We start from the raw sequence: 55,711 nt of genomic DNA, 5'->3' as shown, positions 1-55,711 counted from the left end.
GCATCGTCAGATCATCGCCTTCTAATGTAACTTGTGCCACAGTGGTCACACGGGCAACAGGTCGCCGCCGACTGAAAGTTGATCATCATGGCTTCGAACCACCTTGCTTCGCCGTCCACCACCCAACTCCGATCCGGCCGCGCCGTCCTCTGGCGTGCGCTGGCCCTCGTCGCCGTCATCGCCGCAGTGCTGACGGTCCTGCTCCTGATCGCCACCAGCGCGGTCTGACCCGTCGGAGCCGCGCCGCTCGGTCAGCGGGCATGCTTCTCGATCACGTCGCCCACCGGGCCGAGAGCCTCGACGACATACCCCTTGGCCTTGCCGCGCAGGCTCGAGTACGCCTTCGTGAGCACCGCGGGTGCCGACTCGGTCTGCGCGTCGGTCACCGCCAGCAGCGCCTCGGCCGCACCGTCGCCGTTCGCGCGCAGATGCTCGCCGAACGACGTCCCCGCGGGCAGGTCGTCCCAGTACGGCGACAGTGCCGTCAAGAAGTCGGGGAGCAGTGCATTCGTCGCCCCCGCGACGACACCGGGCTTGAACTTCTGCGCCGCACCGTAGGCGGTCTTGACTGCGGCGCCCGACAGGCCGGACTGCCGCTTCACCTCCGCATCGATGACGTCGGCGAGATCCGAAGTCAGGGCTTCGCGATCGGCGTCGAGCAGGTGCAGGAGAGAGGCGGCCATGCCGGTCCTTTCGGTCAGGATCTGATGAACACGACGTTGCTCAGGGCCGGTGCGTCGTCGCGGTCGACGACGGTGGTGGTCACGAGCAGTCGGTCGCCATCCTCCCAGGCGCGCACCGCGAGGGTCTCACCGGGGAAGACGACCCCGGCGAAACTGACTCCGTAGTCGGCCACCGCGGCCACGTCACCGGAGAAGATCTCATCGACCACCGCGCGACAGACGCTGCCGTAGGTGCACAGTCCGTGCAGGATGGGGCGAGGAAAACCCGCGCCCTCGGCGAACGACGGGCTGCTGTGCAGTGGATTCCGGTCCCCGCACAGGCGGTACAGGAGGGCCTGCTGCGGCAGTGTCGGGACGGCGAGCTCGTGATCCGGTGCGCGATCGGGGATCTCGACGCGCGTCGAGGCCCCGCGTTCGCCGCCGAAGCCGCCCTCGCCCTTGGCGAAGATCGACGAGCGGGCCGTCCACAGCGGATCACCCGCGTCGTCGACGGTGACCGACTCCTGGATGACGACCGCCGCGGACCCCTTGTCCTGGACCTCGGCGATCCGCGTCCTGGTGGTCGCGGTGCCCGCCGCCGGCAGCGGCCGGTGCACGCGCACCTGCTGGGCGCCGTGGACGACCTTCGCCAGATCGATGTCGACGCCGGGGAACTCCACCTTCGGCGGTTCGGCGGCGTGGAAGGTCGCGGCGACCGTCGCGAACGACGGCAGCACCTTGGGGGCCACATCGTCGACGTACTCGAGTCCGACGGTGTTCATCGGGTCGGCCGCGCCGCCGACGGCGAGGTTGTACAGCGCCACCTCTCGCGGGGTCCACGAGAACGTGGTCTCGCCGAGGTCGGCGCCGACGGCGACTGAGGGATCGATGGGCATGGTGTCAGGCTCCCGCGTGCGTGGTGTCGGAGGACGAGTCGTCGGCGGCGGGCGGTCCGGTCGGCGCGTCGGCCTTGGCCTTGGCGTCGAGGGCGGCGAGGTAGCCGAAGACCATGGCCGGTCCGATGGTGGCGCCGGGGCCCGCGTAGGTGTGGCCCATCACCGGCGCGCTGGTGTTGCCGGAGGCGTACAGGCCGTCGATCGGGGTGCCGTCGGCGCGCAGGACGCGGCCGACGACGTCGGTGTCGACACCGCCCTTGGTGCCCAGGTCGCCCGGGACCATCTTGACCGCGTAGAACGGAGCCTTGTCGACGACGCCGAGGCTCGGGTTCGGCTTGTTGGTGATGTCGCCGTAGTAGTGGTCGTACGAGCTGTCGCCGCGGTGGAAGTCGGCGTCGGTGCCGCTGCGGGCGAAGCCGTTGAACCGCTCGGTCGTCGACGTCAGCGCATCGGCGGGCAGCCCGGTCTTCTCGGCGAGCTCGGCCAGCGATCCGGCCTTCACGACGACCCCCGACTTGAGCCAGCTCTTCGGCAGCGGCTGACGGGCGGTGACACCGGCGAACAGATAGCGGTTGCGGCACCGCTGGTCGAAGATCAGCCACGCCGGGATGTTCTCGCCCGGGCCCTCGCCCTGACCGAATTCACCGCCGTACATGTGGTGGACGGCCTCGACGTAGGGGAGCGACTCGTTCATGAACCGCTCACCGCGGGTGTTGACGATGAAGGTGCCGGGCACCGAACGCTCCGAGAGCGCGAACCACGGTCCCTTGGGCAGCGGGATGGTCGGTCCCCACCAGGCGTCGTCCATGAGCGAGGTCGACGCGCCGGCCTCGATCGCCGCATTGATGCCGTCGCCGGTGTTCGACGGTGCGCCGGTGGTCCAGTCGCTGCCGATCGGGGCGCGCTGGTACCGGGCGCGCATCTCGGCGTTGTGCTCGAAGCCGCCGGTGCCCAGGATCACGCCGTGTCGGGCGCGCAGCTCGACGGGACCGTCTCCGGTGTCGACGGTCACGCCCGTGACGCGACCGTCGTCGGTGAGCAGACCGGTGAGCGGGGTGTTGAGGCGGATGTCGACGCCGGCGTCGCGGCAGCCGAGCATGAGCTCGGCGGCCAGGGCCGCGCCCATCGCGATCATCTTCTTGCCGCGGGCGCGAGCCCAGAAGAAGCGCAGGGCCACCTTGGCCATGCGGAGCGGTCCGCGCCAGTGGCGGAGGCCGGTGTTGAGCCACCGGTAGTCGGACTGGAGGACCACCATGTTGAGGGGGGCCTTGGTGTACTGCGGGTGCAGGGTCTCCAGGTCGTCGCCGAGGCGGCGGGCGTCGAAGGGCCGCGGCTCCACGGAGCGTCCCATCGCGCGGCCGCCGGGTGCCTCGGGGTAGTAGTCCGAGTACCCCTTGACCCATTCGAGGTCGAGCGGCGCGTGCGCCATCAGATAGTCGAGCGCCTCGGGGCCGCGATCGAGGTAGGTGTCGATGCGGTCGGCGGGCGCGTGGTCGCCGATGATGGCGTGCGCGTAGCGGCGCGCCTCCTCCGGGGTGTCCTCGACGCCGTCGCGGCGCAGGATCGAGTTGTTCGGAATCCAGACGCCGCCGCCCGACCGCGAGGTGGATCCGCCCCAGTAGGGCGACTTCTCCACGAGGACGGTCCGGAGTCCCTGAGTGGCGGCGGTCAGCGCGGCGGCCAGGCCTGCTCCGCCGGCACCGACGACGACGACGTCGAATTCCTCGCTCATTGACTTCCCTTCGGGTCGGCGCGGCACGGGCGCGCACAGAAATAGAACACGTTTCAGTACACGATAAACTAGAACGCGTTCTCTCCGATAGGGGAGGCGGTCTCAGTCGCGGGGAATCAGCGACGGAACCGGTCCGCCAGCTGCGGATCGTCGAGGAACCACGGTCGGCCGGGGTCGGCGGCGGGCGTTCCGTCGACGTCGGGATCGTCCGGATCGACGGCCGCCGGGGCGGCGACGTCGGTCCGATCGTCGTCCGCGCGCAGCCGCGTGAACAGCAACATCAGGAAGGGCAGCCCCAACACGTCGCCGAGGATCCAGATGACACCGGCGCCGATGGTCTGGTCGAGACGGGCCGACGGTCCCCAGTCCCGCAGTCCGGCCTGCTCTGCGACGGCGCCGATGACGCCGCCCTGCCACAGGACCACACCGAGGACGCCGTCGCACAGGGTCTCCGCCGTCGCGATCAGCAGCGACAGGGCGGAATGCCGATGCCGCGGCACCGGGTCGATCTGCAGTCGCGTGTAGAAGTAGACGGCCCCGACGGCGACGATGATGATGCGCGTCACCGCATCGCCCGCCGCGGACTCGAGGACCGCCGGATACCAGGGCGTCAAGAACAGCAGCCACGGCAGCGCCAGCATCGCGGCCGACGTCGGCAGCGGTGAGAGCGCCGCCCGCACCGCTCGGTTGCGGGCCAGGCGCAGCAGTCGGCGCAGGGCGGGCCGATGCGATGCGATCACCGAGACCGGTCGGCCGACGGCGAGCAGGAATGCCGAGACCAGTGCCAGCAGCACGTAGTCGAGGCCGCGAACCCAGAACAGGGTGTCGCTGTAGACGGCGATGAATCCGTTCGACGCGTACCACCAGACGCCGCAACCGGCCACGAACAGGACGCGCGAGACCGCGCCGATCCCGCTCGCGCGGGCCGCCAGGAGGTAGCCGACGGTGATCGCGCCGATGACGACGGTGGTCAGCGGGTCGATCTGCCAGGAGGACAATGCGGTCGAGACGGTCAGTTCAGGTGCCACACCGGCGATGGTCGCATTGATGCCGATGAGAGTCCACCCGGCTGAACAGGGCGTATGAGCGTATCGCGGGCCGGTCGTCCGCGGCGGCTAAGACTCCTCTAAGTTGCGGCGGGGACACTGTCGGTTCGGGGTGGTCGGCAGGTGACGGTCGGGGGTTCGAGGAAGGAGCGCGGATGTCGCGTGAAGGCAGCGGACATCGTCGGCGCCCGACCGCCGGACAGGTCGCCCGCCATCGGGCGGCCGCCGGGGAGTACGTGCCGCGATGGGAGCTCGCCGAACCGCCGACCCCGACTCCCTCCTCCCGTCGACCCGCCCGCCGGCGACCCGATCGGTCGCGTCGCCGGTCGCCCGCCCTCATCGCGGCGCGCGTCGGCGCCGTCGTCGTCACCTGCGTCCTGATCGTCGTCACGGGCGTCGCATGGCTCGAGACCGACCGCCTCGTGTCGGGTTTCACCTCGTCGGGAGCATTGGGCGCCGACACGCCGCGTTCGAGCGGCGGCGCCGAGAACATCCTGCTCATCGGTCTGGACACCCGCAAGGATCTCGACGGGGACGATCTGCCCGCCGAAGTGCTCCGGCAACTGCACGCGGGTGACTCCAGTGTCGGCGGATACAACACCAACACGCTGATCCTCGTGCACGTGCCCGCCGACCGGAAGAACATCGTCGCCTTCTCGATCCCCCGTGACGATCTGGTCGACGTCGACGGCCTCGACGTCTCGAAGGCGAAGATCAAGGAGGCGTACGGGCGCAAGAAGGCTATGGTGACCGACCGGCTGATGGCCGAGGGTGTCACCGACCGCAAGGAGTTGGAGTCCCGCGGCCGCGAGGCGGGGCGCGCGCAGACCATCGAGACGGTGCGGAACCTGACCGGGGTGCCGATCGACCGCTTCGCCGAGGTGAGCCTGGGCGGCTTCTACGATCTGTCGAAGGCTCTCGGCGGCGTCACGGTGTGCCTCAAGCATGCGGTGTCCGACAGTTTCTCGGGCGCGAAGTTCCGGGCCGGAGAGCAGAAGCTGAACGCCCGGCAGTCGTTGGCCTTCGTCCGGCAGCGGCACGGCCTTCAGAACGGCGACCTCGACCGGACGCACCGTCAGCAGGCGTTCATGCTGTCGGCGCTCGGCCAGCTCAAGGAGGCGGGGACGTTCACCGATCTCGGGAAGATCAACGACCTGGTCGACGCCGCGCAGCGCAACGTCGTCCTCTCCGAGGGGTGGGACCTCGTCCGGTGGGCTCAGGAGATGGGGACCGTGCCCGGTCAGCGGATCACCTTCTCGACGCTCCCGGTGCTCCGGTACGGGATGTTCGACGGGCAGGACGTCAACATCATCGACCCCGAGGCGATCCGCGACAGGGTGCAGCGGGCGTTCGGCGTCAAGACCGGTCGCTCGGCGGCCTCATCGCGGTCGTCGTCGGCGCGGCCGACCGCACCGCGTTCCGCGCCGAGCGATTCGGCCGGCACGCCGCCGCCCGACGCCGGCACCACGGTCGTCAGCGGCAGCGACGTGCCCTGCGTCAACTGACAGCGTCAACCGACAGCGTCGACCCGGTCCGCACCGGGGCGGATCGACGAGCCCGCGGTGTTCGCGCTGCCGGAGGCAGATCCGCCCCCGGCAGATCGGGAAGCGTCGGCGACATCGCGGCCGCACCATGTGCATATGACAGAGAACTCACCAACTCGATTCACGCGAGATGACCGACAGGACCTGTACCGCCGACGGGTGGTGGTGCTCGATGGTCCCTTGGACGATGACAACGGAACACTTCTGGCGACGCAGGTTCTCGAGCTGGCGGCGGTGGACCACGACTCCGACATCTCGCTGTGGATTCACTCGCCCGGAGGGTCTGTGCCCGCCATGCTCGCAATTCGGGATGTCATGAGGGTTGTGCCGTGCGATGTGTCGACATTGGCGCTCGGCCTCGCCTGCAGCGCCGGCCAGTTCCTGCTCTCGGCGGGCGCGAAGGGAAAGCGGAGGGCGCTGCCGCATGCACGCATCCTCATGCATCAGGGGTCTGCCGGGATCGGCGGAACGGCTGCCGACGTCGAACTGCAAGCCGATGATCTGCGCTACACGCGAGACACCGTCCTCGGAATCACCGCGCAGGACACCGGACAGTCGCCCGAGCGGATCTTCACCGACTCGTTGCGTGATCGGTGGTACTCGGTCCCCGAGGCCATCGACTACGGCTTCATCGACGGTGTGGCTGACGACTTCGCCGACATCGTCCCGACCACCGTTCGCGCCGGATTCGGACGAACCGAGGAGCAGAGATGAGCTCGTACACGATCCCGTCGGTGGTGGAGGAGACCCGAACCGGAGAGCGCGTGACCGACGTCTACTCGCATCTGTTGTCGAATCGGATCATCTACCTCGGCACCTCGATCGACGCGGGGGTGGCGAACGCGATGGTCGCCCAACTGCTGTACCTCGAAGCGGACAGTCCCGATGCCGACATCGACCTCTATATCAATTGCGAGGGCGGGGACCCCGAGGCGATGCTCGGCGTGTACGACACCATGCAGTTCATTCGGCCCACCGTGGCCACGACGTGCATCGGTGAAGCGGTGTCGGTCGGTGCGGTTCTGCTGGCGGCCGGTTCTCCCGGGCGTCGGTCGGCGACCGCTCACTCTCGAATCGTGCTTCACCAGCCCGCAGCCGAAGGGCGAGGGACGATTCCCGACCTCATCATCCAGGCGGACGAATTGGTTCGAGTGCGTAGCGATATGGAGGCGATCCTGGAGCGACACACCGGGCGACCCCAGTCGTCGGTTCGAGCTGACACCGATCACACCAGGGTGTTCACGGCTGCGGAGGCCATCGACTACGGGCTGATCGACCGTATCGTCGAACCGCGGTCCTAGGCTGCCGACGCCAGCGCGATCGGACGTTCGTCGGGGCGCGTGGAGGTTGGGTTGCGAAGCCGTTCGCCGGCCGCGATGACGACATCGCCGACAGGCGTGTCCAGCGCCCCCGCGACGGCTTCGACGATTTCGCTCGACGGGTCCTTCCGGCCTCGTTCGATCTCCGAGAGGTACTGCGAGGACACACCGGCGCGTGCGGCGACGTCGGCGAGACGTTCGCCGCGGTTGCGGCGGAGTGTGCGCAGATGCGCGCCCAGTTCCTCTCTGAAGAGGTTCGACGACAGAAATGACACGCGAGCCATGACTTCAGATTAGGCGGGGGTCACTCTCCGAGCACCCCGTTCTGCTGTCGGCGGATCGACGAGCCCGCGTCACCAGTAGCCGTCGGGATCCTCGTCGGGCGATTCGCGGGGGACCATGCCTTCGGCGACGGCGTGATCGATGCTCGCCGAGAGGCGGGGGCACGTCGGCAGGAGTGCCGGGTTGCCGCCCTCGGAGCGGATCTCCGCGATCTCACTGCACTGGGCGAGGGCGGCGTCGTTCCACTGGACGCTCGTGTGGTGGGCGCTGGTCTTCTTGACCATCACGCGGGCGTGGCAGGTGCGGCACTCCACCTCGCTCAGACCGCCGGACAGGTAGTGTCGACGGTCGCGCGCGGTGGCGTGGGCGATGGCTTCCAGGCGGGCCGGGTCGCCGGTGTAGTCCGGTGCCTTGGCCCACCCCGATCCGCGGACGACGTCGCCGTCGGACCGCTCGTGCGCGTCGGCCATCAGACCCCGGCGTTCTCGGCGGCCGACTCCTGCGCAGCCTTCTCCTCCGCCTGGATGCGCAGGTTCTCCTCGATCTCGATGTTCCAGTTCTCGAGTGCCTTCGCCGTGTCGATCTCGTACTCGAAGCGGCCCGTCATCTCCTCGGTGACGTCGTCGACGTCGACGTAGAACTGCTCGTACCAGCGTCGCAGCTGGTAGACGGGGCCGTCCTCCTCCACGAGGAGCGGATTGTCGATCCGGGTCTTGTGCTTCCAGATCTCGACGTCCTGCATGAAGCCGATCTCGATGCCCTCGGTGATCTTCTTCGCCATCTTGTCGGCCTGCTCGGGGCTCAACCCCTCGGGGACCTTCGCCATGACGCCGAACATGAGGACGAAGGAGTTCGAGTCGATGGGGTAGTGGCAGTTGGTGAGGATGGTCTCGACCGCGTACTCGCCGTAGTACTGGACCATCGGGTTCAGCATGTAGGACGGGCCGTAGTAGGCGGCGATCGACTCGAGTCGGGTGTCGCCGTAGGCGCTGGAGATGCCGACGTCGGGGCGGCCGTGCGAGTTCATGTACTGCGCGGCGGTCTCGCCCTCGAAGACGTTCTTGAAATAGTCGGGCAGGGCGTAGTGCACGTAGAAGAAGTGCGCCATGTCGACGACGTTGTCGATGATCTCACGGCAGTTGGAGCCCTCGATGACCAGCTTGTTCCACGTCCACGCGGTCCACTCGTCGCTGCCGAACTCGGCGAGCTCGGGGATGATGACGTCCTCGGGCGGCGGGTTGCCCTCGGGGTCGTTGTAGATGAAGGCCTGACCGTTGCGGATCATGGTCGGCCACGCGCGGGTCTTGGCGAGCTTCGGATTGCGCTTGGCGTAGGGCACGCCGGCGCACCGGCCCTTGCCGTTCCACTGCCACCCGTGGAACGGGCAGGCGATGTTGTCGCCGCGCAGTTTGCCCTGGCTCAGGTCGGCGCCCATGTGGCGGCAGAACGCGTCGAGCACCTTGATGTCGCCGTTCGAGTCGGCCCACACGACGAGTTTGGTGCCGAAGATCTCCAGCGAGTGGGGTTTGCCGTCGCGGTACTCGTCGACGAGTCCGATGCAGTGCCAACCGCGCGCGAAGCGGGTGGGCGGGGTTCCGGTGTCGATCTCGCGGATGCCGCTGTCGGGTGCAGTCATCTTCCTCGCTCCTCCTGTCGGGTCTGTTGGATCAATAGTAGAACACGTTTCAAAACAGAATGAGAACGTGTTCTAATATTGGTGACAGTCGAGCCAAGACATCGAACAGGAGTGACCACATGGCAGCACAGCGGAGCGAAGCCGCACAGCAGGTTTTGGACAAGATCGACGCATTGCTGCCGGATCTCGCCCAGCGCGCACAATCGACAGAGGACGCACGTCGCATCCCCGCCGAGGTCGCCGACATGCTGCGGGACGCCGGCTTCTTCAAGCTTCTGCAGCCCGCGCAGTGGGGCGGCTACGAAACCGACCCGGTGACCTTCTACGAGGCCGTCCGCCGACTCGGCACGGCCTGCGGATCGACCGGATGGGTCGCCGGCATCGTCGGCGTCCACAACTGGCACCTCGCGCTGTTCACCCAGCAGGCGCAGGAAGACGTCTGGGGCGACGACCCGAACACCCGCATCTCGTCGTCGTACGCCCCGATGGGCATGGGCGAGGTCGTCGACGGCGGATACAAGGTCAACGGCTCCTGGGCCTGGTCCTCCGGCTGCGACATCGCCGACTGGGTGGTCGTCGGCGGACCCGTCATCAAGGACGGCAAGCCGGTCGACTTCGTCAGCTACCTGATCCCGCGCGGCGACTACACCATCAAGGACGTCTGGAACGTCGTCGGCCTGCGCGGCACCGGCTCCAACACCATCGAGGTCAAGGACGCTTTCGTCCCGACCCACCGGATGCTGAGCTTCCGCACCATGAGCATGGGGCAGGCGCCCGGCCTGGAGCAGAACACCGCGCCCGTCTACAAGATGCCGTGGGGCACCATCCACCCGTCGACCATCTCGACCCCGATCGTCGGCATGGCCTACGGCGCCTACGCCGCACACGTCGAGCACCAGGGCAAGCGCGTCCGCGCCGCCTACGCCGGCGAGAAGGCCAAGGACGACCCGTTCGCCAAGGTCCGCATCGCGCAGGCCGCCAGCGACATCGACGCCGCATGGCGTCAGCTGTCGGGCAACCTCCAGGCCGAGTACGACCTCATCGTCGCCGGCGAGGAGGTCCCGATGGAACTGCGCCTGGCCGCCCGCCGCGACCAGGTCCGCGCCACCGGCCGCGCCATCGACTCCATCGACCTGCTGTTCGAGAACTCCGGCGCGCACGCACTGGAGAACGGCACGCCGATCCAGCGGTTCTGGCGTGACGCCCACGCCGGCCGGGTGCACGCCGCCAACGACCCCGAGCGCGCCTACCAGGCGTTCGGCAACGGCGAGTTCGGCATCCCCATCGGCGACACGATGGTCTGATCCGCCCCACCCTCACGCGAACAGGAAGCAGATATGACTGAAGCGCCGAGCCCCATCCGCTCCCTCGGGTACATGCGGATCGACGCCACCGACATGGACGCGTGGCGCGAGTACGGGTTGAAGGTCCTCGGGATGGTGGAGGGGTCGGGGAACGTTCCCGGCGCCCTCTACCTCCGGATGGACGACTTCCCGGCTCGCCTCGTGATCGTCCCGTCAGACCGCGACCATCTGGCCTGCTCGGGCTGGGAGTGCGCGAACGCCGCGGGTCTGCAGGAGGTCCGCGACCGGCTGACCGCGGCCGGTGTGGAGTTCCGCGAGGGCACCGCCGAGGAGATCGCCGACCGTCGCGTCGACGAACTCGTCGTCTTCGCCGACCCCGACGGCAACGTGCTCGAGGCCTTCCACGGAGCGGCCCTGCAGCATCGGCGCGTCGTGAGCCCTTACGGACATCGGTTCGTCACCGGTGAACAGGGGCTCGGGCACGTCGTCCTCACGACGTCCGACGACGCCCGGTCGCTGGCGTTCTACCGCGACGTCCTGGGTTTCCGGCTCCGCGACTCGATGCGGTTGCCGCCGCAGATGGTCGGGCGCCCCGAGGACGGCGATCCGGCGTGGCTGCGGTTCTTCGGCTGCAACCCGCGGCATCACTCACTGGCGTTCCTGCCGATGCCGAACAGCACCGGCATCGTCCACCTCATGGTGGAGGTCGAGCACTCCGACGACGTCGGCCTGTGCCACGACCGGGCGCTGCGCAAGAAGGTCCCGATGTCGGCGACGCTCGGCCGGCACGTCAACGACCTGATGCTGTCGTTCTACATGAAGACGCCCGGCGGTTTCGACATCGAGTTCGGGTGCGAGGGCCGTCAGGTGGACGACGACGAGTGGATCGCGCGCGAGTCGACGGCCGTGAGCCTGTGGGGCCACGACTTCTCGATCGGGTTCAAGGGCTGATCGGCGATGGCATCGCTCGCACCGTATGGGACCTCGGACTTCGACTCCCGCCAGTTCCGGACCGCGATGGGCCAGTTCTGCACGGGCGTCACCGTGATCACGACGCTGAGCGACGAGGGCGCCCCGGTGGGCTTCGCCTGCCAGTCGTTCGCGGCGCTGTCGCTCGATCCGCCGCTGGTCGTGTTCTGTCCGATGAAGACGTCGCGGACCTGGCCGGTCATCGAAGCGCACGGCAAGTTCTGCGTCAACGTCCTCTCGAACCGGCAGCAGGATGTCAGCGCGACGTTCGGTGCGCCGGGGGCCGACAAGTTCAAGTCGATCTCATGGGATCCGTCGCCGGCCGGGCTGCCGGTGCTGCGGCACAGCCTCACCTGGGTGGAGTGTGAGGTTCAGCAGGTCGTCGAGGGCGGCGACCACTGGATCGTCATCGGGAAGGCCCTCACCCTCGGCGAGGTGTTGCAGGACAAGCCGCTGCTGTTCTACCGGGGCGGCTATCTGTCGACCGAGAATCCGCGGGTGACTCCGGCGCGCGCCGAACTCGACAACTTCCTGACGTGGAACGGCGAGGACACGTGGCTGTGACCGGGGGCGACTCGGCGGCCGCGGGCACGCCGTCGGCCGTCACCCGCCCGTTCACCGAGGCGATCGAGGCCGCCGAGGCCCTGATCGCCTCGGCCGAGTTCATCGAGACCGACGCCGATCTGGCCGAGGGACTCGACTATCTGGCGGGCGGGATCTCCTCGATCCTGCAGTTGGCCCGGGCCCACGATCCGCGTCACCCGTACTTCGTGACGTCCACCGGGCCGTACTCGAAGATGGGCCTGGACAATCCGGACACGATCTACTACCACGCGACCGTCGACGCCGCCGGCACCTACGTGGTGCGCGGGGTCCGCGGGACGACGGCGGACCTGAGCTTCCAGGTGCTGCGGGGCGATTACACGCCCACCGACGTGCCCGGCGGCGACGACGCCTTCGACGACCGGCGCATCCCGATCGCCGACGACGGGTCGTTCGAGATCACCTTCGGGCCCGCGGACGGCGCCACTGGTGGGGACGACTACTTCGTCCTCGGCGAGGGGGCGTCGATGCTCGCGGTCCGCGAGGTGTACGGCGACTGGGGGGCGCAGCGCGGACGGGTGACGATCGAGCGGACCGACACCGTCGGCACCGCACCGGTGGAGCCGGGGTCGGAGCGGATCGCCAAGCGGTACGCGATCGCCGGGAAGATGCTCCTGGCGCGCGTCCACACGTGGTTCAACTTCCCCAAGTGGTTCTACCTCGACGAACCGGTCAACACCTTCACGGCGCCGCGCACCACGCCGGGCGGACTGTCGACTCAGTACTCGTCCGTGGGGCATTTCGATCTGCCTCCGGGGCGGTCGATGGTCGTCACCGTCCCGAAGTCCGACGCCCCCTACCAGGGGTTTCAGCTCGGCAGCATGTGGTACATCTCGCTGGACTATGTGAACCGTCAGACGTCGCTGAACTCGGCGCAGGCGCAGGTGGATCCCGACGGCATGATCCGCATGGTGATCTCCGCGACCGATCCGGGCGTCGCCAACTGGATCGAGACGACCGGTCGCCGCCGCGGCATCCTGCAGTTCCGCTGGCAGCGCACCGACGGGCCGATCGGAGTGGACCTCGGGCCCGTCGCCGAGGTGGTCGACGACGCCGACGTGCGCTCGCGACTGCCGTTCGCCGACGTCAACGCCATCGATGCCGACGGATGGGCGGCGCGGATCGCCGATCGACAGCGGGCGTTCGCGCAGCGAATGCTCGGGTGAGGAGAGACGATGACCGGACTGCTCGACGGAAAGGTGGTCGTCGTCTCCGGCGTCGGCCCGGGACTCGGCCGGGCGCTGTGCGTGCGGGCCGCCGGGCACGGTGCCACGGTGGTGCTCGCCGCCCGGACGGAGTCGCGTCTGCGTGACGTGGCCGGGGAGGTGGAGGAGGCCGGCGGACGCGCGGTCGTCGTCCCCACCGACATCACCGACGATGACGCCGTCGCCGATCTCGTGGCGACCACGGTGGAGCAGTGCGGCCGGGTCGACACCCTCATCAACAACGCGTTCGCCGTCCCGTCGATGAAACCGTTGGGGCGCACCGACTTCGACGCCATCGGCAGCAGCCTCGATCTGACGGTGCTCGGTACGCTCCGAGTCATCAGGGCGTTCACTCCGGCGCTGGCGGAGTCGGCCGGGTCCATCGTGACGATCAACTCGATGGTGATCCGGCATTCCGAGCCGCGATACGGCAGCTACAAGATCGCCAAGTCCGCGTTGCTGGCGATGTCGCAGACCCTCGCCACGGAACTCGGTGAACGGGGCGTGCGGGTCAACTCGGTGGCGCCCGGATACATCTGGGACGACCAGCTCAAGTGGTATTTCGGCCAGATCGCGGAGAAGTACGGGATCACCGCCGAGCAGGTGTACGAGCAGACCGCCGCCAAGAGCGACCTCAAACGGCTGCCCGAGCCGGACGAGATCGCCGACGCCGCCGTCTTCCTGGCCTCCGACATGGCGCGGTCGATCACCGGGCACACGCTCGACGTGAACTGTGGGGAATACCATGACTGATCGCGACGTCCGGACGACCGTCGGGCACATCGACGAGCTGCACGAGTCGGCCGCCCGGACCGTCGGTCTCGACGACTTCGGTGCCGACGACTACCGCGAGGGTCTCGACGTGCTGCTCGCATCGTATGCCGAGACGGCCGAGCTGGAGCCGTTGGGCAGCAAGATGTTCCGATACTTCGTCAAGGGTGCGCTGATCGCGCGACTGCTGAGCGAGGCCGGCTGGAAGAACACTCCGGGGACCGACGGCGTGCCGATCGAGCGTCCCGTGTTCGTGACCGGTCTCCCGCGAACGGGGACCACCGCGCTGCATCGGCTGCTCGCCGCCGATCCCGCCCATCAGGGGCTCGAGATGTGGCTGACCGAGTTTCCGCAGCCGCGTCCGCCGCGCGACCTGTGGGACGCCAACCCGGTGTTCCGCCGGATCGACGACGGACTCTCGCAGCATCGGGTCGAGAACCCCGAGTTCATGGGCCTGCACTACATGGGCGCGGCGGAGGTCGAGGAGTGCTGGCAGCTGCTGCGGCAGTCGCTGATGTCGATCTCGTACGAGACGCTCGCGCACATCCCCGCGTACTCCGAGTGGCTGGCCGCGCGGGACTGGACTCCCGCGTACCGCCGCCACAAGCGCAACCTGCAGCTGATCGGCTCGAACGACGTCGACCGGCGCTGGGTGCTCAAGAACCCGAGTCACCTGTTCGCGCTCGACGCGATCATGGAGGTGTATCCGGACGCGATCATCGTGCAGACGCACCGCGCGCCGGAGACCATCATCGGCTCCATGTGCAGTCTCGCCGAACACGCCACCGAGGGGTATTCACGCGCCTTCACCCCGGACCGGATCGGCCGGACGCAGCTCGACCTGTGGTCACGGGGTCTGCGCGACTTCTCCGCGGCGCGGCGTCGATACGATCCCGCCCAGTTCGTCGACATCGACTTCGCCGATCTGCGGGCCGATCCGTTCGGGGCGGTGGCGCGGGTGTACGAGGCGGCGGGAGCGGAGCTGACCGATGAGGCGCGAGGCGCGATGACCGCGCTCGACGCGGAGTCGAGGTCGGGTGACCGCCGTCCGCAGCACACGTACGCGCTCGAGGACTACGGGTTGGACGCCGAGCGGGTTCGCGCCGCCTTCGACCTCGCGTAGATTCCGGCTCCCGGGTCGGGCCCGGTCACAGTGCGTGCTCGCGCAGAAACGTCTCGATGGCGGCCGCGAAGACCGCGTTGTCGTCGCCGGCGACCATGTGTCCGGCGGAACTGACGTCGGCCACCGTCGTGTGGGGGATCAGTTCTCGGGTCCGGGCGATGCCGCGATCGCTGACGACGTCGGAGCGGCCGCCGCGGATCACGAGGGTCGGCGCCGTGACCCGCCGCGCGGCGGCGGCGAGCCGGCCGGGGTCGGTGAGGCTGCGCGGCTCGTCGGAGTCGCCGTGCAGGAACGCCGGATCCCAGTGCCAGTACCAGCGCCCGTCGTCGCGGAGGCGGACGTTCTTGCGGAGGCCGTCGAGACTCGACGGTCTGCGGCGTGCCGGGTTGTAGGCGGCGACGGCGTCGGCCACCTCGTCGAGGGAGTCGAACCCGCCGATGTGGGACGACATGAACTGTTTGATCCTGTCGACGCCGGCGGGCTCCACGTCGACCACCACGTCGACGAGGACGAGGGCCGCGATCGATCCCGGGTCCTCACCGCAGACCGACAGTCCGGTGATCCCGCCCAGGGACGCGCCGATCAGGATCGGCGGTTCGCCGATGGCGGTGAGGACGGCGCGCAGGTCGCCGGTGAAGTCGTCGAGACCGTAGTCGCCGTCGGGGGACCAGCCGGAGTCGCCGTGGCCGCGGGAGTCGAGGGTGTAGGCGCGGCGACCTCCGGCGGCGAGCCCGGCGGCGGTGGCGTCCCAGGAGTGGCGGGTCTGGCCGCCGCCGTGCAGCAGGAGGATCGGTGCGGTCCGGGTGCCCTCGGCGTTCCGGGTGCCCTCGGCGTTCCGGGTGTCCTCGGGGGTCGGGGCGTGCGGTGACCAGAGGTCCCCTCGGAGGGTGATGCCGGCGGACGCGACGGAGAACGGTTGGGGGTGCGGGGTCGTCACTGGTTCCCTTTCACGCGGGGTGTGTTGTCACGCGGTGATCCCGTGGGTCACGATCGCGGCGAGTTCGCGGTAGGCGTCGGCGTCGTCGAGGCCGGTCTCGGTGCGGACTGCTCCCTGTTGGATGCGGACCATCGCGGTCGCGACGAGGTCGGCGGCGAATGCGGCGTGCACGTCGCGGAACCATCCCGAGGCGACGCCGTCGTCGATCAGCTCCTGTACGCGGCGCATCGCGACGGCCGTGTTCTGTTCGTACACCTCGCGGGCGGGGGCGAAGTCGGCGAGGTCGGTGAGGAATTGTTCGGAGGCCGGGGTGAGGGCGTCGCCGACGGCCGAGAGATAGGCGCTGATGCGGTCGCGGGGCTGTTCGGCGGCGGCGACGGCGGCCTCGACGTCGGCGGTCGCGCCGCGGAAGAAGTGGACGGTGACCGCGCGCACCAGGTCGCCTTTGCTGGTGGCCAGTGCGTACAGCGTCGATTTGGAGCAGCGGAGCCGCGCGGCGAGTGCGTCGAGGGTGAAGTGGGCGAAGCCTTCGGCGAGGAACATCGCGAGCAGTTCGTCGAACAGCTGGGAGCGGCGCCGGGTGGCGAAGTCGGGCCCGGTCGACGTGGTCATGGGTTCGACTCTACCCCGGACAGTACTGGAGTGGCTCTTGTAGTACCGGTCGGGCAACAGTACTCTGGCGATGGAATCAGTACTGTTTGCACAGCGAGGAGAACCCCGTGGCCGTCGACCGCCTGCTCCCGACTTCGGAAGCCCGCGACCTGATCGAGCTGACCCGCGACATCGCCGACAAGGTCCTCGACCCGATCGTCGACGAGCACGAGAAGAACGAGACCTACCCGGAGGGCGTCTTCGCGACCCTCGGCGAGGCGGGGCTGTTGAGTCTCCCGTACCCCGAGGAGTGGGGCGGCGGCGGTCAGCCCTACGAGGTGTATCTGCAGGTGCTCGAGGAGATCGCCGCACGGTGGGCGGCGGTCGGTGTCGCGGTCAGCGTGCACAGCCTCGCCTGCCATCCGCTGATGGCCTTCGGCACCCGCGAGCAGCAGGAGCGGTGGCTTCCGGACATGCTCGGCGGACAGACGATCGGGGCGTACAGCCTCTCCGAGGCGCAGGCCGGCTCCGATGCCGCAGCCCTCGCGTGCAAGGCGGAGCCGGTCGACGACGGCTACCGGGTCACCGGATCGAAGGCGTGGATCACCCACGGCGGCATCGCCGACTTCTACAACCTCTTCGCGCGCACGGGCGAGGGCTCGAAGGGCATCTCGTGCTTCCTGGTCGACAAGGACACCGAGGGGCTGTCGTTCGGGAGACCCGAGGAGAAGATGGGCCTGGCCGCCGTCCCCACGACCGCGGCGCACTACGACGGCGCCGTGGTCCCCGCCGACCGTCGGATCGGCGCCGAGGGGCAGGGGTTGCAGATCGCGTTCAGCGCCCTCGACTCCGGCCGTCTCGGCATCGCCGCCGTCGCGACCGGCATCGCCCAGGCCGCGCTCGACGAGGCGGTCCGGTACGCGCAGGAGCGCAGTGCGTTCGGCCGCAAGATCATCGACCACCAGGGGCTCGGCTTCGTGCTCGCCGACATGGCCGCGGCCGTCGACTCGGCGCGTGCGACCTACCTCGACGCCGCTCGTCGGCGCGACGCCGGACAGCCCTACTCGCGCAACGCCTCGGTGGCCAAGCTGGTGGCGACCGACGCCGCGATGAAGGTCACCACCGACGCCGTCCAGGTGTTCGGCGGTTACGGTTACACCCGCGACTTCCGGGTGGAGCGGTTCATGCGCGAGGCCAAGATCACCCAGATCTTCGAGGGCACCAACCAGATCCAACGCCTGGTGATCAGCCGCTCGCTCGCCCGGTGACGGCTGGGGCCGCACCCCGTCAGGTCAGGCCGAGGCTCTCGGCGAGGGTCTCGGCGGTGAAGCCCACGGCCGCGCTCCACTCGACGGGGAGGAACTCGCGGCGCTCGGAGCTGTAGTGGTTGGCCAGGCCGGTCATCGTCGACCACAGCAGCGTCATGGCCTTCGCGACGTCGCCGCGGTAGCCGAATCGGGTGAGGGTGCCGGCGAGACTGGTGACCATGCGCGCCGTGGCGGCGCGAAGATGCTCGGCGACGTCCGACTGGACGGCCGACGCATCGGTCACGAGCGACAGCGCATCGAACTGCCGACCGAACGTCGCGTAGCCGTCGCGGTAGGCGTCGGCCGTGACGATGAAGGCGGCGGCGGCGGTCGGCGCGGCGGCGACCGCACGCTCGAGGTCGGGCAGCATGCGGTCGAGTCGCTGGGCGAAGACCGCGATGAACAGCGACTCCTTGGTGGAGTAATAGGTGTAGACGGTCCCGAGCGAGATGCCGGCGCCGGCTGCGACATCGCGCATGCGCAGGGCGTCGTAGCCGCCCGACACGATCAGGTCTTCGCCTGCGCGGAGGATGTCGAGGCGGCGCTGTTCGCGATCGCCCCACCGGGTGCCGTGGGCGTCCGGTGGCGGGGCGCTGCTGTTGCTGCTGCTGTCGGTCACGACTCCAATGTTCCCGGTCACGACGCCATTGTTCCCGGTCACCCTCGTGCTCGGTCGTATTGGACGGCATCGTGAGCGCACACCAACCGCACCGTATCGGACGCGTGGTCGTGCAGATCCGCCAGGCGGCGCCGGGTCTGTCGGGCGATGCGCGGATGCCGAGCCGATGCCGCCTGTGCGAACCGCATCGTCATCGCCACCCCGCCGCCTGAGACCCCGCCGCGGTGATAGAAGGCGTCGCCGCAGTGGAGGAGCCAGCCGTCGCCGTCGCGCACCGCGACACCCATGTGACCGGAGGTGTGGCCGGGGAGGGTCACGAAGGCGAGATCGTCACCGTGCGTCGCGAGGGTCGTGGCCGGCAGGCCGAACCAGCTGTCCGGAAACCGGTCGTAGGACTGCACGTGGGCCGGGCGCGTGGATCGGCGCCAGGGGCGGTACCGCACGGCGGGGGAGGGGCCCGGCTGCGCGTCGGCGTCGGCCAGCTCCCGGGCGTTGACGTGCAGCCGGGCCGCGGGGAAGTCGTCGATGCCGCCGGAGTGATCGGAGTCGAGGTGGGTCATCACGATGTCGGTGACGTCGCGGGGCTCGAACCCGAGCGCGGCGATCTGAGCGATCGCGGTCTCGGACTCGTCGAGGTCCGGTCGGACCGCGGTGATCAGCGATCTGCCGAGGCGACCGCGGGGATCGGCGACGTCCCGGAGTCCGAATCCCGTGTCGACGAGCGTCAGGCCGTCGTCGGACTCGAGGAGCAGAACGTGGCAGACCATGGCGGCGGTGCCGATCGGTCGCAGTGTTCCGCAGTTGAGGTGGCGGATCCTCATCGGCGTTCCTCGTCGCGGCCGAACTGGAGGTCGAAGAAGGCGAAGACGCGGTCCCACGCATCGGTCGATGCCGCGTCGTCGTAGGCGAATCCCATCACCCGCAGCAGGGCGGGCGGGATGCGATCGTCCATCTGGTTGGCGAAGCTGTGTCCGACGCCGGGGTAGGTCTTGGTGTCGTGTTCGACGCCGTGCCGGTCGAGCGCCTTCGTGAGGCGCTTCTCTCCGCGCGGCAGGATCGGGTCGCGGGCGCCGAACGATGCGACGACCGGGCACATGTCGGGGCCGGCGAAGCCGTGTGTGAGGACCGAGCCGTAGAACGGCGCCGCGGCCGCATACGTCCGGTCCGCGACGAGCAGTGCGAAGCCGCCGCCCATGCAGAATCCGGTGACGGCCACCCTGCCGGTGCATTCGGGCAGGTCGGCGAGCGTCGCGCGCGCCTGCTCGATGACCTCGAAGGCGCGGCCGCGGCGAGTGGCGAGTGAGGTCAACGCCGACACGACGCACGCCGCGGGGCGGCGTGCGCCCACGGTGAACAGCAGTGGCGCGAACGCCACGTAGCCGCGGTCGGCGATGATCCGCAGGTTCCGCTCGATGTCCACCTCGCTGCCGGTGATGTCGTGAATCACCAGGACGCCGGGTCGGGGGCCGTCGATGCCGGACGGCACGGCGACGAGGGCCTCGAAGGTGTCGTTCCCCGAGTTCACGACGGTCTTGGTGACGGTGATTCCGGTGTCGTCGGTGTGGGCGGGCGTCATGGCTTCTCCTCAGTCGATCGAATGGCTGGGCCTGATCGAATGGCTGGGCCCGTTCGAATCGAGGGGGCGGTCAGGGTGAGGGGGAGTCGCAGCGGGATACGGTGCGAGGACAACAGGTGGACGCCGTCGCGGGCCGCCAGTCTCCGGAGGGTCGCGAGGGTCTGGCGGTGCGCGGCCCGGTCGGTGGCGGTGAACCGCTCGTACAGTCCGAGTGGGAACGCTGCGGACAGGCCGCTGACCGGATCGCGGTAGCCGGCGTCGCCGGTGTGCAGCAGCCAGTTCCCGTCGTCGAGCAGGACCGCCACACCGCAGTGTCCCGCGGTGTGTCCGGGTAGAGGGACCAGGACGATCCCCTCGGAGATCTCGGTGCAGTCGGCGACGCCGAACCAGGACGATCCGCCGGTGTGCGGCCGCCAGCGGGGGCCGTGGGCGAAGAAGCGGGTGCGATACGACAGGCGGGTACGCGGCGATGCCCGCTCGGTCGCGTCGGCGAGTTCGATGGCGGACACGTGGATCGTCGCCTCCGGGAAGTCGGCGATCCCGGCGGCGTGTTCGCTGTGCAGATGCGTCACCACGATGTCGGTCAGTCGGTCGGGCGACAGTCCGACGGAGGCGAGGCGACCGACGAGCGCCGCGTCGGGTCGGGGCGGCAGGCGGAGGAACCGGGCCTCGAATCCGATCGGGGACGGATCGTGGAAGACCTCCACCGGGTAGCCGGCGTCGACGGCGGTCACCCGGTCGTCGTCGACCACCACCAGCGCCTGGGTGGGCACGTCGCCGCCGAGGGGTGGACGCAGTGGGGCCACGTCGAAGATGTGGACAGTTCGCATGGGGATCCGAGTTCTCACGAGGAAGCTATGAACAATGTTCAATTTGTGTTGAGATCAGCGTGCGATGTCCGGTGGGGATTGTCAACCCCACCGGCGATGAGGGGCCTTGACCTTGTGGTTTGAGGTCGGAGACCTGCGATTCGATCGTCCACGATTAAGAGTTCGGTTGACCGTAATATTTACGATGGGCTAGCCTCACCACGTGCTGAGGAGGAGTCGAACAAAGATCTACGCGGGATCGGCAGGACTGCTGGGTCCCGCATTCGTCGCCGCAATCGCATACGTCGACCCGGGAAACGTCGCCGCGAACATCACCGCGGGCGCCAAATACGGGTACCTGCTGGTGTGGGTGCTGGTCATCGCCAACGCGATGGCGGTCATGGTGCAGTATCAGTCCGCGAAGATCGGCGTGGTCACCGGCAGCACGTTCCCGCAGCTGCTCGGTCGACGACTGTCGCGGCGCTCGCGACTCCTGTTCTGGGGACAGGCCGAACTGGTGGCCGGTGCCACCGACATCGCCGAGGTCATCGGCGGTGCGATCGCCCTGAACCTGCTGTTCGGTCTGCCCCTGCCGCTCGGCGGCCTGATCGTCGGGGCGGTGTCGATGATCCTCCTGGTCACCGCCGACCGACGTCGGCAACGCCAGTTCGAGACGGTCATCGTCGCACTCCTCGCCGTCATCGTCATCGGCTTCCTCGCCGGGCTCGCGGTGAGCCCGCCGGACGCCGGCGGCGTCATGAGCGGCCTCGTCCCGCGGCTCGCGGGAACCGAGACGGTCCTGCTGGCCGCCTCCATGCTGGGCGCCACCGTCATGCCGCACGCGATCTACCTGCACTCCTCGCTGGTCGTCGACCGCCACGGCGACGCCGGATCGCACGCCGGCGGCGAGCGGCGCACCCGCAGGCTGCTGGCCGCCACCCGGTGGGACGTGGTGATCGCACTCGTCGTCGCGGGGACGGTCAACATCGCACTGCTCGTCCTGGCCGCGGCCAACCTCCCCGGCCGCGACGGCACCGACACCATCGAAGGGGCGCACGCCGCCGTCCGCGACGCGCTCGGACCCGTCGTCGCCGTCGCGTTCGCCGTGGGTCTGCTGGCCTCCGGCATCGCGTCGACGTCGGTGGGCTCGTATGCGGGCGGCGCGATCATGGAGGGACTGCTGACGAAGCGGTACCCGATGATCGTCCGCCGAGCGGTGACGCTCGTGCCCGCGATCATCGTCCTGGCGGTCGGCGTGGACCCGACGATGGCTCTGATCATCTCGCAGGTGGTGCTGAGCTTCGGTATCCCGTTCGCCGTGATTCCGCTGCGTCGCTACACCGCGGACTCCGCGGTCATGGGACGATTCGCCGACGGACGGCCCCTGCAGTGGGCGTCCGCGGCGGCGGCCGTCGCCATCGTGGTGCTCAACGTGGTCCTGATCGCGTTGACCTTCGCCGGCCACCAGTGACGGCGGAGCCCGTCAGGCGTCGAGGTCGACGAGCGCGAGCGAGCGGTGCGGCTGTCCGAACAGCTGGGCGTCGGCCTGTGCGCGCTTGAAATGCAGCCCGATGTCGTGCTCCCAGGTGATCCCGATGCCGCCGTGCAGCTGGACGGCCTGACCGGTCACCGACATGTAGCCCTCGGAGCAATAGGTGTGGGCGGCCGCGGCGAGCTCACCGGCGTCGTCGGATCCGGCGACCACGGCGTCGACGGCGGCGGTCGAGATCGACGTCATCGCCTCCACGAGCACGAACATGTCGGCCATCGCGTGCTTGAGCGCCTGGAAGGAGCCGATCGGCCGACCGAACTGCTTACGCGCCGCGGTGTGCTCCACGGTCAACTCCAGCGCGCGTGCCGCGCCGCCCGTCTGCTCGGCCGACAGCAGAGCCCACGCGAGCGTCCGGACACGGTCGGCGATGTCGGGCGGCGACGTGATGGTGGTCGACGGCACCTCGTCGAAACTGACGCGGGCCAGCGCGCGTGTCGGGTCGAGGAGCGGCAGCGCCGTCATGGTGACCCCGGCGGTCGCCGCATCCACCTCGTGCAGGGTCAGCGGGGCGTCCGGATCACCGGCGCGCCCGGCGAGCACCAGGAACACGTCGGCCGATTCGCCGTCGAGGACGTACTCGGCGGTCCCCGTCAGCAGGCCGGCCTCCGCCGACACCCCCGACTGCTCCCAGCCCCGCGGGCCCGCCCAGCACAGGGCGCCGATCCGCTCGCCGGACGCGAGGGGGCCGAGCAGACGGGCGGCGGCCTCCCGGTCGCCGGCGGCGAGGACGGCCCCCGCGGCGAGGACGGCCGAGGAGAACACCGGCACCGGCGCCAGGGCGGCGCCGACCTCGCGGACCGCCAGCGCAGTCTCGGCGAACGTGGCGCCGGCGCCGTCGAACTCCTCGTCGACGGCGAGGGCGGCGACACCGATCTCGGTGCACAGCGTCTCCCACAGCGGGCGGTCGATGCGGCCCGGCCGGGTGATCGCGGCCCTGACGGCGGTGGAATCCGACCGCCGACGCAACAGGTCGCGAATCGATTCGGCGAGGGCCGCGCGATCCTCGGCCCCGATGGTCTCCGATGCGGTCACAGGGTCTCCAGGATCCGGGCCCGGTGCCGGGCTGGTGTGCCCCACGCGGACACCAGCGCGCGGGTCTTCGTCAGATACAGCGACAGATCGTGCTCGGCGGTGTAGCCGATGGCACCGAGGACCTGGAGGCTCCGGCGGGCCGCGAAGTACGCGGCATCGGCGGCCGCGACCTTCGCGGCGGCCACATCGCGGGCCACGTCGACGTCGGTGCCCAGGGTGTTGCCGTCGATTCCGACGGCGGCGCCGTGCACCAGCGGGCGAGCCATCTCGATCCCGATCACGACGTCGGCCAGATGGTGCTTCACCGCCTGGTAGGAGCCGATCGCCCGACCGAACTGCTTGCGCGACTTCGCGTACTCGGCGGTGAGGTCGAGCATCGCCGCACCGAGCCCGATGAGCTCCGCCGCCGTGGCCAGGGCGCCCAACCGCGCGACAGCGGTCTCGTCGACCGACCCGAGGGGGGCGGTGGCCGAGACGTCGGCGACCATGCGGGTGGGATCCACCGAGGGACGCTCGGCGTCCACCGCGGCCGACGACAGGGTGCCGTCGCGCAGCAGGTAGACGTCCGCGTCGGCGGGGGCCGCGGCCCGGTACGCGGTGTCGGCGGCGGCGAGAGTCGCCGGTCGGCCCGCGAGGAGGGCGTCGACGGCGTCGCGGGCACCCGCGGCGGCGAGGGCGGCGGGGACGGCCGCGAAGGTCTCGGCCACCGGTCCCGGGAGTGCGCAGCGACCGATCTGCTCCAGGGCGACCACCATCTCGGTGGCGCCGGCGCCCGATCCGCCGAGATCGTCGCCGACCAGGAGACCGGTGATCCCGGCCTCGGCGAGCCGACGGTAGACGGTCAGCGCGGGGGCGCGATCGCCCTCGCTCCAGGCGCGGGCGACCGCGGGGCCGCCCGCCCGCTCGCCGACGGCGGCGACGGTCGCGGCCAGATCGGTGTGGATGTCGTTGAGGAGGAAGTCCATGGCTTATCGGTCTCCGCGGGGCAGGCCGAGGAGTCGCTCGGCGATCACATTGCGTTGAATCTCGTTGGTGCCGGCGTAGATCGGACCCGACAGGGAGAACAGGTAGCCGTCCATCCAGGGGTCGTCGAGTTCGGCGTCGAGACCGCGCAGGTCCAGGGCCGTCTCGTGGGCGGCGATGTCCCACTGCGACCAGAACACCTTGTTGATGGACGACTCCATCCCGAGCTGTCCGCCCGCGGCCAGACGGCTCACGGTCTGGTACGTGGACAGCTCGTAGGCGCGCGCGCCGATCCAGGCGTCGACGACCCCCTTGTCGGTGGCGGCGGTCGACGGCGCGTCGGCGCCCCGGTCGTGCCACAGCGTCAGGAGCCGGTCGGTGGCGGCCAGGAAGCGGCCCGGTGACCGCAGTGACAGTCCGCGCTCGTTCGCGGCGGTGCTCATCGCGACCTTCCAGCCGTTGTCGACGTCGCCGATCACCCCCGACGCGCCGGGGTCGGCGGGATCGTCGGGAACGAAGACGTTCTCCAGGAACAGCTCGGCGAAGCCGGGTTCGCCGTCGAGTTGAGCGATCGGGCGGACCGTCACGCCCTCGGCCCGCAGGTCGAACATGAAGTAGGTGAGGCCGCGGTGACGACTCTGCTCGGGGTCGGTGCGGAACAGCCCGAAGCCGCAGTCGGCGAAGCTGGACCGGGAACTCCACGTCTTCTGACCGTTGAGGAGCCAGCCGCCGTCGGTGCGGGTGGCGGTCGACCGCAGGGAGGCGAGGTCGGAGCCGGCCTCGGGTTCACTCCACGCCTGACCCCAGATGTCGTCGGCGCGGGCCATCCGCCCCATGATGCGGGCGAGCTGTTCGGGCTTCGCGTGCTCGAAGAGCGTGGGGGCCAGCAGGAAGATGCCGTTCTGGCTGACGCGTCCCGGAGCGCCCGAACGGTAGTACTCCTCCTCGAAGATCAGCCAGTGCAGCAGCGGCTCGTCGCGGCCGCCGAACTCCTCGGGCCAGCTGACCACGGACATGCGGTCGGCGGCCATCTCGGCCTCCCACGCGCGGTGCGCTTCGAATCCCTCGGCGGTGTCCATGGACGGCAGCGGTGTCGCGGGGACGTGCTCGGTGAGCCACTGCCGGACCTCGGCACGGAACGCGAGGGCGGCGTCGTCGAACAACAGATCCATCAGGCCGTGCCCTCCTGTGCGGCATTCTTCTGTTCGGCGTTCTTCTGTGCGGCGTTCTTCATGCTCTTGGCGTCCATGCCGCCGAGCGAGTCGCCGGAGTCGGCGTCGTTCGCGGCGTGAGCGAAGTGATGCCAGCCGAACACCGAGTCCATCGCGTTGCGCATGCCCATCTGGTCCTCGCAGATGTTGACGGCCTTCTTCGAGAGGAAGAGCCCCTGCATCGGCATCTCGGTCATCTGCGCGCAGATCTCGTCGACCTTCGCGTCCAACTCCGCGCGACCGACGACGTGGTTGACCATGCCCCAGTCGAGTGCCTGCGCCGCGGTGAAGCGTCGGCCGGTGAACAGGATCTCCTTGGCCCGCCGCGCACCGAGGACGTAGGCGTGGGCGAAGTATTCGACGCCGGGGATGCCCATGCGGGCGACGGGGTCGGAGAAGAACGCGTCATCGGAGGCGACGATGAAGTCGGCCGACCAGGCCAGCATGAGTCCACCGGCGATGCAGGCGCCGTGGACCTGGGCGATCATCGGCTTCGGGATGTCGCGCCAGCGGCGGCACATCCCCATGTAGACCTCCATCTCGCGGGCGAGACGCTGGTTGCTGTCGAGGGGCTCGTCGTCGCCGCGGGTGTGATCCCAGTGCAGGGTGGCCGTGTTCTCGTAGTAGGTGTTGAAGTCGCGTTCGGGGGTGCCGATGTCGTGACCGGCCGAGAAGTGCTTGCCGTTGGCGCGCAGCACGATCACCTTGACCGCGGAGTCGTCGACGGCGCGGCGGAACGCGGCGTCGAGCGAATACGTCATCACCGAGTTCTGCGCGTTGCGGTAGTCGGGCCGATTGAGGGTCACGTACGCGACGGCTCCGTCGGGTCCGCCGGTCTCGTAGGCGACCGGTGAGGTGTCGGGGCCGAGGTCGTCGGGGCCCAGGGGAGGCGGGATGACGGCGTTGCTCATACCTCGAGACTAACCTAGCAAGTGCTTGGTTGGTAGGTCGGCATGCCGACCGCCGCACGGATACGGCGGGTCGGAGCCCCCTACCGACGCGCGAGGATCATCCCGATCGGCGCACTCACCGCCAACACGACCAGCACGGCCAGATAGGCGTACGCCGCGACCCGCCGCGACGCCGCCAGTCCGCGACCCACCCACGCGGTGCCCAACAGGACGACGAGCAGGAGCACCGCCCCGACGTCGACCGCCGCGGGGGAGTCGACGAGCGAACCGACGATCACCGTCGCATTGGCCACCAGCCAGCCGCCCAGTTGCGCGATCCGGACGCCGGGAGCGACGGCCGACGGCGTGTGCTGCTGTGCCGCGCCGATCACCGCCAGGGCGACACCGCAGACGAGGACCAGATATGCGGCCAGCCAACTGCCCTTCGTCAGATCGAGGGGCCGGGCGATCGCCGCCACCAGGCCGCCGGCCACCACGAAGAGCGCAGCCGCGCCGATGAACAGGTCGATGTCGACGGAGCGGCGCATCACGAATCGTCTCCTCGGGACGGGGCGGCTGCCCGGGACAGGGTCGCCAGACAGTGATCGCCGTCGACGAACGCCTCGAGCGACGTCAACTCCAGGTCGGTCCGATGAGAGGCGAGCACCCCCTGAATGATCCCACGATGCACCGAGCAGGTGAGCTGCGGACGCTGCTGCGCCAACTCCAGAAACGGACAACGGCGCAGCAGGACGCCGTCGCAGGCGGCCTCGGGGGCGAAGCCGAACTCGTCGAGGACCGCGATCATGTCGTCGAGCACCGACTTCGTCGGCACCGACCGGCGCGCTCCCCACTCCCGCCCGGCCTCGGTGGCATGCCGTTCGCCGTCGGGGACGCCGTCGAGCGCGCCGACCAGGATCTCGGCGAGGATCCCGTAATTGCGCGGCCCGGACGGATCCATCGCCCGCCGCGGGCGATACACCAGACGCGGCCTGCCGGGACCGCTGCCGGGAACGGGCTCCGCGTCGGCGAGGCCGTCGGTGACCAGGGTGCGCAGGTGGAAGCGGACCGTCGTCGCCGGCGCGTCGATGTCGGCGGCGATCTCCGCGACGCCCAACGGTCCGCGGGCCGCCCGCAGCGCCGCGAGGACCTCCTCGCGGACATCACCCGCCCGGATGCTTCGTCGGCCGCTCATCGCACCCCGCTCATCACCCGTCGGCCTGCTGCGGTGGAAGCGAGGCCACCAGGGGTGCATCCGCCGGAATCGCCCCCAGCTTCATCGCGCCGCCCGGCGAGCCGAGCGGCGCCTCGCGATCGGCCAGGGTCTCGGTGAAGAAGTCGGCGTTGTCGTTGATGTACGGCGCCCACTCCTCGGGGAGATCGTCCTCGTAGAAGATCGCCTCGACCGGGCACACCGGCTCGCACGCGCCGCAGTCGACGCACTCGTCGGGGTGGATGTAGAGGGCGCGGCCGCCCTCGTAGATGCAGTCGACGGGGCATTCCTCCACACAGGAGCGGTCCATCACGTCGACGCAGGGCTGTGCGATCACATAGGTCATGTCCTCACCGATTCGGGTCGAAGGGTTCGATGGTCAACGACGGTTCACGGTGGGTGTGCACCGTGAGGTAGTCCAGTCCGCCGGGGCCCGCGGTGAACGACCGCTGGGAGTGGTGCGGCAACCACAGCAGATCACCGGCGGTGATCGGGACGTCGCCGGTCTCGGTGCCCATCGTTCCGGACCCCGAGAGCACGGTCACCAGGACGTCCACCTCCCCGCCCCGGTGGGTGCCGATGGCCCCGCCGCCGGCCAGGCGGATGAGATTCGAGTCGAGGCCGCGGCCGGCGAAGTCGAGCTTCCACGCGACGTCTGCCGCATCGACGTCGCGGCGGGTCAGTTCGGCGGTGTTGCCGAGCTTGCGGGCCGGCGGCGCCTCGGTGGCCTTGCTGATCCGGATGCGGTAATCGCGCTTCTCGCGGACCAGATACTCCCAGCCGTAGCCGCCGGGCAGCTTCTCCTCGAACTCGTCGTGGAGGTGGCGGGGGTCGTGATCGTTGACGAGGACGATGGCCTCGCCGACCGACAGGGAGTCGAAGATGCCGAAGATCTTCGGATGGCGCTGCGGCTTCGGGATCTCGCGAACATCCAGGGTCACATCGGGCATAGTCGTCCTCTCAATAAAAATAAGTACCTCTTGTAGAAAATCTACCGTGGTCGTAGGGAGTCCGGCAATGGGGAACGGAATCAGGGGGCAAGGGCCGCGCTGACCGAGTCCGCCGCATCGACCACGGCGTCGCCGAGCGCGGCGAGATCGGCCGCGGGCATCGTCGCGTCGGGCTGACTCACCAGCGCGGCCGTCACCGCGCCGTCGGCGTCGAACACCGGCGCGCCGACGCTCACCACGCCCACCTCGCCGCTCAGCTCGTCGGGCAGATAGTCGATCGCCGACAGCTCCGAGACCAGTGCGGCCATCCGGTCGCGCACCGTCGACGGCATCTCGGTCAGGTCGCCGAGCGCGTCGATGACCGACCGGTGATGATCGGTGATCCGCTCCACCGAGTATCCGCGTTCGCGCACCGCGGCCAGCACGGCGACGAGTCGGCGTCGCTGGTCGGCCGGGGCCAGGGCGAGCCAGGCCTCTCGCTCCGGCTCATCGGACCAGGCGACGAACTCGCGACACAGCGGCGGGCGGACCCGCATCCGGTGACGCTGCGGCGGTGCCGTGCCCCGCGGCGGCATCCCGACTCCCGCCGCCGATGCGGACGCGGGCACCACGTGGGCGGAGGTCACGATGGCATCCCCGTCGCGCCGAGCCAGGAAGGCAGGCAGTCCGGTGTCGGCGACCAGCTGGTCGAGGGCCGACTCGGCGGCGCCGGCGACGATGTCGATCCGAGCGGCGCGGCGTCCGGTCGCCAGGAACTCGACGCCCAGGCGGTAGGTGTTGTCGGAGTTCCGGCCGACCCAGCCCAAGGTGCAGAGTTCGGTCACCACGGCGTGTGCCGTGGCTCGCGACATGGCCGTCTCCCGGACGATCTCCGCGAGCGTCGGGGGGTCGTCGGGGCGGTCGACGAGCAGTGTCATGATCGCGACCACGCGATGCGTCGGCGGCGATGCCCGCTGCGGGCGGGCGGCCCGCGTCCCGCGTGATCGCAGAGGTGGGGATTGACGGCCGGGTTCGCGGTCCCCTACCGTTCCTGTCATATAGTCAACATTAAGTGTCGAATATTCGACACGTCAAGAGGATTGCTCCCATGCTCACTGCCCCCGACGGATCCCGGCCCGCCGACGACGTCGGTGCCGCCCGCCGCTACGAGCGCACGACGCTCGACGAACTCGAGGCCGAATCGGTCTACATCTTCCGCGAGGTCGCCGCGACCTTCGAGAATCCCGCGATGCTGTTCTCCGGCGGCAAGGACTCCGTGGTGATGTTCCACCTCGCACAGAAGGCGTTCTGGCCGGCACCCGTGCCGTTCCCGCTCATGCACGTCGACACCGGCCACAACTTCGACGAGGTCATCGAGTTCCGCGACCGCGTCGTCGAACAGACCGGGGTGCGGCTCGTGGTCAGCAGCGTCCAGGACGACATCGACGCCGGTCGCGCCGTGGAACAGACCGGCCCCGGGGCGTCCCGCAACCGACTGCAGACCGTGTCCCTGCTGCGCGGCATCACCGAGAACCGGTTCGACGCCGTGTTCGGCGGCGCACGCCGCGACGAGGAGAAGGCCCGCGCCAAAGAACGCGTCTTCAGCTTCCGCGACTCCTTCGGCGCGTGGGACCCGCGCAACCAGCGACCCGAACTGTGGAACCTCTACAACGGACACTGCCGACGCGGTGAGCACATCCGCGTGTTCCCGCTGAGCAACTGGACCGAACTCGACATCTGGAACTACATCGCCCGCGAAGGCATCGAACTGCCTCCCCTCTACTACGCCCACGAACGCGACGTGGTGCCGCGCGACGGGATGCTGCTGGCCGCGACCCGATTCCTCGAGACCTATCCGGGGGAGACGAGCCGGCGCGCCCGCGTCCGATTCCGGACCGTCGGCGATGCGACCTGCACCGGCTGCGTGGAGAGCGACGCCGACACCCCGGAGAAGGTGATCGAGGAGGTCGCCTCCACCCGGGTCACCGAACGCGGCGCCACCCGCGCCGACGACCGCATCTCCGAAGCCGGCATGGAAGACCGCAAGAAAGAGGGCTACTTCTGATGAGCGACCCGGTCTCGGCCGCACCGAAGGATCTGCTGCGCATCGCGACCGCCGGCAGCGTCGACGACGGCAAGTCGACCCTGATCGGCCGCCTCCTGTACGACGCGAAGTCGATCCTCACCGACCAGCTCGAGGCGATCGAGCGCACCAGCGCCCGCCGCGGTGACGAACACGCCGATCTGGCCCTGCTGACCGACGGCCTGCGCGCCGAGCGCGAACAGGGCATCACGATCGACGTCGCCTACCGGTACTTCTCCACCCCCGAGCGGACGTTCATCATCGCCGATTCGCCCGGGCACGTGCAGTACACGCGCAACATGGTGACCGGCGCGTCCACGGCCGATCTGGCGATCATCCTCGTCGACGCCCGCAAAGGCGTGCTCGAGCAGACCCGCCGGCACGCCTTCCTCTCGTCGCTGCTCGGCATCCCGCACCTGACGGTCTGCGTCAACAAGATGGACCTGGTCGGCTACTCACAGGAGCGATTCGACGAGATCTGCGCCGACGTCGTCGCGTTCGCCGCCAAACTCAACGTCTCCGACATCACCTTCATCCCGATCTCGGCGCTCCGCGGAGACAACGTGGTCGACCGTTCGACCGCGATGCCCTGGTACTCCGGTCGGCCGCTGCTCAGCCACCTCGAGAACGTCTACATCGCGTCCGACCGCAACCTCCGCGACACCCGGTTCCCGGTGCAGTACGTCATCCGGCCCCAGCGCAGCGACGGCTTCGATCACCGTGCGTTCGCGGGCACCGTCGCCGGCGGGACCCTCGCGGTCGGCGACCCGGTGGTCGCGCTGCCCGGCGGCTTCGGGACCACCGTCGCCGCGATCTGGGGGCCCGGCGGCGTCGAACTCGACGAGGCGTTCGCCTCGATGGCGGTGTCGATCGCGTTGACCGACGAGATCGACATCGTCCGCGGCGACATGCTGGTGCGACCCAACAACAGACCGCACGTGGGCCGCGAACTCGACGCGATGGTGTGCTGGTTCTCCGACGACACGCGGCTCACGCCGGGCGCCACGTACCTGATGCAGTGCGGTTCGCGGGAGACCCGCGTCCGGGTCGCCGGCCTGAACTATCGGCTCGACGTGAACACCCTGCACCGCGACGAGGACGCCGCGTCGCTGGTCCTCAACGAAATCGGCCGGGTCTCGCTGCACGCCCAGCAGCCGGTGATGTTCGACGAGTACCGTCGCAACCGGGCCACCGGCAGTTTCATCCTCATCGACGAGGCCACCGATGCGACCGTCGCCGCCGGGATGATCAGTGCGCCCCTCGCCCGCGACTCCCAGGTGGTGTGGCAGTCGAGCACGGTGACCCGCGAGCATCGCGCGCATCGCGGCGTCACCCTGTGGCTCACGGGGCTGTCGGCGTCCGGGAAGTCGACCATCGCCATGGAGCTCGAGCGTCACCTGGTGGCCGGCGGACGGCCCGCGTATCTGCTCGACGGCGACAATCTCCGCCACGGGCTCAACGGCGACCTCGGCTTCGGGGACGACGACCGGCGCGAGAACATTCGCCGGACCGCGCACGTCGCGGCATTGTTCGCCGATTCGGGGACGGTCGCGCTCGTCTCGCTGATCAGCCCGTTCGCCGCCGAGCGGCGCCGTGCCCGGGAGATCCACGACGAGGCGGGGCTGGACTTCTACGAGATCTTCGTCGACACGCCCCTCGAGGACTGCGAGGCCCGCGACCCCAAGGGGCTCTATGCCAAGGCGCGTGCCGGCGAGATCGAGCGGTTCACCGGAATCGATTCGCCGTACGAGGCGCCCGCGGATCCCGACCTGGTGATCCGTCCCGGTGACGGTTCCCCGGCCGATGTCGCTGAGCGGATCATCGCCGAGTTCGGGCTGTAGCGACCACGGCTCCGCCGCCACGCCCGGCGGGGTGGCGGCGGAACCGGATCGTGGCCGCGCTGCGTCCAACCGGTATGGGGGACTGCCCGGAGGTGGCCGCGATACTCGCTGCGTGCGACGGCGTCATCACCGCCGCGCAGGCCCTGGGATGCGGACTCAGTCGCACGCAGGTCCGCGGCCGGGTGGAGCGCGGTGAATGGATTCGCGTGGTGCCCGGCGTCTTCCGCTCGGCATCTCACGAGTACTCGCAGGCCGCGATGGTGCGGATCGTGGTCGCCGCGCATCGCGGTGTGGCCGACGGAACCACCGCCGCCTGGTGGTTCGGGATGATGCCGGACCTCGCCGACCCCGTGACCGTCACGTGCCGGGACCGCCCGGCCGACAGGGACCTGCCGGTCTCGGTGCGGGTCAGTCGCCGGGCGCTGCGGCCGGGCGCGGTCACCCGGCACCGCGGACTCGCGGTGACCACGGTGCCGCTCACCGCGCTGCTCGCGGCGGTGGAGCTGCCGGAGGGCAGTGCCTTCCTCGATCGGATGTTGCAGACCGGGCGGGTCGACCTCGCCGCATTGGAGCGGGAGGTGGCCGACAGCGCTGGAATGCACGGCATCGTGGAGGCGCGCAGGCTGGTCCGTGTCGCGGCCTCCGACAGCGAATCGGAGGCCGAACGCCTCTTCGTCGCGCTGCTGCGGCGCTGGGGCGTCACCGGCTGGGTGCAGCAGCTGCGCTGTGGCCGGTGGCGGCTGGACTTCGCGTGGCCGGAACAGCGGGTCGCCGTGGAGATCTCCGGGTGGAGCTACCACCGCGACCGGCAGCGGCATGCGAACGACCTGGCGAAAGCGAACTTCCTGGAGGCGGCGTCGTGGCGTGAGCTGCAGTTCGACTGGCACATGCTCGCCGACGCCGGTGCCGACTGCGTGCAGCAGGTGATCGACCTGCTGAATGCCCGCGGCGTCGTCGAGTTCTGACCGCGGTGTCCGGTGAGGGGGCAGCGTTGCGTGGGATGCGGTGTCTCGGACGCACCACATCCCACGCAAATCGGGTCGCTATCGGAGTCGGTCGAGAGCGGCGACCGCATCGGTGCCGGTGATCGTCATCAGCGCCGCCTCGTCGAGCGCGCTCAGATCGGAGTCGGCCGCCAGGCGCAGCTCGCGTTCCTCCTCGGCCGCTTCGATGACGTTCCGCACGAATCGGCCGTTGCCGGCGACGTCCGACGCCCGTCGACCGGCCGCGGTGTCGGCGTAGAGGGCGGTGAACGCGTTCTCCAGTGCGTCTGCGGCTTCCGGTGAGAGTCGGGCGTCGCGTTGCGCGGCGATCGACTCGGCGATGCGGGTCAGCTCACCCGGGGTGTAGGAGGAGAATCGGATCCGCCGGGCGAAGCGGGAGGCCAGCCCCTCGTTGGCGGCCAGCAGCCGGTCGATCTCGTCGTCGTATCCGGCGATGATGACGACCAGGCGGTCGCGGTCGTTCTCCATGCGGGCCAGGAGGGTGTCGAGGGCTTCGCGGCCGAAGGCGTCGCCGCCGGAGAGCCCCTCCTGGATCAGGGTGTACGCCTCGTCGATGAACAGCACGCCGTCGAGCGCCGAGTCGACGACGGCGGAGGTTCTGGGGGCGGTGGAGCCGAGGTGACGGCCGACGAGGTCGGCGCGTCCGGCCTCGACCACGGTGTCGGTGGCGAGCAGCCCGAGTGCGCAGTACAGCCGGGCGATGATCCGGGCGACGGTGGTCTTGCCCGTTCCGGGCGGCCCGGTGAACGCCAGGTGCAGGCTGCGGGGCCCGGTGCGCAGTCCCCGTTCGGCGCGCAGACGCGCGAGGGTGACCGAGGCCCGCAGTCGCTCCACCTGCTCTTTGACCTCGGCGAGACCCACCTGTGCCGACAGTTCGGCGACCGCCGACGCCACCGCGGCATCGCGTTCCGACTCCCCGGAGGGATCGGGTGCGGTCGAGCCGGCTGCCACCGAGCCCGGTGCCGGGATGGCGGGTGCCCGGGTGTCAGGTGCCGAGGTGCCAGGTGCCGAGGTGTCGGGTGCGGAGGTGTCAGGTGCGGGGGTGTCAGGTGCGGTCGCCAGTCGGTAGGTCGGGTCGGCGAGGGCTCGGCGGGCCTCCTCGATCCCGGGATCCAGTGCCGAGGACCGTTCCAGACTCGCGCGTGCGGCGGCCTCGTCGCCGCGGGCCCTGTGCACCATCCCGATGAGGAACGCGGTCTGGGCGCGAGCGGTGTGCAGGCACGAGCGGTCGACGGCGTCGAGGCGGCGCAGGGCCTCGTCGAACAATCCGAGGTGCGCGCACGCCGAGCCGGCGAGGAAGTCCGCGGCCGCGACCAGCACCTCGTCGTCCCACCCGGCGGCGACCGCGTCGAGGACCTCGCGCCAGCGGTGGCGCCGCAGGGCCACGAGGGCTCGACAGAACCTCACCGAGGGCTCGGCGGTCGCCGCGCCGCCGTCGAGCCCGGGTTCGTCGAGGACTGCGTCGTCGAGGACTGCGGCGGCTCCATCGGTGTCGCCGCCCGCGAGCAGCGACGCGGCGTACGCCGCGGACGCGTCGACGGCGTCGACGATCGGCAGATCGATGAACATGCCGGTCGGCAGATGCCCGGCCAGGGCGCCCGGCCGCAGTCCGAGGCGCCGCTGTTCGGCACCGATCGACGATCGGGCCCGGTACAGCCCGAGCAGCACCGGGCCGGAGCGATCGCCGACTGCCACGCGGCCGAGCCACGCGTCGCCCATGGTCGGATCGAGTTCGGTGGCGCGGATCAGGGCGCGGCGGGCGCGCTCGCGGTCGGGCGGACGGTCGCCGACGAGGATCCCCGCAGCGGTCAGTCCGGCGACCAGACAGTCCCGCGCCCGTGTCCGTGCGTCCGGTCCGTACCGGTCGTGCTCTCGTCCCTCACGGGCCCCCTGCGCCCCACGGGTCGTCCAGTGCGTCATGCGGTCCCCCCCGAACCTCGTGTGAGCGTGACTCTAGCGCGCCCCCACGCGCTCGGGGCCGGACCGGAGACACTCGCGACGCCTCGCATAGACTGTCTGTCGTGAGCGCCCAGGTCGATACCGTTTCCAACGCCGCCGACACCCCCGAACTGTCCCAGCCGTACGCGGAACTCGGACTGAAGGACGACGAGTACGCCCGGATCCGCGAGATCCTCGGCCGCCGTCCCACCGACGCCGAACTGGCGATGTACTCGGTGATGTGGTCGGAGCACTGCAGTTACAAGTCCTCGAAGGTCCACCTCCGATACTTCGGTGAGACCACCACCGACGAGATGAAGGCCGGCATGCTGGCCGGTATCGGCGAGAACGCCGGCGTCGTCGACGTCGGCGACGGCTGGGCCGTGACGTTCAAGGTGGAGTCGCACAACAGTCCGAGCTATGTGGAGCCGTACCAGGGTGCGGCGACGGGTGTCGGCGGCATCGTCCGCGACATCATGGCGATGGGCGCACGCCCGATCGCGGTCATGGATCAACTGCGGTTCGGCGCCGTCGACCACCCGGACACCCGCCGCGTCCTGGACGGAGCGGTCCGCGGCATCGGCGGATACGGGAACTCGCTCGGCCTGCCGAACATCGGCGGCGAGACGGTCTTCGACTCCAGCTACCAGGGCAACCCGCTGGTCAATGCGCTGTGCGCGGGTGTGCTCCGTGTGGAAGATCTGCATCTCGCATTCGCGTCCGGCACCGGGAACAAGATCATCCTGTTCGGCGCCCGGACCGGACTGGACGGCATCGGCGGCGTCTCGGTGCTCGCGTCGGAGACCTTCGACGACAGCGAGGGCGGGCCGTCGCGGAAGAAGCTGCCGAGCGTGCAGGTCGGCGACCCGTTCACCGAGAAGGTGCTCATCGAGTGCTGCCTGGACCTCTACCAGGCCGATCTGGTCGTCGGGATCCAGGACCTCGGCGGGGCCGGACTCGCGTGCGCCACGTCGGAGCTGGCTGCGGCGGGCGACGGCGGCATGCGGATCGAACTCGATCGGGTGCCGATGCGTGCCGAGGGGATGACGCCGGCCGAGGTGCTGTCGTCGGAGTCGCAGGAGCGCATGTGCGCCGTCGTGACGCCCGAGAACGTCGACGAGTTCATGGCGGTCTGCCGCAAGTGGGATGTGCTCGCGACGGTGATCGGTGAGGTCACCGACGGCGAGAATCTGGAGATCACGTGGCACGGCGACGTCGTCGTCGACGTGCCGCCGAAGACCGTGGCCGATGAGGGGCCGGTGTACGAGCGCCCGGTGGAGCGTCCGGCGTGGCAGGACGACGTCGTCACCTCGACGACGGCGGGACTGAAGCGTCCGGAGACGTCCGACGAGCTTCGGGAGACCTTCCTGAAGCTGTTGGCCAGTCCGGCGCTGTGCAGCCGCAAGTTCATCACCGAGCAGTACGACCGGTACGTGCGCGGCAACACGGTGCTGGCGGAGCACGCCGATTCGGGTGTCATCCGCATCGACGAGTCGACGGGTCGCGGCATCGCGATCTCGACGGACACGTCGGGCCGGTACACGTATCTCGACCCGTACGCGGGCGCGCAGTTGGCGCTCGCCGAGGCGTACCGCAACGTGTCGGTGACCGGTGCGGCTCCGCGTGCGGTGACGAACTGCCTCAACTTCGGGTCGCCGGAGGATCCGGCGGTGATGTGGCAGTTCAGTCAGGCCGTGCGGGGACTGGCCGACGGTTGCGCACAGCTCGGGATCCCGGTGACGGGCGGCAACGTGAGTTTCTACAACCAGACGGGGTCGACGGCCATCCTGCCGACTCCCGTGGTGGGTGTCCTCGGTGTGATCGACGACGTGCACCGTCGCATCCCGACCGACATCGGTGCCGAGCCGGGCGAGACGCTGATTCTCCTGGGGGAGACGCGTGACGAGTTCGACGGCTCCATCTGGGCCCAGGTGGAGCACGATCATCTCGGCGGCGTGCCGCCGACGGTCGATCTGGCACGGGAGAAGCTGCTCGGGGAGATCCTCGTCGCGGCGTCCCGCGACGGGCTGGTCTCGGCGGCGCACGACCTGTCGGAGGGCGGACTGATTCAGGCGGTCACCGAGTCGGCGCTCGCCGGCGAGACCGGGTGCCGGTTGATCCTGCCCGCGGATGCGGACCCGTTCGTCACGCTGTTCTCGGAGTCGTCCGGCCGGGTGCTGGTGGCCGTCCCGCGCACGGAGGAGTCGCGGTTCTGCTCGATGCTCGACGCGCGCGGCATGCCGTGGACTCGGATCGGCGTCGTCGACCAGGGCAGTGACTCGGTGGAGGTGCAGGGGCACTTCTCGGTGACGCTCGACGAGCTGCGCGAGGTCCACGAGGGCACGCTGCCGGCACTGTTCGGCTGAGTCGGGCGCGGGGGAGCGTGGTCGACGGCGCCTCGGGCCGGTTCGGTTCGGGATGGTTCGCCTCGGGTGTGGTCCGCGTGATGCGGACGTTGCGGATCGACGCCGTGTCGCTGGTGTTCGCGACGGTGTTCTACCTGTGGTCGCTGACGCCGTCGCTGCTGCCGCGGGACTGGCTGTTCCAGGGGTTGATCGGCGGGATCACCGCGGCGACGGGGTATGCGGTCGGTTCTGGGGTCGACGCGCTGTTGCGTCGCGCGGTGCTGCCGCGGTTCTCCTGGTGGCCGTTTGCGCCGCAGGTGCGTCGGGTTCTTCGCGTCTGTGTGCCGGTGGTGTGCGTGGCGGCGGCACTGGTGATGCTGGTCCCCGCGGTGCGGTGGCAGGGCGAGTTGGCGCGGGTGATGGAGACGACGGCTCCGGGGTATCTCGGCTATCTGCGTGCGCTGGTGCTCAGTGGACTGATCGCGATCGCGATCGTCGGCGTCTACCGGACGCTGCGTGATCTCACCGGCTGGATCGCCCGGTCGTTGAACCGGTTGTTGCGCATTCCGCGGCGGGCGGCGTCGGTGGTGTCGCTGGTGATCGTGTTGTTCGGCACGTTCGTGCTGGTCGACGGGATCGCGTTGCGCGGCGGCTATGCGGTGTTGAATTCGGCGTTCAGCGTGCAGAACGATGCGACGCGTGACGGCGCCGATCGACCGGATCTCGCGGAGAAGTCGGGGAGTCCGGAGTCGTTGGCGGCGTGGGACACGCTCGGCTTCGAGGGCCGGAATTTCGTATCGGGCGGGATTCGGGCCGCCGACCTGCAGCGGTACACCCGGCGCCCGGCCAAGGAGCCGATCCGCGTGTATGCGGGTCTGGAGTCGGCGCCGACGCCGGAGGCGCGGATGGCTCTGGTGGTCGACGAGTTGGAGCGGACCGGCGCCTTTGAGCGTAAGACGCTCGTCGTGATTCCGACGACGGGGACGGGGTGGGTGAATCCGACGGCGGCGCAGACGATGGAGCTCGTCGAGAACGGCGACAGTGCGCTCGTCGCCGCACAGTACTCGTATCTCCCGAGTTGGCTGTCGTTCGTCGCCGATCGGGAGAAGGCGGCGGAGGCGGGGCGGGCGTTGATCGAGGCCGTTCATGCGCGGTGGCTGACGAAGCCGCCGGATCGGCGGCCGCGACTGTTCGTCTACGGGGAGAGTCTCGGGACGCAGGCGGGTGAGGGCGCCTTCGACGATCTCGACGCGATCCGGTCGACGGTCGACGGTGTGCTGTGGGTGGGGCCGCCTGCAGCGAATCGGTTGTGGGGCTCCCTGGTGGAGCGGCGCGATCCGGGGACGCCGGAGGCCGAACCCACGTATGCCGACGGTCTGGTGGTGCGGTTCGCCAACGATGCCGGCGGTATTCGGCGCAGTGACAAGCCGTGGCTCTCGCCGCGCGTCCTGTACATCCAGCACCGGTCCGATCCGGTGGTGTGGTGGTCGCCGGACCTGCTGTACTCGAAGCCCGACTGGTTGCGCGAGCCGGCGGGCGCCGACCGGGTCGGCGCCATGAGTTGGTTCCCGCTCGTCACGTTCTGGCAGGTCAGCGCCGACCTCGGGAACGCTGCGGGTGTTCCGGACGGGCACGGGCACAATTACGGGACCGTGATTCTCGACGGATACGTGGCCGTCACCGAGCCCGACGGTTGGACCGATGTGGACACCGAGCGGATTCGCGCGGCGCTCGAGGACCTTCGGGGGCACGACGGCCCGGAGAAGTGACGCGTCGGTTCGACGGTGTCAGCTGATCCGTGCGATTGCCGCGTCGAAGGAGCGTTCGGCGGTGTCCTGCGGTGTCCCGATGCCTATCGCGAGAGTGATGAACGCTTGGCGCGAGACCTGATCGCGCGCTCCGGCGAGGTGACCGGTGATCGAAAGCATGGCGAGACCGTGGACGGTGCTCCATACGACCCCGGCGTGGGTGAGGGCGGCGAGTTCGTCGGTATCCCGGGGGGAGGACGCGCGGACTGCGTGGAGAACCGATTCGAAGGCGGCTCTGCCGGCCGGCGAGTCGGTGGGTCTGCCGGAGGACATCAGCGGGGACCTGCGAGACGGCGTCCAATCGGGTGACGTGTACTGGAACATGAGCGTGTACAGGTGTGGGTTCTCGACGGCGAAGCGCAGGTACAGCAGGCCCTGGCAGAAGAGATCCGAGACCGGGTCGTCGCTGGGGCCGCCGGATCGGAGCAGGGCGTCGAATTCGGTGAACCCGCGTTCGCACACCTCGCCGGCCACGGCGGCGATGCTCCCGAAATGGGAGTACACCGCCATTGTGGATGCGCCTGCTTCTGAGGCGATTCGGCGGACGCGGAGGGCGTCGACTCCCTCCGCCAGAACGATGCGGTAGGCGGCATCGACGATTCGCGCGGGGATGGACTCCGGATTCGCCTTTTCTGGGCCCGACTCTTGTGGCGAGGACTCTTCCATTCGACTCATAACGCTGTTATATTCCCCCAATAACACCGTTATAGCCAATGGGGTGTTGAACCAGTGGGGTGTCGAAACTGCCCGTACCGGAACGCCTGAAAGGGGATTGGCGATGCCGAACGACTTCCTCGTCGGTGAATTCGCACCTGTCTCGACCGAACTGGTCGAGCATCACCTCGACGTGATCGGACGGATACCCGATTGGCTCGACGGGAGGTATCTGCGCAACGGTCCCAATCCGTTTGGAGACATCGATCCTGCGACCTACAACTGGTTTACCGGCGACGGCATGGTGCACGGCGTCCGACTGGCCGGCGGCCGGGCGCTCTGGTACCGCAATCGCTGGGTCGATTCGTCGAACGTGGAGCGAATGCTTCGCCGACCGGCTCCGCCCACCCGCGGCAGATCGTTCATGCACGGGATCGGCGCGAACACCAACGTCATCGGGTTCGGCGGCCGCACGCTCGCATTGATCGAAGCCGGGATGCCGTGCGTGGAACTGTCTGCCGAGCTCGAGACCGTGGATGTCTGTGACTTCGCAGGGACCGTTCGTGACGGGTACACGGCGCACCCGATCAAGGATCCCGAGACGGGTGAACTCCACGCAGTCAGCTACCACTTCGGGCGTGGCCGGACCGTTCGATACACGGTGATCGGCGCCGACGGGCGATTGCGCCGCAAGGTCGACATCACCGTCGGTGGGAGCCCGATGATGCACGCGTTCTCCCTCACCGAGACGAGGGTGGTCGTCTATGACCTGCCCGTCACCTTCGATGTGCGGGCGGCGACGGCGGACTCGGTGCCGCCGCTGGTGCGCCCGCTCGCACGAGGCGTGTTGGCTGCGACGGTCGGGCGGCTGCCAGTGCCCCCTGCAGTGTGGTCGCATCTGCCCGTCGGCGGGGCTGGGGCACTGCCGTACCGGTGGGACTCGGATTACCGTCCGCGAGTCGGAGTGATGCCTCGCGAAGGCGGCGACGCGGATGTCGTGTGGGTCGATGTGGATCCGTGCTTCGTCTACCATCCGCTCAATGCTCGTGACGACGGTGACGCCGTCGTCGTCGACCTCGTCGTCCACGAGCGTACTTTCGACGCGGACCGATCCGGCCCCACTGAGGGGGCGCCGCGGTTGGAGCGTTGGCGAATCGATACTGCGTCGCGCTCGTGTCGTCGTGTGCGGCTCAGCGACGTCGCCCTGGAGTTTCCTCGCATCGATGACAGATTCACCGGCCGCCCGCACACTGTCGGCTGGGCTGTCGGGGGCGATCCCGACGGACTGTTCGGGAATTTGTTGATACGCGTGAATGCAGACGATCGGGAGCCGCTGGTCAGGCGGTTCCCCGATGCGGTCCGTCTTGGAGAGTTCACGTTTGTTCCGCGAGCCGCGGATGCGGCGCAGGGGGACGGGGTGGTGATCGGGTTCGTCACCGATCTCGCCGCTGATTCGACGTCCCTCGTCATCCTCGACGCGGCCACGCTCGACGACGTCGCGACGGTTCGCCTGCCGCGGCGCGTGCCGGCCGGGTTTCACGGAAATTGGATTCCCACACCGGGGTGAGGCGTTCGAGGGGGCCGGAGAAGTGACGCGTCGGGCGGCTTCCGTCGATCGAAGGCATGACGCGATTCGTGCCGGAACGCGCGTGTCATCTGCGGCTGGGTTAGAGTGCGATGACTGTCAGACGCCCCCTGACGTTGATCCCCGGCAGTAAGTCCAGGAGAGGAACCACATAGACATGACGAACCCGAACGATCCCCCGGAGAACGTGCCCGGCGGCGGTCAGCCCGGCGGGGAGCCCTTCGGTGGCGTGCCCCCGTACGGATCGCCCCAGTACGGTGCGCAGGGCGGTGCTCCCCAGCCCGGATACCAGGCAGGCATGCAGGCCGAGCCGGCCAGCAACCTCGTGTGGGCGATTCTGAGCACGATCTTCTGCTGCCTGCCCCTCGGCATCGTCTCGATCGTGAAGGCGTCGTCGGTGGGCAAGCTCTGGGCGCAGGGCGACGTCGCCGGTGCGCACAAGGCGGCCGAGGACGCCAAGAAGTTCGCCATCTGGGCCGCCGTCGTCGGGATCGTCTTCTCGATCCTGTACCTCATCCTCATGGCGGCGGGAGTCTTCGCCCTTGACCTCGACAGCACCACGTCCACGTACTGAGCCGACACGCGCGGACCGCTTCTATGACGTCGTTATGGGAGCGGTCCGGCGCGTATCGACCCACCGTGTCCTCGGACCCGGAACCGTGCTCGTCGGTACCGCGGTGGTGGGCGGCATCATCTGGTTCGCCGACCCCACCACGCCGGGCGGCGTGCTGCCGACGTGTCCGACGAAGTCACTGCTCCACATCGACTGCCCGGGATGCGGGTCGCTCCGGATGATGTACTCGCTGATGCACGGCGATTTCGGATCGGCCGTGCACTTCAACGCCGTCGGCGTCGTGGCGATGTTCTTCGTCGCCGCCGCATTCGTGACCTATACGGTCGGACTGTGGACGGGACGGCGCATCCGCAACTGGCAGCACTGGCGGTACGCGCCGATGGTCCTCCTCGCGATTACGCTGGCGTGGTTCGTAGTCCGTAACATTCCGATCGAACCGTTTTCGAACCTGAAGGTGTGAGGGGGAGCAGGGCGATGCCCGACAGTCACGACCCGACGCAGGACGACCCTACGCAGGACGACCAGCAGCAGCACGATCCGGCGCCGCACGATCCGACGCAGGAGGCCGCGCCGGCGGCCGACCAGCCGGAGGCCGCCGACGTCGCGGATCCGGCGCCGGCCGCGCAGGGAGATGCCGGAGTGCAGACCCCCTACTACGAGTCCGAGTGGTCCCCGGCCTACGCCGAGACCCAGATCCGGCAGACGCCGCCCGACGCGACGCCGCCCGCCGATCCGGCAGAGCATTACACCGCGCCGCCGCCGTACGGATATGCCGCGCAGCCTCCGTACACCGCCGACCCGTTCGCGCAGGGATACCAGGCGGTGCCGCCGCCGGCCGGGGGCGGGTATCCGCCGATGGGGCCAGCGTACTCGGGAGGCCAGTACCCGGGAGGGTACGGGGCCGGACCCGTGGCCGGACCGGCTCCGGCCGACAGCCAGGTCTCCGCGATTCTGGCCACCGTGATCGGCGGCCTCGTATTGGCGAGCTGCTACGGGACGCTGCTCGGCATCGCCCCGCTGGTCCTCGGCATCATGGCGATCAACAAGAGCAACTCGGTGTCGAGGTTGTGGGGCATGGGCCTGGCCGACCAGGCTTACGACGCCGCCGAGTCGGCGCGGAAGCTCTCGATGTGGGCCTGGATCAGCCTGGCCATCGGGATCGCCGTCGCGCTGGTCATCATTCTCGTGGTCGTCATCATCGCGACGACAGTGTGACTCCGATTCGGACCGCCACCGCCACTCACGCCGGGGGAGTGCTCAGCATGCGCGCGTAGTTGACTCGATTGGTGATGTCCATCGCGACGCCGACGCCGTTCGCCGGGATCGCGGTGGTGTAGGAGAAGCCGTCGTTCTGCACCATCACCGAGACGGTTCCGACCACACGTCGCTCCTTGACGAGCAGGAAGAACAGGCTGAACAGGCACACCACGAAGGCCCCGACGATGGCGCACACGATCGCCCAGGTGGGGATCTCCTCGGTGGTCTGCGTCATGTCGGTGACGTGCCAGCGTGCACCCTGGATCGGACACGATCCGATCGGCGTGACCACATGGCTCTGGGTGCACTGGATGTCGCCGATGCTCACCAGCGGCGGCTGGCCGTACCCCGCGGCGGGGCCGAACGGCGGATTTCCAGGAGGCGGCACGGGACCTGACATGCATCCAGATCCTACGGTTCGGATGCCGACAACGGTGACATCTGTCCGAATGACGTCGGCCGACCGTGTGCGATGATCCGGTGGTGACGGGATTCGACGGTCAGAACATGGGACACGACAACGACGGCCGACAGTACGGGTACGGCCCCGGCGGCGTCCCCCAACAGGGATACCCGCAGCAGGGATACCCGCAGCAGGGGTATCCGCAGCAGGGCGGTCCGGTGCAGCCGTACGGCGGCCCCCCGAATCAGGGGTACGGGGGCGGCTACGGCCAGCAGCCGTACGGACAGAATCCCCCGCCCGGAAACCCGTATGCCCCCGGAAATCCGTATGCTCCCGGCAACCCGTACGCGCCGGGGAATCCGTACGGGCCCGGGAACCCGTACGGGGCGCAGCCGATGACCGGGCCGCCGGGAGCGCCGTTCGGCGTCGACCCCATGACGGGCATCCCCTACTCGGACAAGACGAAGGTGGCCGCGGGCCTGCTGCAGCTGTTCCTCGGCGGTTTCGGGGCCGGACGCTGGTACATCGGGACCTACGGGATCGCGGCGGCGCAGCTGATCCTGTGGATCCTCGGCATCTTGACGGTCTGGATCTTCCTCCTCGGCCTCCCGATCTTGATGGGTGTCGGGATCTGGGCGCTCGTCGACGCCATCATGATGCTCACCGGGTCGGTGAAGGACGCCGACGGGCGCGTCCTGCGCTGAGCATCACCGGCCCCGATGCGCCTCCGCGGCGACGAAGTAGCCCCGGGTCCGTCGGCAGAAGATGAGATAGCCGTAGAACGTCGGCCCCGCGACCGACACGAGCAGCGGCACGAGGAACCAGACGCCGACGCTCGCCGACGACACGGCGGCGTCCGCCGGGACATCGGTGGGCGCCGCGACGCTGAACACCATGACGCCGAAGATCAGCGTCAGGACCAGCAGTGCCACGACGGCCAGCACGTTGAGGACCACGCCGATGACGAACGTCGCGATCGTGTAGGTGTATGCCCACGGCCTGCCCGAGTACAGCGCGAACGCCGCAACGGCCCGGAACGCGCCGACGAGGGCGAACAGGACCAGTCCGACGGTGAGCGCCGTCACCAGCGCGGAGGTGTCGGCGAACGCGAAGGCGCCGCTGGAGGAACTCGTGCCGAGCAGGAGCGCGATCGCCACGAGGCAGCCGGTTGCGGCGAGCAGCCCCCAGACGCCGCGCCAGACCGCGACGAGCGTGACCTGCCACGGTGGCGACGGTACGCGTCCGACCGCGGGCGGGGCGTACCCCGGCGTCGGGTGCGGGACGAGGCGCGGTGCGGGAAGCAGCAGCCGGCCGGCCGGAGGCCGCGGCGCAGGCGGAGCGAGCCGGGGGTCGTGCGGCGGCCGGGCGGACCGACCGGCGGTGCGGCTCGAGGGGGTGCGGACGATCCGCGTGGGTGCGCTCGAGTCGTCGCCGGTCCGTGTCGTGTCCATCCGTGCCTCGCTCATCGGCTGCCGTTGCATGACGACTCCGGCGACAGCCGGTGCGCCCGGGTCGAGACGGCATCGGATGGCTCACGTCATCCGGTGACCGCACCCTCACGATGAGGTGCGCGGGCATCGGCGGACAAGTCTCCGGCCCGGATTTCATCCGTTCGGGCGCTCACAGCGACCAGTTGTGGACCGGTTCGCCCTCGTGCATCAGCGTCGCGTAATCCTGCACCATGCCGCGCAACGCCTGGGCGCGGTTCTCGCCGGCGGCCTCGCGTGCCGCCACGGCGCGACGCTGCCACACCGACCCCGACTGGCGGGTGGTGCAGCGCCCCTCGATGACGCCGAGGTAGCGGCGCTTGGCGCGCTCGGAGACGCCGAACGAGGTCAGCCCCGCCTCGGCGATGGGCAGCAGCCGCCGCACCACCAACTCGTCGGGCCGCACCCAGCCGATGTCGGGCCAGTACAGCTGCCCGCCGAACCCCCACCGGGCGCCGACCGACAGGTTCTCCTGCGCGGCGTCAAACGACATCTGCGACCACAGCGGAAGATCGTGTTCGACGAGGCCGCGAACCAGCCCGTAGTAGAAGGCGGCGTTGGCCATGATGTCGACGACGGTGGGTCCTGCGGGCAGCACCCGGTTCTCCACGCGGAGGTGCGCCTGCCCGTCGACGACGTCGTACACGGGCCGGTTCCACCGGTAGACGGTGCCGTTGTGCAGCCGCAGCTCCTCGAGTTCGGGGATCCGCCCGGCGTCGATCTCGGCGATCGGGTCGACGTCGGTCGACACCGGCAGGAGGGCGGGGAAGTAGCGGGTGTTCTCGTCGAAGAGGTCGAAGATCGTGTTGATCCAGCGTTCGCCGAACCAGACGCGGGGTCGGACGCCCTGATTCTTCAGCTCGAGCGGCCGGGTGTCGGTGGCCTGCTCGAACACCGGGATCCGGGTCTCGTGCCACAGGGCGGTCCCGGCGAGGAAGGGCGAGTTCCCGGCGATCGCGACCTGCACGCCGGCGATGGCCTGGGCGGCGTTCCAGTGTACGGCGAAGTCTTCGGGCGCCACCCGCAGGTGCAGTTGCAGTGAGGTGCACGCCGCTTCCGGGAGGATCGAGTCGCTGGTGATGTTGAGGTGCTCGGCGGCGGTCCCCGTCGTCATCGGGACGCCGGTGATGTCCAGTTCGAGGTCCTCGCCGCGCGCGTGGAAGATCTGCTCGTTGAGCAGGCTGTACCGGGGGTTGGCCGAGATCCACTGGTCGGCGAAGTGCTCGGTGCCGAGGGTCGGCAGCATGCCGACCATGAGCAGATGGTTGCCGGTGGACGCCGCGCGCGCCTCCGCGCGGTTGAGGGACGTGCGGAGCGCTTGTTCCAGGCTGACGGTGTCGGCGCCGACGAACGGGCGGGGCGAGACGTTGATCTCGATGTTGAACTGGCCGAGTTCGGTCTGGTAGACGGGGTCGGCGATCGCATCGAGGACTTCGGCGTTGGCCATCGACGGATTCGCATCGCCGTCGATGAGGTTGAGCTCCACCTCCATGCCGAGCAGTGGCTCGGGCGGGCGACCGTGGTCGGTGAACAGTCCGTCGGCGAGCATTCTGGCGATCGCCTGGGTGCCGCGCGACACCTGTGAGCGGAACCGGACCCGGTCCGCACCGGTGAACTGCTGACTGCTGACTTCGGCGCCCATGCCGTCATGGTGCCCGATGTGCGGCGGTCCGGCGGGGCGAACGGCGCATCGCGTCGCCGCGGGATCGGTTGGCGGGTCGGCGACCGCCCGGATGGGCGACAATGGGGGTTCGGGAGCGGGGCGACGGGCCTGGCGGGAAGGTGGATCGGTGGTTGGAGCAACGTCGGCGGTGGCGGACCGAAGCGACGATCCGCGCCGCATCCGGTCGCGGAACAGGCTTCTCGACGCGGCGACCACGCTGTTGACGAGCGGCGGCATCGAGGCGGTGACGGTCGACGCGGTGACGCGGCTGTCGAAGGTCGCCCGCACGACCCTGTACCGCAATTTCGGCAGTACCACCGACCTGGTTGCGGCGGCGCTCGAGCGGATGCTGCCGACGATGCCCGACCCGCAGCCGACGGGTGACATCCGGCGGGACCTGGTCGACCTCCTCGACGCCCAGGATCATCTGGTCCGCAGTGCTCCGGTTCCGCTGACCACACTCGGATGGTTGGCGGTGGGGTCGGCCGCGGAGGGGCGGGAGTCCCCGAGTGCTCTGGAGGAGCTCCGCGACACGGTGATCGCGCAGTACCGCGACCAGTTCGAGGTCGTGTTCGACACTCCGGCGGGGCGTGCGCTGGGGGATTTCGATCACGGTCTGGCGTTCGCCCAGTTGATCAGTCCCATCCTGCTGGCGGGTCTGGCCGGCGACAGTGTGCGGGTGGACGCGGCGGGGCGGCGACAGCTGGTCGACGACTTCCTGGCTGCCCGTGAAACGCGCTGACCTGCACTGATGGAGTGTGTTCGCGGAACCCTTGCGACAGAACGATACCGGTAGTAGCGTAACGCTACCGGCAGTTTCGTTCTGCGGGAGGGAGAGGTTCATGGGCGACGCACGGACCCGAAGGGCCGAGATCGGCGCCGCCCTGCGGCGTCTGCGACCGCTGGAGCGCATGGCGCGCGGGGCACTCGGCCACAAGACGATCGTCATCGCCGCATGGGTGCTTGCCGCCGTCGCGCTGAACACCCTCCTCCCGCAGTTGGAGACCGTGGTGACACGACAGTCCGTTCAGCCGATCCCGGCCGACGTCCCGTCGTTCCAGGCCCTCGACGCGATGGGGGAGGCGTTCGACGAACCCGCCGCGGCGACCACCGTGTTCGTCGTCATGAGCGACCCCGCAGGATTCGACGGCGCCGCCCGGCACAGCTACGACGAGCTCGTCGCCGACCTGCGCGCCGACCGCGAACACGTCGAGGGCGTCCGCGACCTGGCCTCCGACCCCATCGGGGCCAAGCAGGTCGTCAGCGAGGACGGCAAGGCCTGGTATCTCCCCGTCGGCCTCGTCGGCAGCCTGGGCGACTCCGACGCCGACGCGGCACTGACCGACGTCCGCGAGAAGGCCGCCGCCGCCTTCGCCGGCAGCGACACCGAGGTCCACGTCACCGGCCCCGTCGCGACCTTCGCCGACCAGATGTCGTCCGCCGAGTCCGACCTCCTGGTCATCTCGGTCGTCACGATCCTGGTCATCGGGCTGATCCTGCTCATCGTCTACCGGTCGTTGATCACCGCGATGCTGCCGCTGGCGGTCATCGGGCTGAGCCTCGTCGTCGCGCGCGGCGTCCTGGCCGGCCTCGGCGAACTGGGGATGCCGGTCTCCCAGTACAGCATCTCCTTCCTGACGGCGATCCTGCTCGGTGCGGGCACCGACTACTCCGTGTTCGTCATCGGCCGTTACCACGAACTGATCCGCCAGGGACACGACCCGGCGTCCGCGCTGGTGGCGGCAACCGTGACGATCGGTCACGTCGTCACGGCGTCGGCGATGACGGTGGCGTTGGCCCTGCTGTCGATGATCTTCGCCGACCTCAGCGTCTTCGCCACCGTGGGGCCGGCGTCGGCGATCGCGATCATGATCGCCTGCCTGGCGTCGCTGACGATCCTGCAGCCGGCCCTGGCGATCGCCGCACGCTACGGGCGCGGCCTGCCGAAACGGGAGATCACGCGGGACCACTGGCGACGCATGGGCGTCCGCGTCGTCCGCCGACCGGTCGCGCTGCTCGCCGGCAGTCTCGTGCTCCTGATCGCCATGAGCGTCCCGCTCACCGGGCTGCGCCTCAGCTACGACGATCGCGCCTCGCAGTCGCAGGACACCGACGGCAACCTCGGCTACGCCCAACTCGACAAGCACTTCCCGAAGGATGTGGTGGTCGCCGAGTTCCTTCTGGTGACGGCCGACCACGACCTGCGGACCTCGACGTCGCTCGCCGATCTCGACCAGATGGCGGCCCGCGTCGCGCAGCTGCCGGGTGTCGACCGCGTGCTGGGTGTCACACGCCCCACCGGTGACAAACTCGAACCGGCCCGGCTGTCGTGGCAGAACGGTCAGATCGCCAACGAACTCGGGAAGGCGGTGACCGAGGGCGAGGGGCGATCGTCGGAGCTGGGCCTGTTGAAGTCGGGGTCGCGTGAACTCGCCGACGCGCTGGCGGAACTGCATCGGCGCATCGGCACCGACCTGGCCCCGCTGATCGGGGTGCTCGACGACGCCGCCGACAGCGTCTCCGCGGTGAGCGAGTACCGCCCCTGGCTCGAGAAGATGGCCGAACTGGGGCCGCGCCTGGACGCGGCGGCGCCGCGGGTGCCCGAGGCGGCGGCAGCGGCCCGTCGCGCCGACGACGTCCTGCGCGGGCTCGGACCGGTCGTCGACGCCCTCGACACCCCGCTGTGCACGGGGCAGCCCGCGTGCCGGGCCGCGCTCGCCGACCTGCGGTCGCTGCGGGGGCTGGCGACCGACGGCGTGCTGGCCGAGACCGCGGATCTGGCGGACGCCCTCACCTCCGGCGACGTCTCGGTGACCGGGCTCTCGCGCGACCTGACGGGCGTGCTGGCGACGATGGACCGCAGCATCGCCCGGCTCGGCGGCATGGACCTCGCCGAGCAGTTCGCCGAACTCGACGACGGCATCGGACAGATGGCCGACGGTGCGCGACAGCTCGCCGACGGCGTGGGGGCGCTCGTCGACTCCACGGTCGAGAACCTGGCCGGGATGGGGCAGGTCGCGGCGGCACTCCGGGCATCGTCGACCAACACCGAGGGGTCGGATGCCGCGACGGGCTTCTACCTGCCCGCCGAGACGTTCGAGAACCCCGATTTCGCGGCCGTCGCCCGCCAGTTCATCTCGCCGGACGGACGATCGGTGCGGTACGCCGTCCAGACCGACGTCGACCCCTACTCCGGTGAGGCCATCGAGCTGTCGAAACAGATCGCCGAGGTCGCGCAGGACGCCCGGCCGAACACCGAGCTCGCCGGGAGCCGAGTGGCGGTCGCCGGCTTCCCGGCGATCAACGCCGATCTGCAGCGCCTGCTGACCGCCGACTTCCGGCTGCTCGCGGTGGCGACCATCCTCATCGTCGGGATCATCCTGGCGGTGCTCCTGCGGTCGCTCGTCGCGCCGATCTACCTGGTCCTCACCGTCATCGCGAATTACGCGGCGTCACTGGGCATCGGGGTCCTGGTGTTCCAGAATCTCCTCGGCCAGCAGATGTCGTGGCCGGTCCCGCTGTTGGCGTTCATCATCCTGGTGGCGGTCGGCGCCGACTACAACATGCTGCTGGTGTCGCGGCTGCGGGAGGAGGCGGTGCACGGCAGACGCACCGGGGCCATGCGGACCGTGGCGCACACCGGTTCGGTGATCACCTCGGCGGGCGTGATCTTCGCGGCCAGCATGTTCGGCCTGATGTCGGGATCGGTGACCCTGATGGTGCAGGCGGGATTCGTGATCGGCGTCGGCCTGCTCCTCGACACGTTCGTGGTGCGGACGTTGACGGTCCCGGCGATCGCCGTGCTCGTCGGCGACGCCGGCTGGTGGCCCGGCACGGCCGTGCGGTCACGACGACGCACCGACTCTACGATCGGGGCATGACCTCTGCGATGACGGCCGACCTCCACACGCACTCGGCGTTCTCCGACGGAACCGACAGTGCCGACGAGCTGGTGGCGGCGGCCCGCGCCGCGGGACTGCGGACCATCGCGCTCACCGACCACGACACGGCGGCGGGGTGGGACCCGATCGCCCGCGCCGCGCGGGGGACGGGGCTCCGGGTGATCCCCGGAGTCGAGTTCTCCACGAAGCACCCCGACGCCGACGGCCGGCCGGTGTCGGTCCATCTGCTCGGCTACCTGTTCCGGCGTGACGACCCGCGGATCGTCGCCGAATGGGACCGACTGCGCCACGAGCGGGCGAATCGGGGGGCGAACATCGTGGCGCGACTCGTCGACGGCGGATTCCCGATCACGCTCGACCGTGTCCGCGAGATCGCGGGCGCCGCGAACATCGGTCGCCCCCACATCGCCCGCGCGCTGGTGGAGGCCGGCGTCGTCGACCGGGTCGGCGACGCCTTCGACGAGCTCCTGCACGACGGCAGCCCGTACTACGCGGCGCTGCGGTCGACGTCGTTGCGGGAGGGAGTCGAGTGGATCGCGGCCGCCGGCGGCGTTCCGGTGATCGCCCATCCGCGAGCCCGGGACGCGGCGGCGGTGATGACCGCGGACGTCATCGAGACGCTGGTGCCGCTCGGGCTGCGCGGACTGGAGGTGCGCCACCCCGATCACGACGACGCTGCGCGCGGCGAACTCGGGCACATCGCCGACGCTCTCGGGCTGCTGCAGACGGGGTCGAGCGACTACCACGGCGACAACAAGACGCTCCGGATCGGCCAGGAGAGGACCGCGGACGACGTCGTCGAGCAGATCATCGAGGCCGGGGCGCAGACGCCGTTCGACGGGTGACGGCGCCCGCCCGCGGCGCGGATCGCCGCACGGCACCGGGCAGAATGGACGCCATGGCTCCCAGGGATCAGGTGGACCCGGCGCGTATGCGCGAGGCCGTGCTCGCCGTCGCCGACTGGCTGCGCGACGAGTCGGCCCCGACGCCCCCGCGTGCCGCGCTCGCCGCAGCGGTCCGGGCGACGGCGCGGACCGTCGCCCGCGACGCCCCCGGGAACGCCGTGGAACTGCGCGTCCCGCCGTTCGTCGCCGTCCAGTGCATCGAGGGGGTTCGGCACACTCGCGGCACGCCGCCCAACGTCCTGGAGGCCACGGCCCGCGACTGGCTGCTGTTGGCGACGGGTCTGCTGGACATCGACGAGGCCGTCGCAGGTCACCGCGTCGAGGTCTCCGGACACCGCGCCGCCGACGTCGCCGCGTACCTGCCGGTGGTCCCGCTGCGTCGCGACTGACGCGAACCGAGTCGGCCGCCGGGATTTCGAGATGCCGCCGCGGACGCCGTAGACTGGGTGAACGGTAACGCCCGCACCCCACGAAACCGGAGCGTCTCACGTGACTGAGCAGTCCATTCACTCTCCGAACCTGATGAGCCCGAGCTCGAGAAATCAGACCGGATGTGACGGCTCGTCGCACCCGCGGCGCGATCTGGATCAGCCCGAGAACGAACCCCGCGAGGAATGCGGGGTGTTCGGCGTCTGGGCGCCGGGCGAGGACGTCGCGAAACTCACCTACTACGGGCTGTACGCACTGCAGCATCGAGGCCAGGAGGCCGCGGGCATCGCCGTGGGCGACGGCGCCCAGGTCCTCGTGTTCAAAGACCTGGGGCTCGTGAGCCAGGTGTTCGACGAGCAGACCCTCGCCTCGATGAGCGGGCACGTGGCCGTCGGGCACTGCCGCTACTCCACCACCGGGTCGACGACCTGGGAGAACTCGCAGCCGATCTTCCGGAACACCGTCACCGGCAGCGGTGTGGCCCTGGGCCACAACGGCAACCTCGTCAACACCGCCGAACTCGCGTCGCGGGCGCGTGAGCTGGGAATCTACGGTGCGGCGCAGGCCAACGCCGCGACCTCCGACTCCGACGTCCTCGGCGCGCTGCTCGCGCACGGCGCGGCCGACTCGACGCTCGAGGAGTCGGCGATGGACCTCCTGCCGAACGTTCGCGGCGCCTTCTGCCTGACCTTCCAGGACGAGCACACCCTGTACGCGGCCCGCGACCCGAACGGCGTCCGTCCGCTGTCGCTGGGTCGCCTCGACCGCGGGTGGGTCGTCGCCTCCGAGACGGCGGCCCTCGACATCGTGGGGGCCTCCTTCGTCCGCGACATCGAGCCCGGCGAACTCCTGGCCATCGACGCCGACGGCGTCCGCAGCCGACGCTTCGCCGAGCCGACGCCCAAGGGCTGCGTGTTCGAGTACGTCTACCTGGCGCGGCCCGACAGCGTCATCAACGGTCGGTCGGTGCACTCGTCGCGCGTCGAGATCGGCCGCCAACTGGCGCGCGAGCAGCCCGCCGACGGTGAGCTGGTGATCCCGGTGCCGGAGTCGGGGACCCCGGCGGCCGTCGGATACGCCCAGGAGTCGGGCATCCCCTACGGGCAGGGGCTGATGAAGAACGCCTACGTGGGCCGCACGTTCATCCAGCCTTCGCAGACGATCCGTCAGCTCGGCATCCGGTTGAAGCTCAATCCGCTGCGCGAGGTGATCCGCGGCAAGAAGCTGGTCGTTGTCGACGACTCGATCGTCCGCGGCAACACCCAGCGCGCCCTGATCCGCATGCTCCGCGAGGCCGGGGCCGCCGAGGTGCACGTGCGGATCGCGTCGCCGCCTGTGCGCTGGCCGTGCTTCTACGGCATCGACTTCGCGTCGCCCGCCGAGCTCATCGCGAACGGCTCGGACTCGACCGAGGCGATGGTCGAGGGCGTCCGGCACGCGATCGACGCCGACAGTCTCGGATACATCACCATCGACGGGATGATCGACTCCACCGAACAGGAGCGCTCCACGCTGTGCGCCGCCTGCTTCGACGGCCGGTATCCCATTCCGCTGCCGGAGGAGACGACGATGGGCAAGGCCGTCCTGGAGTCGATGATGAAGGGTGCCGCCGCGGGCACCGATCCGCTGTCGGGACGCAACGACAACGTCAGCGCGGTCATGCGTCCCTGACTCGTGCCGCCCCCACCACGCACTCAGGTACCGTGAGTGCGTCCCACACCCTGCGGCCGGTCCGGCCGGAGACGATTTCAGGAGAGACGACACTATGACCGAGAGGTCTGCCGACCAGATGACGGCCGGCGCTTCGTATGCGGCCGCGGGCGTGGACATCGACGCCGGTGAACGGGCCGTCGAACTGTTCGCTCCGCACGCCAAGCGGGCCACCCGCCCGGAGGTGCTGGGCGGTCTCGGCGGCTTCGCCGGTCTGTTCTCCCTCAAGGGCGACTACCGAGAGCCCGTGCTGGCGGCGTCCAGCGACGGCGTCGGAACCAAGCTCGCGGTCGCGCAGGCGATGGGCGTGCACCACACGGTCGGCCGCGACCTGGTCGCCATGGTGGTCGACGATCTGGTGGTCTGCGGGGCCGAGCCGCTGTTCCTGCAGGACTACATCGCCGTCGGCAAGGTGATCCCGGAGATGGTCGCCGACATCGTCCGCGGAATCGCCGACGGCTGCGTCGACGCGGGATGCGCCCTGTTGGGCGGCGAGACGGCCGAGCATCCCGGCGTCATGGAGGACGGCCACTACGACATCTCGGCGACCGGTGTGGGCGTGGTGGAGGCCGACTCCGTCCTCGGCCCCGATCGGGTGCGCCCCGGTGACGTCATCATCGCGATGGCCTCGTCGGGTCTGCACTCCAACGGGTACTCGCTGGCGCGCAAGGTCCTCCTCGACTGGGGACACATGGATCTCTCGGGCCACGTCGAGGAGTTCGACCGCACGCTCGGGGAGGAACTGCTCGAGCCGACCCGCATCTACGCCAAGGACTGTCTTGCGCTCGCGGCCGAGACCGATGTGCGCACGTTCGCGCACGTCACCGGTGGCGGTCTGGCCGACAACCTCGGCCGTGTCCTGCCGGCGGGGCTGGCTGCCGAGTTGGAGCGCAACACGTGGACGCCGGCGCCGATCTTCTCGCTCATCGCCCAGCGCGGTCGGGTGGAGCGCGCCGAGATGGAGAGAACCTTCAACATGGGGGTCGGCATGGTCGCCATCGTCGCCCCCGAGGACACCGACCGCGCTCAGGCGATCCTGACCGCGCGGCATGTCGACAACTGGGTCCTCGGCACCGTCAAGCGCGGCGAGCAGGGGACCGGCGGTGCGGCCGAGCTGGTGGGCGACCACCCCCGCTTCTGACGGGACGGGCCACGCACCGGAACACGACGGGAGAACAACCGGAAGGGGCCCCGCGGTCATCGACCGCGGGGCCCCTTCCTGTGTCTGTGCTCAGGCGTGACGTGCGTCAGGCGAGCACCACGGCGTGGTGCGTCGCCCCTCGAGGTGGGGTGATGCCTGACGAGCGGGGTGAGCGAAACGCGCGTCAGGCGCGTCGCCACTCCTCTTCACTGTTCGCCCAGCTCTCCTCGTCCGACCAGTTGTCGTAGGACTTCTCTCGTC

General features: G+C 69.6%; 57 protein-coding genes (2 of these 57 only partly in view). 28 read left to right on the top strand and 29 right to left on the bottom strand.

From position 1 onward, the window contains the following. Positions 1-4: the 5' portion of an MFS transporter gene (locus tag G528_RS17825; RefSeq protein WP_051198881.1), read on the bottom strand. The gene continues 1,616 nt to the left of window position 1, outside the view; the window shows 4 of its 1,620 coding nt (coding positions 1-4); it begins with the start codon at positions 2-4; its stop codon lies beyond the left edge, outside the window. Between the two features lie 83 nt (positions 5-87). On the opposite strand from G528_RS17825, the gene G528_RS18565 reads away from it, so the two are divergent. Continuing rightward, positions 88-228, top strand: a complete 141-nt coding sequence (locus tag G528_RS18565) for a hypothetical protein (protein ID WP_156890476.1) — start codon at positions 88-90, stop codon at positions 226-228. A gap of 23 nt (positions 229-251) precedes the next feature. Here G528_RS18565 and G528_RS0115145 read toward each other — a convergent pair whose 3' ends face one another. From G528_RS0115145 to G528_RS0115130, 4 genes are all read right to left on the bottom strand, one after another. After that, positions 252-683, bottom strand: coding sequence for a DUF6918 family protein (locus G528_RS0115145; protein WP_026919694.1), 432 nt, complete (start codon positions 681-683; stop codon positions 252-254). Between the two features lie 14 nt (positions 684-697). Next, positions 698-1,558, bottom strand: coding sequence for a MaoC/PaaZ C-terminal domain-containing protein (locus G528_RS0115140; protein ID WP_026919693.1), 861 nt, complete (start codon positions 1,556-1,558; stop codon positions 698-700). Between the two features lie 4 nt (positions 1,559-1,562). Then, complete coding sequence (kstD, locus tag G528_RS17820) at positions 1,563-3,290, bottom strand: 3-oxosteroid 1-dehydrogenase (protein WP_051198880.1); 1,728 nt, start codon at positions 3,288-3,290, stop codon at positions 1,563-1,565. 116 nt (positions 3,291-3,406) lie between these two features. Then, positions 3,407-4,318 carry a cytochrome c oxidase assembly protein gene (locus G528_RS0115130; RefSeq protein ID WP_051198879.1) on the bottom strand — a complete coding sequence of 304 codons (912 nt, stop codon included), beginning with the start codon at positions 4,316-4,318 and terminating at the stop codon, positions 3,407-3,409. Between the two features lie 173 nt (positions 4,319-4,491). On the opposite strand from G528_RS0115130, the gene G528_RS17815 reads away from it, so the two are divergent. The 3 genes from G528_RS17815 (at position 4,492) to G528_RS0115115 (ending at position 7,181) form a co-directional block, all read left to right on the top strand. Continuing rightward, the gene (locus G528_RS17815) at positions 4,492-5,841 is read left to right on the top strand and encodes an LCP family protein (protein WP_084638258.1); all 1,350 of its coding nucleotides are present in this window, start codon (positions 4,492-4,494) and stop codon (positions 5,839-5,841) included. Positions 5,842-5,976: 135 nt separating this feature from the next. Beyond that, a complete protein-coding gene (locus tag G528_RS0115120) occupies positions 5,977-6,594 on the top strand; it encodes a ClpP family protease (protein ID WP_026919691.1) in 618 nt (205 codons plus the stop codon). Next, positions 6,591-7,181, top strand: coding sequence for a ClpP family protease (locus tag G528_RS0115115; RefSeq protein ID WP_026919690.1), 591 nt, complete (start codon positions 6,591-6,593; stop codon positions 7,179-7,181). Before G528_RS0115120 ends, G528_RS0115115 begins: the two co-directional genes overlap by 4 nt. Here G528_RS0115115 and G528_RS0115110 read toward each other — a convergent pair. From G528_RS0115110 to G528_RS0115100, 3 genes are all read right to left on the bottom strand, one after another. Next, positions 7,178-7,483: a helix-turn-helix domain-containing protein gene (locus G528_RS0115110; protein ID WP_026919689.1), complete on the bottom strand. Its 306-nt coding sequence runs from the start codon at positions 7,481-7,483 to the stop codon at positions 7,178-7,180. The genes G528_RS0115115 and G528_RS0115110 overlap by 4 nt on opposite strands. Positions 7,484-7,552: 69 nt before the next feature. Continuing rightward, complete coding sequence (locus tag G528_RS0115105; RefSeq protein ID WP_026919688.1) at positions 7,553-7,951, bottom strand: hypothetical protein; 399 nt, start codon at positions 7,949-7,951, stop codon at positions 7,553-7,555. Then, positions 7,951-9,117 (bottom strand): 3-ketosteroid-9-alpha-monooxygenase, oxygenase component, encoded by a 1,167-nt coding sequence (locus G528_RS0115100; RefSeq protein WP_035720255.1) that lies wholly within the window; start codon positions 9,115-9,117, stop codon positions 7,951-7,953. Before G528_RS0115100 ends, G528_RS0115105 begins: the two co-directional genes overlap by 1 nt. A gap of 119 nt (positions 9,118-9,236) precedes the next feature. Between G528_RS0115100 and hsaA the strand changes: the two genes are divergently transcribed. The 6 genes from hsaA to G528_RS0115070 are packed head-to-tail and all read left to right on the top strand — an operon-like array spanning position 9,237 to position 15,092. After that, positions 9,237-10,421 carry a 3-hydroxy-9,10-secoandrosta-1,3,5(10)-triene-9,17-dione monooxygenase oxygenase subunit gene (gene hsaA / locus G528_RS0115095; protein ID WP_026919686.1) on the top strand — a complete coding sequence of 395 codons (1,185 nt, stop codon included), beginning with the start codon at positions 9,237-9,239 and terminating at the stop codon, positions 10,419-10,421. Positions 10,422-10,454: 33 nt separating this feature from the next. Continuing rightward, on the top strand, positions 10,455-11,372 hold the full coding sequence (hsaC, locus tag G528_RS0115090; protein ID WP_026919685.1) for an iron-dependent extradiol dioxygenase HsaC: 918 nt from the start codon (positions 10,455-10,457) through the stop codon (positions 11,370-11,372). 6 nt (positions 11,373-11,378) lie between these two features. Next, positions 11,379-11,954: a 3-hydroxy-9,10-secoandrosta-1,3,5(10)-triene-9,17-dione monooxygenase reductase subunit gene (gene hsaB, locus G528_RS0115085; RefSeq protein ID WP_026919684.1), complete on the top strand. Its 576-nt coding sequence runs from the start codon at positions 11,379-11,381 to the stop codon at positions 11,952-11,954. Next, complete coding sequence (locus G528_RS0115080; protein WP_051198878.1) at positions 11,945-13,159, top strand: hypothetical protein; 1,215 nt, start codon at positions 11,945-11,947, stop codon at positions 13,157-13,159. The genes hsaB and G528_RS0115080 overlap by 10 nt, the downstream gene beginning before the upstream one ends. A gap of 9 nt (positions 13,160-13,168) precedes the next feature. Continuing rightward, positions 13,169-13,951 carry an SDR family oxidoreductase gene (locus tag G528_RS0115075; RefSeq protein ID WP_026919682.1) on the top strand — a complete coding sequence of 261 codons (783 nt, stop codon included), beginning with the start codon at positions 13,169-13,171 and terminating at the stop codon, positions 13,949-13,951. Next, positions 13,944-15,092: a sulfotransferase family protein gene (locus G528_RS0115070; protein WP_026919681.1), complete on the top strand. Its 1,149-nt coding sequence runs from the start codon at positions 13,944-13,946 to the stop codon at positions 15,090-15,092. Before G528_RS0115075 ends, G528_RS0115070 begins: the two co-directional genes overlap by 8 nt. Before the next feature lie 25 nt (positions 15,093-15,117). Here the strand turns inward: G528_RS0115070 and G528_RS0115065 are convergent, their stop codons facing one another. Next, the gene (locus tag G528_RS0115065; protein ID WP_026919680.1) at positions 15,118-16,029 is read right to left on the bottom strand and encodes an alpha/beta fold hydrolase; all 912 of its coding nucleotides are present in this window, start codon (positions 16,027-16,029) and stop codon (positions 15,118-15,120) included. Positions 16,030-16,056: 27 nt separating this feature from the next. Further along, positions 16,057-16,641 (bottom strand): TetR/AcrR family transcriptional regulator, encoded by a 585-nt coding sequence (locus tag G528_RS0115060; protein WP_026919679.1) that lies wholly within the window; start codon positions 16,639-16,641, stop codon positions 16,057-16,059. A 107-nt stretch (positions 16,642-16,748) separates the two neighbouring features. Between G528_RS0115060 and G528_RS0115055 the strand changes: the two genes are divergently transcribed. Next, complete coding sequence (locus G528_RS0115055; RefSeq protein WP_026919678.1) at positions 16,749-17,888, top strand: acyl-CoA dehydrogenase family protein; 1,140 nt, start codon at positions 16,749-16,751, stop codon at positions 17,886-17,888. 19 nt (positions 17,889-17,907) lie between these two features. Here G528_RS0115055 and G528_RS0115050 read toward each other — a convergent pair whose 3' ends face one another. From G528_RS0115050 to G528_RS17810, 4 genes are read right to left on the bottom strand one after another with little or no spacing between them, the layout of a single operon-like run. After that, positions 17,908-18,546, bottom strand: coding sequence for a TetR/AcrR family transcriptional regulator (locus tag G528_RS0115050; RefSeq protein ID WP_156890474.1), 639 nt, complete (start codon positions 18,544-18,546; stop codon positions 17,908-17,910). A gap of 38 nt (positions 18,547-18,584) precedes the next feature. Further along, positions 18,585-19,367 carry an MBL fold metallo-hydrolase gene (locus G528_RS0115045; protein WP_026919676.1) on the bottom strand — a complete coding sequence of 261 codons (783 nt, stop codon included), beginning with the start codon at positions 19,365-19,367 and terminating at the stop codon, positions 18,585-18,587. After that, positions 19,364-20,122, bottom strand: coding sequence for a dienelactone hydrolase family protein (locus tag G528_RS0115040; protein WP_084638257.1), 759 nt, complete (start codon positions 20,120-20,122; stop codon positions 19,364-19,366). Before G528_RS0115040 ends, G528_RS0115045 begins: the two co-directional genes overlap by 4 nt. Continuing rightward, entirely contained in the window at positions 20,119-20,952 is an 834-nt protein-coding gene (locus G528_RS17810) for an MBL fold metallo-hydrolase (RefSeq protein ID WP_051198876.1), read from the bottom strand. Before G528_RS17810 ends, G528_RS0115040 begins: the two co-directional genes overlap by 4 nt. Positions 20,953-21,154: 202 nt before the next feature. Here G528_RS17810 and G528_RS17805 point away from each other — a divergent pair, with 202 nt between their 5' ends. Beyond that, positions 21,155-22,402 carry an Nramp family divalent metal transporter gene (locus tag G528_RS17805; RefSeq protein ID WP_051198875.1) on the top strand — a complete coding sequence of 416 codons (1,248 nt, stop codon included), beginning with the start codon at positions 21,155-21,157 and terminating at the stop codon, positions 22,400-22,402. Between the two features lie 12 nt (positions 22,403-22,414). On the opposite strand, the gene G528_RS0115025 is transcribed toward G528_RS17805, so the two are convergent. The 9 genes from G528_RS0115025 to G528_RS0114985 form a co-directional block, all read right to left on the bottom strand. Continuing rightward, entirely contained in the window at positions 22,415-23,515 is a 1,101-nt protein-coding gene (locus G528_RS0115025) for an acyl-CoA dehydrogenase family protein (RefSeq protein WP_026919674.1), read from the bottom strand. Further along, positions 23,512-24,480 (bottom strand): acyl-CoA dehydrogenase family protein, encoded by a 969-nt coding sequence (locus G528_RS0115020; protein ID WP_026919673.1) that lies wholly within the window; start codon positions 24,478-24,480, stop codon positions 23,512-23,514. The genes G528_RS0115025 and G528_RS0115020 overlap by 4 nt, the downstream gene beginning before the upstream one ends. Before the next feature lie 3 nt (positions 24,481-24,483). Beyond that, positions 24,484-25,650, bottom strand: a complete 1,167-nt coding sequence (locus G528_RS0115015; protein WP_026919672.1) for an acyl-CoA dehydrogenase family protein — start codon at positions 25,648-25,650, stop codon at positions 24,484-24,486. Further along, complete coding sequence (locus G528_RS0115010) at positions 25,650-26,600, bottom strand: enoyl-CoA hydratase (RefSeq protein WP_026919671.1); 951 nt, start codon at positions 26,598-26,600, stop codon at positions 25,650-25,652. Before G528_RS0115010 ends, G528_RS0115015 begins: the two co-directional genes overlap by 1 nt. Positions 26,601-26,680: 80 nt before the next feature. Continuing rightward, entirely contained in the window at positions 26,681-27,127 is a 447-nt protein-coding gene (locus tag G528_RS0115005) for a hypothetical protein (RefSeq protein WP_035720290.1), read from the bottom strand. Continuing rightward, positions 27,127-27,774, bottom strand: a complete 648-nt coding sequence (locus G528_RS0115000; RefSeq protein ID WP_035720253.1) for a helix-turn-helix transcriptional regulator — start codon at positions 27,772-27,774, stop codon at positions 27,127-27,129. Before G528_RS0115000 ends, G528_RS0115005 begins: the two co-directional genes overlap by 1 nt. Positions 27,775-27,787: 13 nt before the next feature. After that, positions 27,788-28,138 (bottom strand): ferredoxin, encoded by a 351-nt coding sequence (gene fdxA / locus G528_RS0114995; protein ID WP_026919668.1) that lies wholly within the window; start codon positions 28,136-28,138, stop codon positions 27,788-27,790. Between the two features lie 4 nt (positions 28,139-28,142). Then, positions 28,143-28,742, bottom strand: a complete 600-nt coding sequence (locus tag G528_RS0114990) for a DUF2249 domain-containing protein (protein WP_026919667.1) — start codon at positions 28,740-28,742, stop codon at positions 28,143-28,145. Between the two features lie 80 nt (positions 28,743-28,822). After that, entirely contained in the window at positions 28,823-29,779 is a 957-nt protein-coding gene (locus G528_RS0114985; protein ID WP_026919666.1) for an IclR family transcriptional regulator, read from the bottom strand. Positions 29,780-29,829: 50 nt separating this feature from the next. Here G528_RS0114985 and cysD point away from each other — a divergent pair, with 50 nt between their 5' ends. The 3 genes from cysD to G528_RS0114970 are packed head-to-tail and all read left to right on the top strand — an operon-like array spanning position 29,830 to position 33,610. After that, positions 29,830-30,786 (top strand): sulfate adenylyltransferase subunit CysD, encoded by a 957-nt coding sequence (gene cysD / locus G528_RS0114980; RefSeq protein ID WP_026919665.1) that lies wholly within the window; start codon positions 29,830-29,832, stop codon positions 30,784-30,786. Further along, entirely contained in the window at positions 30,786-32,645 is a 1,860-nt protein-coding gene (gene cysC / locus G528_RS0114975; RefSeq protein WP_026919664.1) for an adenylyl-sulfate kinase, read from the top strand. The genes cysD and cysC overlap by 1 nt, the downstream gene beginning before the upstream one ends. A 50-nt stretch (positions 32,646-32,695) precedes the next feature. Beyond that, positions 32,696-33,610: a type IV toxin-antitoxin system AbiEi family antitoxin domain-containing protein gene (locus G528_RS0114970; RefSeq protein WP_245569797.1), complete on the top strand. Its 915-nt coding sequence runs from the start codon at positions 32,696-32,698 to the stop codon at positions 33,608-33,610. 78 nt (positions 33,611-33,688) lie between these two features. Here G528_RS0114970 and eccA read toward each other — a convergent pair whose 3' ends face one another. Then, the gene (eccA, locus tag G528_RS0114965; protein ID WP_084638256.1) at positions 33,689-35,569 is read right to left on the bottom strand and encodes a type VII secretion AAA-ATPase EccA; all 1,881 of its coding nucleotides are present in this window, start codon (positions 35,567-35,569) and stop codon (positions 33,689-33,691) included. A gap of 101 nt (positions 35,570-35,670) precedes the next feature. On the opposite strand from eccA, the gene purL reads away from it, so the two are divergent. Then, on the top strand, positions 35,671-37,953 hold the full coding sequence (gene purL / locus G528_RS0114960; RefSeq protein ID WP_026919661.1) for a phosphoribosylformylglycinamidine synthase subunit PurL: 2,283 nt from the start codon (positions 35,671-35,673) through the stop codon (positions 37,951-37,953). An 80-nt stretch (positions 37,954-38,033) separates the two neighbouring features. Beyond that, entirely contained in the window at positions 38,034-39,701 is a 1,668-nt protein-coding gene (locus G528_RS0114955) for an alpha/beta hydrolase (protein ID WP_084638264.1), read from the top strand. 18 nt (positions 39,702-39,719) lie between these two features. Here the strand turns inward: G528_RS0114955 and G528_RS0114950 are convergent, their stop codons facing one another. Next, positions 39,720-40,406: a TetR/AcrR family transcriptional regulator gene (locus G528_RS0114950; protein WP_035720252.1), complete on the bottom strand. Its 687-nt coding sequence runs from the start codon at positions 40,404-40,406 to the stop codon at positions 39,720-39,722. 112 nt (positions 40,407-40,518) lie between these two features. Between G528_RS0114950 and G528_RS0114945 the strand changes: the two genes are divergently transcribed. The 4 genes from G528_RS0114945 to G528_RS18085 all read left to right on the top strand — a co-directional run bounded on the left by G528_RS0114945 (position 40,519) and on the right by G528_RS18085 (position 43,768). Further along, a complete protein-coding gene (locus G528_RS0114945; RefSeq protein WP_026919658.1) occupies positions 40,519-41,961 on the top strand; it encodes a carotenoid oxygenase family protein in 1,443 nt (480 codons plus the stop codon). Positions 41,962-42,136: 175 nt separating this feature from the next. Further along, the gene (locus G528_RS0114940; RefSeq protein WP_026919657.1) at positions 42,137-42,553 is read left to right on the top strand and encodes a CD225/dispanin family protein; all 417 of its coding nucleotides are present in this window, start codon (positions 42,137-42,139) and stop codon (positions 42,551-42,553) included. Positions 42,554-42,638: 85 nt separating this feature from the next. Further along, entirely contained in the window at positions 42,639-43,013 is a 375-nt protein-coding gene (locus tag G528_RS0114935; protein WP_342663125.1) for a DUF2752 domain-containing protein, read from the top strand. A gap of 14 nt (positions 43,014-43,027) precedes the next feature. Further along, positions 43,028-43,768 (top strand): CD225/dispanin family protein, encoded by a 741-nt coding sequence (locus G528_RS18085; protein ID WP_051198873.1) that lies wholly within the window; start codon positions 43,028-43,030, stop codon positions 43,766-43,768. A 25-nt stretch (positions 43,769-43,793) separates the two neighbouring features. Here G528_RS18085 and G528_RS0114925 read toward each other — a convergent pair whose 3' ends face one another. Continuing rightward, entirely contained in the window at positions 43,794-44,210 is a 417-nt protein-coding gene (locus G528_RS0114925) for a hypothetical protein (protein WP_026919655.1), read from the bottom strand. Between the two features lie 83 nt (positions 44,211-44,293). On the opposite strand from G528_RS0114925, the gene G528_RS17795 reads away from it, so the two are divergent. Beyond that, positions 44,294-44,917: a TM2 domain-containing protein gene (locus G528_RS17795; protein ID WP_245569796.1), complete on the top strand. Its 624-nt coding sequence runs from the start codon at positions 44,294-44,296 to the stop codon at positions 44,915-44,917. A 3-nt stretch (positions 44,918-44,920) separates the two neighbouring features. Here the strand turns inward: G528_RS17795 and G528_RS0114915 are convergent, their stop codons facing one another. Then, the gene (locus tag G528_RS0114915) at positions 44,921-45,664 is read right to left on the bottom strand and encodes a hypothetical protein (RefSeq protein ID WP_156890473.1); all 744 of its coding nucleotides are present in this window, start codon (positions 45,662-45,664) and stop codon (positions 44,921-44,923) included. Between the two features lie 169 nt (positions 45,665-45,833). Beyond that, a complete protein-coding gene (locus tag G528_RS0114910; RefSeq protein WP_026919653.1) occupies positions 45,834-47,342 on the bottom strand; it encodes a glutamate-cysteine ligase family protein in 1,509 nt (502 codons plus the stop codon). A gap of 148 nt (positions 47,343-47,490) precedes the next feature. On the opposite strand from G528_RS0114910, the gene G528_RS0114905 reads away from it, so the two are divergent. The 6 genes from G528_RS0114905 to purM all read left to right on the top strand — a co-directional run bounded on the left by G528_RS0114905 (position 47,491) and on the right by purM (position 55,450). Next, positions 47,491-48,105: a TetR/AcrR family transcriptional regulator gene (locus tag G528_RS0114905; protein ID WP_026919652.1), complete on the top strand. Its 615-nt coding sequence runs from the start codon at positions 47,491-47,493 to the stop codon at positions 48,103-48,105. Positions 48,106-48,205: 100 nt separating this feature from the next. After that, the gene (locus tag G528_RS17790; RefSeq protein ID WP_051198871.1) at positions 48,206-51,244 is read left to right on the top strand and encodes an MMPL family transporter; all 3,039 of its coding nucleotides are present in this window, start codon (positions 48,206-48,208) and stop codon (positions 51,242-51,244) included. Further along, on the top strand, positions 51,241-52,110 hold the full coding sequence (locus G528_RS0114895; protein ID WP_245569795.1) for a PHP domain-containing protein: 870 nt from the start codon (positions 51,241-51,243) through the stop codon (positions 52,108-52,110). Before G528_RS17790 ends, G528_RS0114895 begins: the two co-directional genes overlap by 4 nt. Positions 52,111-52,163: 53 nt before the next feature. After that, complete coding sequence (locus G528_RS0114890; protein ID WP_035720282.1) at positions 52,164-52,559, top strand: sterol carrier family protein; 396 nt, start codon at positions 52,164-52,166, stop codon at positions 52,557-52,559. Between the two features lie 133 nt (positions 52,560-52,692). Next, entirely contained in the window at positions 52,693-54,270 is a 1,578-nt protein-coding gene (gene purF / locus G528_RS0114885; RefSeq protein ID WP_425402243.1) for an amidophosphoribosyltransferase, read from the top strand. A 94-nt stretch (positions 54,271-54,364) separates the two neighbouring features. Continuing rightward, the gene (gene purM / locus G528_RS0114880) at positions 54,365-55,450 is read left to right on the top strand and encodes a phosphoribosylformylglycinamidine cyclo-ligase (protein WP_026919648.1); all 1,086 of its coding nucleotides are present in this window, start codon (positions 54,365-54,367) and stop codon (positions 55,448-55,450) included. Between the two features lie 184 nt (positions 55,451-55,634). Here the strand turns inward: purM and G528_RS0114875 are convergent, their stop codons facing one another. After that, a protein-coding gene (locus G528_RS0114875; RefSeq protein ID WP_026919647.1) for a DUF3073 domain-containing protein crosses the window boundary here: on the bottom strand, positions 55,635-55,711 show its final stretch. Its footprint extends 106 nt past the window's final position; only the last 77 of its 183 coding nucleotides appear in the window; its start codon lies off the right edge, out of view; its stop codon occupies positions 55,635-55,637.

The organism is Gordonia shandongensis DSM 45094, assembly GCF_000423025.1.
Taxonomy (GTDB): domain Bacteria; phylum Actinomycetota; class Actinomycetes; order Mycobacteriales; family Mycobacteriaceae; genus Gordonia; species Gordonia shandongensis.
This window is presented reverse-complemented; position numbering and strand designations above follow the sequence as displayed.

What these genes read in the sequence shown, in the direction of transcription:
- G528_RS18565 (WP_156890476.1), top strand. Translation starts at nt 88, where the DNA reads ATGGCTTCGAACCACCTTGCTTCGCCGTCCACCACCCAACTCCGATCC.
- G528_RS0115145 (WP_026919694.1), bottom strand. Translation starts at nt 683, where the DNA reads ATGGCCGCCTCTCTCCTGCACCTGCTCGACGCCGATCGCGAAGCCCTG.
- G528_RS0115140 (WP_026919693.1), bottom strand. Translation starts at nt 1,558, where the DNA reads ATGCCCATCGATCCCTCAGTCGCCGTCGGCGCCGACCTCGGCGAGACC.
- kstD (WP_051198880.1), bottom strand. Translation starts at nt 3,290, where the DNA reads ATGAGCGAGGAATTCGACGTCGTCGTCGTCGGTGCCGGCGGAGCAGGC.
- G528_RS17815 (WP_084638258.1), top strand. Translation starts at nt 4,492, where the DNA reads ATGTCGCGTGAAGGCAGCGGACATCGTCGGCGCCCGACCGCCGGACAG.
- G528_RS0115120 (WP_026919691.1), top strand. Translation starts at nt 5,977, where the DNA reads ATGACAGAGAACTCACCAACTCGATTCACGCGAGATGACCGACAGGAC.
- G528_RS0115115 (WP_026919690.1), top strand. Translation starts at nt 6,591, where the DNA reads ATGAGCTCGTACACGATCCCGTCGGTGGTGGAGGAGACCCGAACCGGA.
- G528_RS0115110 (WP_026919689.1), bottom strand. Translation starts at nt 7,483, where the DNA reads ATGGCTCGCGTGTCATTTCTGTCGTCGAACCTCTTCAGAGAGGAACTG.
- G528_RS0115105 (WP_026919688.1), bottom strand. Translation starts at nt 7,951, where the DNA reads ATGGCCGACGCGCACGAGCGGTCCGACGGCGACGTCGTCCGCGGATCG.
- G528_RS0115100 (WP_035720255.1), bottom strand. Translation starts at nt 9,117, where the DNA reads ATGACTGCACCCGACAGCGGCATCCGCGAGATCGACACCGGAACCCCG.
- hsaA (WP_026919686.1), top strand. Translation starts at nt 9,237, where the DNA reads ATGGCAGCACAGCGGAGCGAAGCCGCACAGCAGGTTTTGGACAAGATC.
- hsaC (WP_026919685.1), top strand. Translation starts at nt 10,455, where the DNA reads ATGACTGAAGCGCCGAGCCCCATCCGCTCCCTCGGGTACATGCGGATC.
- hsaB (WP_026919684.1), top strand. Translation starts at nt 11,379, where the DNA reads ATGGCATCGCTCGCACCGTATGGGACCTCGGACTTCGACTCCCGCCAG.
- G528_RS0115075 (WP_026919682.1), top strand. Translation starts at nt 13,169, where the DNA reads ATGACCGGACTGCTCGACGGAAAGGTGGTCGTCGTCTCCGGCGTCGGC.
- G528_RS0115070 (WP_026919681.1), top strand. Translation starts at nt 13,944, where the DNA reads ATGACTGATCGCGACGTCCGGACGACCGTCGGGCACATCGACGAGCTG.
- G528_RS0115060 (WP_026919679.1), bottom strand. Translation starts at nt 16,641, where the DNA reads ATGACCACGTCGACCGGGCCCGACTTCGCCACCCGGCGCCGCTCCCAG.
- G528_RS0115045 (WP_026919676.1), bottom strand. Translation starts at nt 19,367, where the DNA reads ATGAGGATCCGCCACCTCAACTGCGGAACACTGCGACCGATCGGCACC.
- G528_RS0115040 (WP_084638257.1), bottom strand. Translation starts at nt 20,122, where the DNA reads ATGACGCCCGCCCACACCGACGACACCGGAATCACCGTCACCAAGACC.
- G528_RS17810 (WP_051198876.1), bottom strand. Translation starts at nt 20,952, where the DNA reads ATGCGAACTGTCCACATCTTCGACGTGGCCCCACTGCGTCCACCCCTC.
- G528_RS0115020 (WP_026919673.1), bottom strand. Translation starts at nt 24,480, where the DNA reads ATGGACTTCCTCCTCAACGACATCCACACCGATCTGGCCGCGACCGTC.
- G528_RS0115015 (WP_026919672.1), bottom strand. Translation starts at nt 25,650, where the DNA reads ATGGATCTGTTGTTCGACGACGCCGCCCTCGCGTTCCGTGCCGAGGTC.
- G528_RS0115010 (WP_026919671.1), bottom strand. Translation starts at nt 26,600, where the DNA reads ATGAGCAACGCCGTCATCCCGCCTCCCCTGGGCCCCGACGACCTCGGC.
- G528_RS0115005 (WP_035720290.1), bottom strand. Translation starts at nt 27,127, where the DNA reads ATGCGCCGCTCCGTCGACATCGACCTGTTCATCGGCGCGGCTGCGCTC.
- G528_RS0115000 (WP_035720253.1), bottom strand. Translation starts at nt 27,774, where the DNA reads ATGAGCGGCCGACGAAGCATCCGGGCGGGTGATGTCCGCGAGGAGGTC.
- fdxA (WP_026919668.1), bottom strand. Translation starts at nt 28,138, where the DNA reads ATGACCTATGTGATCGCACAGCCCTGCGTCGACGTGATGGACCGCTCC.
- G528_RS0114990 (WP_026919667.1), bottom strand. Translation starts at nt 28,742, where the DNA reads ATGCCCGATGTGACCCTGGATGTTCGCGAGATCCCGAAGCCGCAGCGC.
- G528_RS0114985 (WP_026919666.1), bottom strand. Translation starts at nt 29,779, where the DNA reads ATGACAGGAACGGTAGGGGACCGCGAACCCGGCCGTCAATCCCCACCT.
- cysD (WP_026919665.1), top strand. Translation starts at nt 29,830, where the DNA reads ATGCTCACTGCCCCCGACGGATCCCGGCCCGCCGACGACGTCGGTGCC.
- cysC (WP_026919664.1), top strand. Translation starts at nt 30,786, where the DNA reads ATGAGCGACCCGGTCTCGGCCGCACCGAAGGATCTGCTGCGCATCGCG.
- eccA (WP_084638256.1), bottom strand. Translation starts at nt 35,569, where the DNA reads ATGACGCACTGGACGACCCGTGGGGCGCAGGGGGCCCGTGAGGGACGA.
- G528_RS0114955 (WP_084638264.1), top strand. Translation starts at nt 38,034, where the DNA reads ATGCGGACGTTGCGGATCGACGCCGTGTCGCTGGTGTTCGCGACGGTG.
- G528_RS0114950 (WP_035720252.1), bottom strand. Translation starts at nt 40,406, where the DNA reads ATGGAAGAGTCCTCGCCACAAGAGTCGGGCCCAGAAAAGGCGAATCCG.
- G528_RS0114945 (WP_026919658.1), top strand. Translation starts at nt 40,519, where the DNA reads ATGCCGAACGACTTCCTCGTCGGTGAATTCGCACCTGTCTCGACCGAA.
- G528_RS0114940 (WP_026919657.1), top strand. Translation starts at nt 42,137, where the DNA reads ATGACGAACCCGAACGATCCCCCGGAGAACGTGCCCGGCGGCGGTCAG.
- G528_RS18085 (WP_051198873.1), top strand. Translation starts at nt 43,028, where the DNA reads ATGCCCGACAGTCACGACCCGACGCAGGACGACCCTACGCAGGACGAC.
- G528_RS0114925 (WP_026919655.1), bottom strand. Translation starts at nt 44,210, where the DNA reads ATGTCAGGTCCCGTGCCGCCTCCTGGAAATCCGCCGTTCGGCCCCGCC.
- G528_RS0114915 (WP_156890473.1), bottom strand. Translation starts at nt 45,664, where the DNA reads ATGGACACGACACGGACCGGCGACGACTCGAGCGCACCCACGCGGATC.
- G528_RS0114910 (WP_026919653.1), bottom strand. Translation starts at nt 47,342, where the DNA reads ATGGGCGCCGAAGTCAGCAGTCAGCAGTTCACCGGTGCGGACCGGGTC.
- G528_RS17790 (WP_051198871.1), top strand. Translation starts at nt 48,206, where the DNA reads ATGGGCGACGCACGGACCCGAAGGGCCGAGATCGGCGCCGCCCTGCGG.
- G528_RS0114895 (WP_245569795.1), top strand. Translation starts at nt 51,241, where the DNA reads ATGACCTCTGCGATGACGGCCGACCTCCACACGCACTCGGCGTTCTCC.
- G528_RS0114890 (WP_035720282.1), top strand. Translation starts at nt 52,164, where the DNA reads ATGGCTCCCAGGGATCAGGTGGACCCGGCGCGTATGCGCGAGGCCGTG.
- purF (WP_425402243.1), top strand. Translation starts at nt 52,693, where the DNA reads ATGAGCCCGAGCTCGAGAAATCAGACCGGATGTGACGGCTCGTCGCAC.
- purM (WP_026919648.1), top strand. Translation starts at nt 54,365, where the DNA reads ATGACCGAGAGGTCTGCCGACCAGATGACGGCCGGCGCTTCGTATGCG.